Annotated in this window: 48 protein-coding genes (2 of these 48 only partly in view); 21 read left to right on the top strand and 27 right to left on the bottom strand. The window is 73.6% G+C overall.

What is annotated here, in order from left to right; all coding sequences use genetic code 11:
• Nucleotides 1-1014 carry the 5' portion of an FAD-dependent monooxygenase gene (locus tag B086_RS39230; RefSeq protein WP_018565398.1) on the bottom strand. The gene continues 474 nt to the left of window position 1, outside the view, so only the first 1014 of its 1488 coding nucleotides appear in the window; it begins with the start codon at nucleotides 1012-1014; the stop codon falls past the left edge of the window.
• A 293-nt stretch (nucleotides 1015-1307) separates the two neighbouring features.
• Complete coding sequence (locus B086_RS0105475) at nucleotides 1308-2267, bottom strand: LysR family transcriptional regulator (RefSeq protein WP_018565399.1); 960 nt, start codon at nucleotides 2265-2267, stop codon at nucleotides 1308-1310.
• A gap of 118 nt (nucleotides 2268-2385) precedes the next feature.
• Here B086_RS0105475 and B086_RS0105480 point away from each other — a divergent pair, with 118 nt between their 5' ends.
• The gene (locus B086_RS0105480; RefSeq protein ID WP_018565400.1) at nucleotides 2386-2718 is read left to right on the top strand and encodes an STAS domain-containing protein; all 333 of its coding nucleotides are present in this window, start codon (nucleotides 2386-2388) and stop codon (nucleotides 2716-2718) included.
• 266 nt (nucleotides 2719-2984) lie between these two features.
• On the opposite strand, the gene B086_RS0105485 is transcribed toward B086_RS0105480, so the two are convergent.
• The 6 genes from B086_RS0105485 to B086_RS0105510 form a co-directional block, all read right to left on the bottom strand.
• Nucleotides 2985-5063: a glycogen debranching protein gene (locus B086_RS0105485; protein WP_018565401.1), complete on the bottom strand. Its 2079-nt coding sequence runs from the start codon at nucleotides 5061-5063 to the stop codon at nucleotides 2985-2987.
• 6 nt (nucleotides 5064-5069) lie between these two features.
• Nucleotides 5070-6881: an AGE family epimerase/isomerase gene (locus B086_RS0105490; protein ID WP_018565402.1), complete on the bottom strand. Its 1812-nt coding sequence runs from the start codon at nucleotides 6879-6881 to the stop codon at nucleotides 5070-5072.
• 97 nt (nucleotides 6882-6978) lie between these two features.
• Nucleotides 6979-7590 carry a DJ-1/PfpI family protein gene (locus B086_RS0105495; protein WP_018565403.1) on the bottom strand — a complete coding sequence of 204 codons (612 nt, stop codon included), beginning with the start codon at nucleotides 7588-7590 and terminating at the stop codon, nucleotides 6979-6981.
• Between the two features lie 119 nt (nucleotides 7591-7709).
• On the bottom strand, nucleotides 7710-8225 hold the full coding sequence (locus tag B086_RS44920) for a hypothetical protein (RefSeq protein ID WP_026252131.1): 516 nt from the start codon (nucleotides 8223-8225) through the stop codon (nucleotides 7710-7712).
• Nucleotides 8226-8331: 106 nt separating this feature from the next.
• Nucleotides 8332-9990 (bottom strand): thiamine pyrophosphate-binding protein, encoded by a 1659-nt coding sequence (locus tag B086_RS0105505; protein WP_018565404.1) that lies wholly within the window; start codon nucleotides 9988-9990, stop codon nucleotides 8332-8334.
• A gap of 51 nt (nucleotides 9991-10041) precedes the next feature.
• On the bottom strand, nucleotides 10042-10869 hold the full coding sequence (locus B086_RS0105510; protein ID WP_026252132.1) for a type 1 glutamine amidotransferase domain-containing protein: 828 nt from the start codon (nucleotides 10867-10869) through the stop codon (nucleotides 10042-10044).
• 298 nt (nucleotides 10870-11167) lie between these two features.
• Between B086_RS0105510 and B086_RS0105515 the strand changes: the two genes are divergently transcribed.
• From B086_RS0105515 to B086_RS0105525, 3 genes are all read left to right on the top strand, one after another.
• Complete coding sequence (locus B086_RS0105515; protein WP_026252133.1) at nucleotides 11168-13135, top strand: alpha-1,4-glucan--maltose-1-phosphate maltosyltransferase; 1968 nt, start codon at nucleotides 11168-11170, stop codon at nucleotides 13133-13135.
• 61 nt (nucleotides 13136-13196) lie between these two features.
• Nucleotides 13197-14882, top strand: a complete 1686-nt coding sequence (gene treS / locus B086_RS0105520; protein ID WP_234029260.1) for a maltose alpha-D-glucosyltransferase — start codon at nucleotides 13197-13199, stop codon at nucleotides 14880-14882.
• Nucleotides 14879-16249 carry a maltokinase N-terminal cap-like domain-containing protein gene (locus tag B086_RS0105525; protein ID WP_018565408.1) on the top strand — a complete coding sequence of 457 codons (1371 nt, stop codon included), beginning with the start codon at nucleotides 14879-14881 and terminating at the stop codon, nucleotides 16247-16249. The genes treS and B086_RS0105525 overlap by 4 nt, the downstream gene beginning before the upstream one ends.
• A gap of 37 nt (nucleotides 16250-16286) precedes the next feature.
• Here B086_RS0105525 and B086_RS0105530 read toward each other — a convergent pair whose 3' ends face one another.
• Nucleotides 16287-17789, bottom strand: coding sequence for an alpha/beta hydrolase family protein (locus tag B086_RS0105530; protein ID WP_026252135.1), 1503 nt, complete (start codon nucleotides 17787-17789; stop codon nucleotides 16287-16289).
• A gap of 335 nt (nucleotides 17790-18124) precedes the next feature.
• On the opposite strand from B086_RS0105530, the gene B086_RS0105535 reads away from it, so the two are divergent.
• Both B086_RS0105535 and B086_RS0105540 read left to right on the top strand, forming a co-directional pair.
• On the top strand, nucleotides 18125-19372 hold the full coding sequence (locus B086_RS0105535; RefSeq protein WP_018565410.1) for a sensor histidine kinase: 1248 nt from the start codon (nucleotides 18125-18127) through the stop codon (nucleotides 19370-19372).
• Nucleotides 19369-20031, top strand: a complete 663-nt coding sequence (locus B086_RS0105540) for a response regulator (protein ID WP_018565411.1) — start codon at nucleotides 19369-19371, stop codon at nucleotides 20029-20031. Before B086_RS0105535 ends, B086_RS0105540 begins: the two co-directional genes overlap by 4 nt.
• Here B086_RS0105540 and B086_RS0105545 read toward each other — a convergent pair.
• The 5 genes from B086_RS0105545 to B086_RS39235 all read right to left on the bottom strand — a co-directional run bounded on the left by B086_RS0105545 (nucleotide 20015) and on the right by B086_RS39235 (nucleotide 24912).
• The gene (locus B086_RS0105545) at nucleotides 20015-20536 is read right to left on the bottom strand and encodes a nuclear transport factor 2 family protein (RefSeq protein WP_018565412.1); all 522 of its coding nucleotides are present in this window, start codon (nucleotides 20534-20536) and stop codon (nucleotides 20015-20017) included. The genes B086_RS0105540 and B086_RS0105545 overlap by 17 nt on opposite strands.
• A gap of 53 nt (nucleotides 20537-20589) precedes the next feature.
• Entirely contained in the window at nucleotides 20590-21141 is a 552-nt protein-coding gene (locus tag B086_RS0105550) for a nuclear transport factor 2 family protein (protein ID WP_018565413.1), read from the bottom strand.
• 135 nt (nucleotides 21142-21276) lie between these two features.
• Complete coding sequence (locus B086_RS0105555) at nucleotides 21277-22746, bottom strand: MFS transporter (protein WP_078530986.1); 1470 nt, start codon at nucleotides 22744-22746, stop codon at nucleotides 21277-21279.
• 343 nt (nucleotides 22747-23089) lie between these two features.
• Nucleotides 23090-23974 (bottom strand): helix-turn-helix transcriptional regulator, encoded by an 885-nt coding sequence (locus B086_RS0105560; protein WP_018565415.1) that lies wholly within the window; start codon nucleotides 23972-23974, stop codon nucleotides 23090-23092.
• A 254-nt stretch (nucleotides 23975-24228) separates the two neighbouring features.
• Nucleotides 24229-24912 (bottom strand): TetR/AcrR family transcriptional regulator, encoded by a 684-nt coding sequence (locus B086_RS39235; protein ID WP_018565416.1) that lies wholly within the window; start codon nucleotides 24910-24912, stop codon nucleotides 24229-24231.
• A gap of 443 nt (nucleotides 24913-25355) precedes the next feature.
• On the opposite strand from B086_RS39235, the gene B086_RS0105570 reads away from it, so the two are divergent.
• Nucleotides 25356-26540 (top strand): transposase, encoded by a 1185-nt coding sequence (locus B086_RS0105570; protein WP_018565417.1) that lies wholly within the window; start codon nucleotides 25356-25358, stop codon nucleotides 26538-26540.
• 225 nt (nucleotides 26541-26765) lie between these two features.
• On the opposite strand, the gene B086_RS0105575 is transcribed toward B086_RS0105570, so the two are convergent.
• Together B086_RS0105575 and B086_RS0105580 are read right to left on the bottom strand one after the other, a co-directional pair.
• Nucleotides 26766-27500 carry an SDR family NAD(P)-dependent oxidoreductase gene (locus B086_RS0105575; protein ID WP_018565418.1) on the bottom strand — a complete coding sequence of 245 codons (735 nt, stop codon included), beginning with the start codon at nucleotides 27498-27500 and terminating at the stop codon, nucleotides 26766-26768.
• Nucleotides 27501-27703: 203 nt separating this feature from the next.
• Entirely contained in the window at nucleotides 27704-28360 is a 657-nt protein-coding gene (locus B086_RS0105580; protein WP_018565419.1) for a ScbR family autoregulator-binding transcription factor, read from the bottom strand.
• 131 nt (nucleotides 28361-28491) lie between these two features.
• Between B086_RS0105580 and B086_RS0105585 the strand changes: the two genes are divergently transcribed.
• Nucleotides 28492-29424, top strand: a complete 933-nt coding sequence (locus tag B086_RS0105585; protein ID WP_018565420.1) for a ScbA/BarX family gamma-butyrolactone biosynthesis protein — start codon at nucleotides 28492-28494, stop codon at nucleotides 29422-29424.
• Nucleotides 29425-29705: 281 nt separating this feature from the next.
• Nucleotides 29706-30725 (top strand): metallophosphoesterase family protein, encoded by a 1020-nt coding sequence (locus B086_RS0105590; protein ID WP_018565421.1) that lies wholly within the window; start codon nucleotides 29706-29708, stop codon nucleotides 30723-30725.
• A gap of 118 nt (nucleotides 30726-30843) precedes the next feature.
• Here the strand turns inward: B086_RS0105590 and B086_RS0105595 are convergent, their stop codons facing one another.
• Nucleotides 30844-31446 carry a hypothetical protein gene (locus tag B086_RS0105595; RefSeq protein ID WP_018565422.1) on the bottom strand — a complete coding sequence of 201 codons (603 nt, stop codon included), beginning with the start codon at nucleotides 31444-31446 and terminating at the stop codon, nucleotides 30844-30846.
• Between the two features lie 356 nt (nucleotides 31447-31802).
• Here B086_RS0105595 and tsaD point away from each other — a divergent pair, with 356 nt between their 5' ends.
• The 3 genes from tsaD to alaS are packed head-to-tail and all read left to right on the top strand — an operon-like array spanning nucleotide 31803 to nucleotide 36122.
• Nucleotides 31803-32855: a tRNA (adenosine(37)-N6)-threonylcarbamoyltransferase complex transferase subunit TsaD gene (gene tsaD / locus B086_RS0105600; RefSeq protein WP_026252137.1), complete on the top strand. Its 1053-nt coding sequence runs from the start codon at nucleotides 31803-31805 to the stop codon at nucleotides 32853-32855.
• Nucleotides 32855-33439, top strand: coding sequence for a GNAT family N-acetyltransferase (locus B086_RS0105605; protein WP_018565424.1), 585 nt, complete (start codon nucleotides 32855-32857; stop codon nucleotides 33437-33439). The genes tsaD and B086_RS0105605 overlap by 1 nt, the downstream gene beginning before the upstream one ends.
• A gap of 16 nt (nucleotides 33440-33455) precedes the next feature.
• Nucleotides 33456-36122, top strand: a complete 2667-nt coding sequence (alaS, locus tag B086_RS0105610) for an alanine--tRNA ligase (protein WP_018565425.1) — start codon at nucleotides 33456-33458, stop codon at nucleotides 36120-36122.
• Between the two features lie 60 nt (nucleotides 36123-36182).
• Here alaS and B086_RS0105615 read toward each other — a convergent pair whose 3' ends face one another.
• The 4 genes from B086_RS0105615 to rfbB form a co-directional block, all read right to left on the bottom strand.
• Nucleotides 36183-36989: a hypothetical protein gene (locus B086_RS0105615; RefSeq protein WP_018565426.1), complete on the bottom strand. Its 807-nt coding sequence runs from the start codon at nucleotides 36987-36989 to the stop codon at nucleotides 36183-36185.
• Nucleotides 36990-37344: 355 nt separating this feature from the next.
• Nucleotides 37345-37638, bottom strand: a complete 294-nt coding sequence (locus tag B086_RS0105620; RefSeq protein ID WP_018565427.1) for an SCO0607 family lipoprotein — start codon at nucleotides 37636-37638, stop codon at nucleotides 37345-37347.
• 110 nt (nucleotides 37639-37748) lie between these two features.
• The gene (locus B086_RS0105625; RefSeq protein ID WP_026252138.1) at nucleotides 37749-39461 is read right to left on the bottom strand and encodes a carbohydrate-binding module family 20 domain-containing protein; all 1713 of its coding nucleotides are present in this window, start codon (nucleotides 39459-39461) and stop codon (nucleotides 37749-37751) included.
• Nucleotides 39462-39762: 301 nt separating this feature from the next.
• Complete coding sequence (gene rfbB, locus B086_RS0105630; RefSeq protein ID WP_018565429.1) at nucleotides 39763-40794, bottom strand: dTDP-glucose 4,6-dehydratase; 1032 nt, start codon at nucleotides 40792-40794, stop codon at nucleotides 39763-39765.
• Nucleotides 40795-41093: 299 nt separating this feature from the next.
• Here rfbB and B086_RS0105635 point away from each other — a divergent pair, with 299 nt between their 5' ends.
• The gene (locus B086_RS0105635; protein ID WP_018565430.1) at nucleotides 41094-42047 is read left to right on the top strand and encodes a carbohydrate kinase family protein; all 954 of its coding nucleotides are present in this window, start codon (nucleotides 41094-41096) and stop codon (nucleotides 42045-42047) included.
• 5 nt (nucleotides 42048-42052) lie between these two features.
• On the opposite strand, the gene B086_RS0105640 is transcribed toward B086_RS0105635, so the two are convergent.
• The 4 genes from B086_RS0105640 to B086_RS0105655 all read right to left on the bottom strand — a co-directional run bounded on the left by B086_RS0105640 (nucleotide 42053) and on the right by B086_RS0105655 (nucleotide 45098).
• Complete coding sequence (locus tag B086_RS0105640; RefSeq protein WP_018565431.1) at nucleotides 42053-42919, bottom strand: AraC family transcriptional regulator; 867 nt, start codon at nucleotides 42917-42919, stop codon at nucleotides 42053-42055.
• Nucleotides 42920-43055: 136 nt separating this feature from the next.
• The gene (locus B086_RS0105645; RefSeq protein ID WP_018565432.1) at nucleotides 43056-43322 is read right to left on the bottom strand and encodes a hypothetical protein; all 267 of its coding nucleotides are present in this window, start codon (nucleotides 43320-43322) and stop codon (nucleotides 43056-43058) included.
• A gap of 55 nt (nucleotides 43323-43377) precedes the next feature.
• Nucleotides 43378-44001, bottom strand: coding sequence for a flavoprotein (locus tag B086_RS0105650; protein WP_018565433.1), 624 nt, complete (start codon nucleotides 43999-44001; stop codon nucleotides 43378-43380).
• Nucleotides 44002-44129: 128 nt separating this feature from the next.
• Complete coding sequence (locus B086_RS0105655) at nucleotides 44130-45098, bottom strand: helix-turn-helix domain-containing protein (protein WP_234021029.1); 969 nt, start codon at nucleotides 45096-45098, stop codon at nucleotides 44130-44132.
• Between the two features lie 174 nt (nucleotides 45099-45272).
• On the opposite strand from B086_RS0105655, the gene B086_RS0105660 reads away from it, so the two are divergent.
• A complete protein-coding gene (locus B086_RS0105660; protein WP_018565435.1) occupies nucleotides 45273-46073 on the top strand; it encodes a GNAT family N-acetyltransferase in 801 nt (266 codons plus the stop codon).
• Nucleotides 46074-46129: 56 nt separating this feature from the next.
• On the opposite strand, the gene B086_RS0105665 is transcribed toward B086_RS0105660, so the two are convergent.
• Both B086_RS0105665 and B086_RS0105670 read right to left on the bottom strand, forming a co-directional pair.
• Nucleotides 46130-47152 carry an alpha/beta hydrolase gene (locus B086_RS0105665; RefSeq protein WP_018565436.1) on the bottom strand — a complete coding sequence of 341 codons (1023 nt, stop codon included), beginning with the start codon at nucleotides 47150-47152 and terminating at the stop codon, nucleotides 46130-46132.
• Nucleotides 47153-47175: 23 nt separating this feature from the next.
• Complete coding sequence (locus B086_RS0105670; RefSeq protein ID WP_018565437.1) at nucleotides 47176-48408, bottom strand: cytochrome P450; 1233 nt, start codon at nucleotides 48406-48408, stop codon at nucleotides 47176-47178.
• A 247-nt stretch (nucleotides 48409-48655) separates the two neighbouring features.
• Between B086_RS0105670 and B086_RS0105675 the strand changes: the two genes are divergently transcribed.
• The 7 genes from B086_RS0105675 to B086_RS0105705 form a co-directional block, all read left to right on the top strand.
• Nucleotides 48656-49480 (top strand): NPP1 family protein, encoded by an 825-nt coding sequence (locus B086_RS0105675; protein ID WP_018565438.1) that lies wholly within the window; start codon nucleotides 48656-48658, stop codon nucleotides 49478-49480.
• A 168-nt stretch (nucleotides 49481-49648) separates the two neighbouring features.
• Complete coding sequence (locus B086_RS0105680; protein WP_018565439.1) at nucleotides 49649-50119, top strand: cation:proton antiporter regulatory subunit; 471 nt, start codon at nucleotides 49649-49651, stop codon at nucleotides 50117-50119.
• 4 nt (nucleotides 50120-50123) lie between these two features.
• Nucleotides 50124-51380: a cation:proton antiporter gene (locus B086_RS0105685; protein WP_018565440.1), complete on the top strand. Its 1257-nt coding sequence runs from the start codon at nucleotides 50124-50126 to the stop codon at nucleotides 51378-51380.
• Nucleotides 51381-51577: 197 nt separating this feature from the next.
• Nucleotides 51578-52759, top strand: a complete 1182-nt coding sequence (locus B086_RS0105690) for a hypothetical protein (RefSeq protein WP_018565441.1) — start codon at nucleotides 51578-51580, stop codon at nucleotides 52757-52759.
• A gap of 161 nt (nucleotides 52760-52920) precedes the next feature.
• Complete coding sequence (locus tag B086_RS0105695; RefSeq protein WP_018565442.1) at nucleotides 52921-53964, top strand: ABC transporter substrate-binding protein; 1044 nt, start codon at nucleotides 52921-52923, stop codon at nucleotides 53962-53964.
• 69 nt (nucleotides 53965-54033) lie between these two features.
• Nucleotides 54034-55038: a FecCD family ABC transporter permease gene (locus tag B086_RS0105700; protein ID WP_026252140.1), complete on the top strand. Its 1005-nt coding sequence runs from the start codon at nucleotides 54034-54036 to the stop codon at nucleotides 55036-55038.
• Nucleotides 55035-56005 carry the 5' portion of a FecCD family ABC transporter permease gene (locus B086_RS0105705; RefSeq protein WP_018565444.1) on the top strand. It continues 100 nt past the right edge of the window, so only the first 971 of its 1071 coding nucleotides appear in the window; the start codon lies at nucleotides 55035-55037; its stop codon lies off the right edge, out of view. The genes B086_RS0105700 and B086_RS0105705 overlap by 4 nt, the downstream gene beginning before the upstream one ends.

Here is a 56005-nt window from a genome sequence, read left to right on the forward strand (position 1 = left end):
GCTGTCGTAGGTGTGCAGCAGGGCCGGGGAGGCGGTGCCGTCGAGCACGGCCGCGAGCTTCCAGGCCAGGTTGAAGGCGTCCTGGAGGCCGGTGTTCATGCCCTGGGCGCCCACCGGGCTGTGCACGTGCGCCGCGTCGCCGACGAGGAAGACGGGCCCGGTGCCGAAGGTGTCGGCGAGACGGTGGCTCACCCGCCAGGTGGAGGCCATCTTGAGGTCCTTGACCTTGGCACCGGCGGCGGAGGGGCCGCGGGTGTCCAGCAGGTGCTGCACCGCCTCCAGGTCGGGGGTGGGGGTGTCGTCGTCGACGAGGGCGACGACGCGGTAGGTGTCGCCCTGGAGGTGGGAGACGGCGAGCAGTCCGGCGGGCGAGAAGAAGAACGAGATCTCGCCCTCGGGGCCCGACCACTCCATGGAGAACTCGATGAGCGCGAAGTTCTGCGGCCGGTCGTGGCCGGTGAAGGCGATGCCGGACTTCTGCCGGACGGTGCTGTGCAGTCCGTCGCAGCCCACCGCGTAGCGGGCGCGGATCGAGCGCACCTCGCCGGTCTCGTCGTCGGTGACCAGGGCGTTCACCCCGGGGAACAGCTCGCCGAGGTCGAGCAGGGTGTGGCGGCGGTACACCCGGCCGCCGAGCGCCCCGAGCCGCTCCTCCAGGACCTCCTCGGTGGTCTGCTGGGGCACGGCGAGGACGAACGGGTAGGGGGTGTCCAGCTCGTTGAAGGGCGTGGTGAGCACCTGGCGCTCGCCGTCGCGCACGGTGAAGGAGTCGCCGGGGCGGCCGAGGGCGACCAGCGGTTCGGCCGCGCCGATCGCCGCCAGGGACTCCAGGGTCCGGGCGTGGACGGCCGCCGCGCGGGAGTGCACGGCGGTGGAGGCGGCCCGGTCGATGACGACGTGGTCCACCCCCAGGGTGCGCAGGGCGCAGGCCAGCGCGAGTCCGGTCGGACCGGCTCCGACGATGAGGACGTCGGTGGTGCTGGGCAGGGGCGAACTGGCTCCGGAATTCGGCATGATGACTCCAGGATCGAGCGCGGGAACGTGCCCTCTCGTGTCGCCCGGACCACGTCCGGGGAATTCCGCGGAATGCGACCGCGGGCACGGAGCGGGGCGATGACGGTGTGACGTCGGCGTCGGCCTGATGCGGCGGCGGACGTCGTCAAGTATCAAAGGCGCTGGGACGCCTGGGCAATGCGGACTGTACGAAGTAGGCGAGGTGCCGCTGTGACCTTCTGCATAGGCGCCGAATGATCAATTCCGGTCACCGCAATGGTCCGCTCAAACATTTCCGGCGCGTATGCGGCGACTCAACTCTGTCGCGCCGCAGGGGCGTTCGGTCCTGCGGGCCCCTGTGCGTCCTGTGCTCCGGCCGGGCCGGCCGCGCAGACGGCCAGGCAGGCGGCGACGAAGTCGTCGAGGTGGGGCCCGGGGTGCGCCTCGCGGGGCCAGGCCACGCCGACCTGGCTGGGGCTGACCCCGGTGACCGGCCGGTAGACGAGGTCGGGGCGCTGGTAGAAGCGGGCGGTGGCCTCCGGGGTGAGGCTGACCCCGCGGCCGTGGGCCACCGCGTTCAGCCACTCGTCCGGGTTGTGCGCGATGGCGCCGATCCGTACGGGGTGGCCCTCGCGTTCCTCGGCGGCGAGCCAGTACTCGCGCCACCAGCCGGAGGCTTCCGGGGTGGCGACGAACGGCTCGTCGTACAGCTCGCTGAAGGGCACCTCGGCGTGGGCGGCCAGACGGTGGCCGGCCGGCAGCGCGATCCAGCGGGGTTCGGTGAGGAGGATCCTGACGTGCAGCTCCTGCTGGCCGGGGAAGGGCAGTCGCAGGAGTGCGGCGTCGGCGTCCCCGGTGACCAGGCCCGCGGTGGGGTCGGACCACTCGGTCTGCCGCAGTTCGACCCGCCAGTCCGGGCGGCGCCGGGTGAACTCCGCGATGATCTCCTGGGTCTTCTCGTTGGCGGCGCTGGCGACGAAGCCGACGCGCAGGACCCGCGCGGAGGTCGTGGCGGCGCGGCGCGCGCAGCGCAGCGACCGGTCCCAGCCGCGCAGCAGTTCCAGGACTTCGTCGGCCAGGGCGCGTCCGGCGGGGGTGAGTTCCATTCCCGAACGGCTGCGGACGAACAGTTCCAGGCCCAGGTTCGATTCCAGTTGCTTGATCTGCTTGGTGAGCGACGGCTGGGCGATGAACAGCCGTTGCGCGGCCCTGGTCAGGTTTCCCTCCTCCGCCACCGCGTTGAAGTAGCGGAGGAGCCTGGTATCGATATCCATGAAGGCAGGCTATGAAAGCGGGTATTGGACGGTCCACGGGCCGGGGCGGAAACATTGTCACTACGTCAGGAGGACGGCGGCAGAGCCGGAATCCGAACTCGGTGAAGGAATGATTCCCATGGCTTTCGACATCTCCCTCGGCATCAACGGCTCCACCACGGTCGTCCGTCTGGAGGGCGAGCTGAACGACCGCGAGGTGCAGAGCCTGCGCCGGGTCGTCGACCAGGCGGTCACCCAGGGCCCGCGCCGGCTCGTGGTGGACGTGCACGCGCTGGACGCGCTGGTCCCGGCGGGGCTGCGCTGCCTGGCCTTCGCCCAGCAGCACCTGCCGGCCACCTCGCACATCGTGATCGAGGGGGCGTCGCCGGTCCTGCGCGACCGGTTCCGGCTGGCCGGTCTGGACCGTTCGATGACCATCGTCGTGCGGGACGAGCAGCTCGTGGGTGTCTGAGGCCGCGTGCGGCCCTGCCGCACGGTGGTCGCGGGAGCGGTCCGGCCGATCCGGCCGGGGTGCGTGGTTCCCGGTGCCGGTGTGCCCGGCAGCGGTGACCGAGCACCCCGGCCGGATCCGGCGGTACGGTCCCGGGCGGCCCGGACGGGCCCGGATCCACGGTCGCGGCACGGACGTACGGCCACGGCACGGACGTACGGCCGGCCCGGACGTACGGGAGGGCGGGACCCCTTCGGGAGGGGTCCCGCCCTGAGGGGGGCGTACGGTCAGGCGGCCGGGGCGGGCGCGGGCGCGGCCACGAGGAGCACGGCCGCGTGGGCGCCGACGCCCACCCGGTCGCCGTCGAGCGGCGGTTCGGCGCCCGGCTCGTGCGCGGCGCGGTGCGGGGCGCGCGAGGTGTCGGCGAACAGGTGCCAGCGCAGTCCGGCCGGGGCCGGCGGCACCAGCACCGCGCGGTCCGTGCCGCCGGTGTTGACCGCGAGGTACACGCAGTCCGGCACGGTCCCGTCGCCGCCGTGGGCGTACAGCAGGGCGGCGAGCAGGGTGGAGGACTCGGACCAGTCGGGCCGCCCGGGGAGGTCACCGTGCCAGCTGACCGGCGGGTACGGGTGGCCCTGCGGGGTGCGGCCGTCCGGGTGGTCCGGGCGGCGCAGCACCGGGTGGGCGCGGCGGAAGGCCAGGCAGCGGCGGGTGAACAGCTCCCGGCCGCGGTCCTCGGCACGCCGGGTCCAGTCGACCCAGCCCTGCGGGGTGTCCTGGCTGTAGGCGTTGTTGTTGCCGTGCTGGGTGCGGCCGAACTCGTCGCCCGCGAGCAGCATGGGCACGCCCTGGCTGGCACCGAGCAGCAGCAGGGCGGTGGTGGCCAGCCGGTCGCGCAGGGCCAGAACGCCCGGGTCGTCGGTGGGTCCCTCGTGGCCGCAGTTCCAGCTGTCCTCGTCGGGGATGCCGTCCTGGCCGCCTTCGCCGTTGGCCTCGTTGTGCCGGTGGTCGTAGGCGGTCCAGTCGGCGAGGGTGAGCCCGTCGTGGCAGGTGATGTAGTTGACGGACGGGGTGGCGCCGCGGCCCGGGTACAGGTCGGGCGAGCCGACCAGACGGGTCGCGAACTCGGCGACCGAGCCGGGCCTGCCGAGCAGCAGCCGGCGGACCGCGTCGCGGTAGCGCATGTTCCACTCGCCCCAGCGGTGGTGGTGCGGGAAGGTGCCGACCTGGTAGCTGCCCGCCGCGTCGGTGGCCTCCGCGATCAGCTTGCAGTGGGCCAGCACCGGATCGTGGGCGATGGCCTCGGGCAGCGGCGGGTTGGCCAGCAGGGCGCCGTCCGTGCCGCGGGCCAGGATGGAGGCCATGTCGAAGCGGAAGCCGTCCACGCGGTACTCGGTGGCCCAGTACCGCAGGCAGTCCAGGACGAAGGCCCGGGTGCGGGGGTGGTTGCAGTTGACGGTGTTGCCGGTCGCCGTGAGGTTGACGTAGCGGTCCTCGTCGTCGAGCAGGTAGAACCCGGCCTCGTCCAGCGCCCGGAAGGACAGCGTGGGGCCGCGCCGGTCCCCTTCGGCGGTGTGGTTGAACACGACGTCGAGGATCACCTCGATGCCCGCCCGGTGCAGCGCCTTGACCAGGTCCTTGAGTTCGCGGGCGGGCGCTCCGGGCGCCTGGTCGGTGGCGTAGGCGGCCTTGGGCGCGTAGAAGGCCACGGTGTTGTAGCCCCACAGGTTGCGCAGCGGCTCGCCGGTGGCGGGTGAGACATAGGTGTTGTCGGTCTCGTCGAACTCGCACACGGGAAGCAGCTCGACGCAGTTCACGCCGAGCTGCCGCAGGTGGGGGATCTTCTCCTGGAGTCCCCGGTAGGTGCCCGGGTGGGCGACCCCCGAGGAGGCGTCGCGGGTGTAGCCGCGCACATGTGTCTCGTAGACGACGAGTTCGTCCAGGGGGATCCCGGGGCGGCGGTCGCCCGTCCAGTCGTAGGTGTCCGGGGCCAGCGCGGACCGGTACGACGGCCGCCGCCCCCAGGGCCCGGCCCCGGCGAGGTGGCGCGCGCGGGGGTCGAGGACGGGGGCGGACAGGCTGCCTCGGGCGTCCCGCACCCGGTAGGCGTAGTGGGTGCGGGCCGGGTCGAGGCCGCGTACGGTCATGGTGAAGACGGTGCCGACGCGGTGCTCGGCGGGGAAGTCGATCTCGGTGCGGACGGAGCCGTCGTCCGGGTCGAACAGGACCAGCCGCAGACCGGCGGCGGTCGCGGCCGGCACGGCGAAGTTGACGCCGCCGGGGACCGGGGTCGCGCCGGCGGGCTGCGGGGTTCCGGGGCCGACGGAGAGCCGGGGCAGCACCGGCCGCAGGATCGTGGCGGGCATCTCCCGTCACCGCCCCGCCGGCCGGACCCGGGCCTGGATCCGCAGTTGTTCGCCGCTGTCGGGCAGCCGGATGCTCATGCTCTCGGCGTCGAAGTCGTCGTAGGGCGCGCCGTCGATCAGCACCCGGTCCAGGACGATGCGGCCGGCCGGGAACACGTCGGGGGACACGCGCAGCCTGCCGCCGGGGAAGGAGGCGTGCGGGTGGGTGCGGAAGTACAGCTCCAGCGGCTCCTCGTTGATGAGCAGCCGGGTGTAGATCTCGGCGAGGTAGCACAGTTCGGCCTTGTGGTACATGGCCATGGCGTGGCTGCCCTTGAGGCGTTCGTTGCCGACCAGGAACGGCAGCCCCTGGGCGAGCACGGTGAAGAACACCCCGCCCTCGTCGTGGTCGAGGAAGAAGGAGTTGTAGAACGCGGACGACTCGCGGGCGTGTTGCAGGAAGTCCTCGCGGCCGGTGCCGCCCGCCAGGATGAGATAGGCGAGGATGGCCTGCTCCTGCTGCCACCAGGTCTTGCGGTCGTGCCAGGCGAAGCGGTGCCGGCCGTTCTCCGCGGCGCGCTGCACGACGTCGTACCAGCCGCCGCGCCGGGAGTCGCGGCCGACCTCGGGCATGGTGGCGCCCAGGTGTTCGGCCAGGGCCAGGTACTCGCGCTTGGGCAGGGTGCCCTGCATCCGCATCAGGTTCCAGGCGATCTTCAGGTTGTGCCCGACGACGGCGCGGTCCTGCTGCCAGCCCCATTCCGTGTCCGGGGTCCAGTCCGCGTGGAAGCGCTCCTGCACGAACGGGCTGGAGCGGTCCGGCATATGGGTGACGATCATGTCGAAGGTGTGCTCCAGCATGCGCCGGTGGCGTTCCTCGCCGGTGGCCAGGAACAGGTTGAGCAGATAGGCGGGCGCGTGGTCGCCGACGGAGTTCCAGTTCTTGCGCGCCCGGTTGGGGCCGAGGCTCTCGTGGTACGGGCTGAAGGTGACCGGGTCGATGTGCGAGTAGTAGCCGCCGAGCTTCGGGTCGTGGAAGTGCTTCTCGAAGAGGCGGACCGTGCCCTCGATGTCGGCGAGGTAGTCGGGGTTGCCGGTGACCCGGTAGGTCTGGGTCAGCCCGACCAGGGCGTAGATCTGCTCGTAGGCGGGGATGGCCCGGTAGTCGTCGCCGAACTCCGAGGCGAACAGCTGGTGTTCGCGGCCCTGCGCGATCTCCACGCCGTGGTACCAGTACACGACGTCCTCGTCGGCGTCCACGAACCGCATGTGGTCGTGCAGATACTGGGATCCGGCGTCGGCGACGGCGAGGGCGTCCTCGTCGCCGGTGAGCAGATAGGTGCTGGCCATGCCGTAGACCAGGCGGGAGATGGTGTCCGTCTCCTGGACCTGGACGTCGGTCTTGCCGCCGCTGCCGCTGATCACGGTGCGGTAGTCGCCGAAGTCGACCGGCCCGTCCCCGAACTGCGAGCGGCGGTAGAAGGTGGCCAGCTCGCGCAGTTGCTCCGTCCACCAGCCGGACCGCTCGAACGGCCAGGAGCCGTCGTCCTCGTTGACGAACACCAGTTGGGCCGCCTGGTAGTGCAGGCCCTCCTCCTCGGAGTAGACGGGCCCGTAGCAGAACACGAACCGGCCGGGCGTGAGCAGTTCGCGCATCCGGCCGGTGACGTCGTGGTACGGCTGCCCGAGGTTGCGCAGGTGCTGCGCGCTGGTGGTCTCGGTGAGGTGGATGGTGACGCGCCGCCCGTCCAGGGTCGTCAGGTCGGCGCTTCCTCCGGTGCGCGCGGTGACGTATCCGGCGACGCTGTCGGAGAAGGTGAAGGGAAGTCGAGTGGCCACCGTGGGTGCTCCTGGGAGTCCGGGGGAACGGTCGGAGGGAGTCGGGGGGGCGGGGCGGCGGTGCGGGACGGTAGGGGACGGTGCGGCACGGTGCGGGTCAGGCGGCGGCCTCGGCGACCGGGTCGATCAGGTCGATGACGGTCCTGGCCAGCAGGTGGCACTGCTCGACGGTGCGGGTGGTGACGAGGTCGCCGTCGACGACCACGTCCTGGTCGGTGTAGCGGGCGCCCATGTTGCGCACGTCGCCGACCAGGTTGTTGTGGCAGGTGACATCGCGGCCGGCCACCAGGTCGGGGGCGGCCGACACCAGCCACAGGGCGTGGCAGGAGAACGCCTTGACGAGGGTGGGCAGCCGGAAGGCGCGGCGCATCAGGTCGAGTGCGGGGGCGGGCCGGTTCACGTCCTCGCTGTAGCGCAGCCGGTCGGCGACGTGCCCGGAGGGGACGATCAGCGCGGAGTAGCCGGCGAGCCGGGTGTAGTCCAGCTCCTCCAGGTCGTCGCTGACCGTGAGCGGGGCGCGCTGCTCGTGGCCGGTGAAGGTCAGCGACGACTGGCCCCACAGCCGGGACAGCAGCACGACCTCGGCGCCTTCCTCGCCGAACCGCCGCCGGTAGTAGGAGATCTCGTCCTCGACGTAGTCGCTCTCGGCGAGGATCCCTATGCGGCGGCCGTCCAGCCGCCGGGGCGAGAGCGGGAGGCTCGTGGTCATCGGTTCTCATTCCTTGGGTGGAGGCGGGCGGGGGGGGTGAGGCACGCCGGGTCCGGCGGGCGGGGCCCGGCGCCGGGTGTACGGCGCCGGGCCCCGGCCGGGCCGGTGCGCGGGTCGGGTCAGGCTCCGGCGAGTGCGGGCTGGGCGGCGGGCGGGAGCGTGGCGACGGCCGTTTCCGGGGCGGTGGGAGCAGTGGCGGCGGGAGCGGTGGCGGCGGCCGGGCGCGGCGCGGCGGCCGGGGCCGTGGCGGGTTCCGGGTGCACGGTCAGGGTGCGCAGGCGCGGGGTGCCCTGCTGGAGGACCAGCCACCAGGTCTGGCGGACCGGGGCGCGGCCGGGGCCGCCCGGCAGCGCGCAGCTCACCTCGGCGTGCACGGGCGAGGACAGGTGCACCTCCAGCGGGGTGACGGCGAAGTCCCCGCCGGTGAGCGGGAGTCGCTGTCCCGCGGTGTGCCAGGCCGTGAACTCCTCGGCGCCGCGCACCACATGGTGCGGCAGCTCCAGCCGCAGCCCGTTGGCCAGGTACGGCACCAGCTCGGCGGCCGGCGCCCCGGCGCACAGGGCGGTGTGCCAGTCGCGGACGAACGCCTCGGCGGCGGCGGCCGTCAGGGCGCGGGCGCCCTCTCGTCGGGTCATGCGGAGGTCTCCTTGCGAACGGGTCGGACAGGGTGAGTGGTGAGAGGAACGGGACGGACGAGCCGGACGGGACGGGCAGGCGCCGCCAACGGCGGTCCGGACCGTCTCAGTCGATGACGAGGTCGATCAGGTAGGGGCCCTGGTGCGCCCACATCTCCTCGATCGCGCTCGCCACCTCGTCCGCCTTCTCCACGCGCCGGGCGGGCACACCGAGGGCACGGGCCAGGTCGGCGAAGCCGATGTCGGGGCGGGTGAGGTCGAAGGAGCCGGGCGCGTCGTGCGGGGCGATGCCCAGCTCGCCCCAGTACTGCGCGATGTTGAGGTCGAGCAGCCGGTAGCGGCCGTTGTTGCAGATCACGAACTTGGCGTCGATGTCCTCGCGGGCCGCGGTCCACAGCGCCTGGATGGTGTACATGCTGCCGCCGTCCCCGGTGAAGGCGATCACCGGCAGCTCGGGGCGGGCCAGTTTGATGCCGAGGGCGCCGGGGATGCCGACTCCGAGCGAGCCGCCCCGGGTCTGGAAGAAGCGGCCCGGCTCGCGCGGCGGCAGATGGCGGGCGAGGGGTCCGGAGGCGGTCAGGGCCTCGTCGAAGACGGTCAGCCCTTCGGGCGCGCGGGCGGCGAGGGTCCGGGCGAAGACGTCCATCAGCGACGCGTCGGCTTCCGGTGCGGGCGCCGGAGCCGGAGCAGTCGACGCCGGTGTCCGGGTGCGGGCCCGCTCCGGGAGCCGGGCCGCCCGGTCGGCCGAGTCGGGTCCGGCCGGCCCGTCCGGACCCAGTTCCGCGGCGAGCGCGGCCAGGGCGAGCCGGGGATCGGCGACGAGTCCGAGGTCGACGGGGAAGTTCTTCGCGATCTCGTACGCGTCGAGGTCGATGTGCACGATCCTCGCGCCGGGGTCGAAGGGGCTGTCCAGGTCGGGGAAGACCTCGGGAAAGACATAGGTGCCCACGATCAGGACGGCGTCGGCCCCGGCCACCACCTTGGCGCTGTCCTTGCCGAACATGTGCCCCGTCTGGCCCCCGTACAGCGGGTGGGTGGTGTCGAAGTTGACCTCGGAGCAGTTCACGCCCCACACGGGGGCGCCCAACCGCTCGGCGACGTCGGTCAGTTCACGCTGGGCTCCGCTGGCGGCGACGCCGTCGCCCATCAGGATCAGCGGGTTGCGGGCCGGGCCGAGGAGCCGGGCGGCCTCGCGCACCGCCTGCGGGGCCGGGACGCTGCGGGTGTCGGGCACGGAGGTCGGCACGGCCGGCTCCGAGGTCAGCTCGTCCATGATGTCGGCGGGCAGGACGACGACGACCGGGCCGAGCGGCGGTGTCATGGCGGTCTTGACGGCGCGGCGCAGCACGCGCAGCGTCGAGCGGACGTCGGTGACCCGGGTGGCGTACTTGGTGACGGGCCGGGCCATCGCCACCAGGTCGGCGGCCATCTGGCCGTCCATGGCGTCGTAGCGGATGCCCGCCTCGCCGACCAGGACGACCAGGGGCGATCCGCCGCGTCTGGCCTGGTAGAGCATGCCGATGCCGTTGCCCAGGCCCACGCCGCTGTGCAGCTGGACCAGGGCGGGGCGGCGGCCGGCGCGGGCGTAGCCGTCGGCCATGCCGACGGCCGCGCCCTCGTGCAGCGCCAGGACGTAGGTCAGGTCGTGGCGTTCCAGCTCGTCCAGGAAGCCCTGTTCCACGGTTCCCGGGTTGCCGAACATGTGGGAGATGCCGTCGGCGGCGAGCTGCTCGAAGAGGGCGGCCTTGGCGGGCCTCGCGGACATGGGATTTCCTTTCCTGGGCGGGGAGTCGCGCTGCGGGGGTGGACGCGGTGGCTACCAGCCGTAGCGGCGCAGTCCGTCCTCCAGGACCTCCACCAGCTTCCGGCCGCCGAGTTCGGAGTCGGGCGTGGAGCGCGCGGTGACGAAGGGGTGGTCGACGATGACGGACGTCTCCTTGCCGACGTTGCCGTGGAAGGCGCCGTCGGGGCCGGTCGCGTCGCGCAGGATGTACTCCAGCGGGTACGGCGGCGGGCCCATGTTGAACTCGACGCCGATGAAGCCGGTGCCGTCCTTGTAGTCGTACTCCTTGGGGTGGCCGGTGACGTGCTTGCCCCACAGCAGGCTCGTGCGGCTCTCCAGGTCCCGCGCGAAGGCGAGGACGGCGACGCCGTAGCACTCGGCGAGGATGGGCTTGTCGGCGGCGACGAAGCCCAGGACGACCTCGTGCAGGCGCTCGTTGTTGGCGAGGTCGACGATGGGTCCGCTGCCGCCGACGATGACCAGGGCGTCGAAGCCGGAGACCAGGTCGGCCAGGGCGGAGTCGAGGCGGCGGTGGTAGTCCTCGACCTCCCTGAGGTGGTTGAGGGCGCTGTAGTAGGGGCGCTCGGGCACCAGGCTCTGGAGACTGAGCGGGTTGTCCAGCCGGTCGGACGCGTCGAGCGCGGCGGCCCGGCGGGCCATGTCCCGGGTGGTCACCGAGCGGCCGAGCGGCGGGTCGATGTAGTCGGCGTCCAGGCTCGGCGGCAGCGCCTGCGCGCGCTTTCCGGTGGGCGTCATGAAAGTGACCTGATATCCGCGGGCGTCGAATGCCTCGACGGGCCCCACGAGTTCCTCCCCCCAATATCCGTACTCGGACAGGACGACAAGTATCCGCTTGGACACGAATTCCTCCACGATGATGCGCGCTGGATTTCCAGCGGCGGTGCCTGATATCTGGAACGTATTTCTCCAGACGGACCATCCGAGTACAACGCGGGGTGTGCGAGCGGGGCAAGGCACCGGCTGCGGTGCGCGACAACTTGTCGAAGTCAACCGAATACGTGCAGGTGACCGGCGTCGGCAGGGCTCGCGCGTTCTGCGGAAGTTGACGCAGTGAGCGGGCGCCTCGGCGCCACACCTCGGAAAACAGCGGCCGCTTCCGCACTATTGCCCGGGACCCCTCACACAGGGAGTGGAAGCAATGATCGGCAGATTGGCTATATCCGAGGTCGAGCCGGTTGTCAGCGATGGTTCGCATCCGGCGAAGGCGGTCGTGGGCGAGCATGTCCCGGTGCACGCGACGGTCTGGCGCGAGGGCCATGAGGCCGTCGCCGCCGATGTCGTGCTGGCCCCGGCGGACGGCGCTTCGCCGCCCCGGACCGTCCCCATGGAGCTCGACGATCCCGGTCTCGACCGCTTCAGTGCGGTGATCGTCCCGGACCGGGAGGGCATGTGGACCTACCGGGTCGACGCCTGGGGCGATCCATGGCGGTCCTGGCTGCACGGCGTACGCGCCAAGCGGGACGCCGGGCAGTCGGCCGCCGCGCTCGCCGCCGACCTGGAGAGCGGTGCCCGGCTGCTGGAGCGGCTGGCCCAGCAGAGCGGCCGGCCGCATGTCCCGCTGCACGCGGCGGCCCGGCTGCGGCGCGCGGACCTGCCGCTGGCCCGGCGCCTGGAGGCGGCTCTCGGGGAGGAGGTACGCGCGCTGGTGGCCGCGAGTCCGCTGCGGGACCTGCTGACCCGGGGCCCCGAGCACCGGATCTGGGTGGACCGGCGCCGGGCGCTGTACGGCTCCTGGTACGAGATGTTCCCGCGCTCGACCGGCGGGCGGGATCCTCGAGGCGCGGCCGTGCACGGCACGTTCGCCACGGCGGAGCGCGAACTGCCGCGGATCGCGGCGATGGGCTTCGACGTGGTGTACCTGCCGCCGGTCCATCCCGTCGGCCGCTCGCACCGCAAGGGGCCCAACAACACGCTCGACGCCGGTCCCGAGGACGTCGGTTCGCCCTGGGCGGTGGGTTCCGCCGAGGGCGGCCACGACGCCGTGCATCCGCGGCTGGGCACCCTGGCGGACTTCCGGGCGTTCGTGTCGGCGGCGGCCGGGCTCGGCCTGGAGGTCGCCCTCGACCTGGCCTTCCAGTGCTCGCCGGACCATCCCTGGGTGCGCGAGCACCCGGAGTGGTTCAGCACCCGCCCGGACGGCTCGATCGCCTACGCGGAGAACCCGCCCAAGGCGTACCAGGACATCTATCCGCTGAACTTCGACAACGACCCCGAGGGGCTGTACGCGGAACTCCTGCGGATCGTGCTGTTCTGGGTGGCGCAGGGGGTGCGGGTCTTCCGCGTGGACAATCCGCACACCAAGCCGCTCGCGTTCTGGGACCGGCTGATCTGGCGGGTGAAGGAGACCCACCCGGACGTGCTCTTCCTCGCCGAGGCGTTCACCCGCCCGGCGGTGCTCCAGGGCCTGGCGAAGGCCGGGTTCACCCAGTCGTACACGTACTTCACCTGGCGCACCACCAAGGAGGAGCTGACGTCGTACGCGACCGAACTGGCCGAGGGCGCGCACTTCCTGCGGCCCAACCTGTTCGTGAACACCCCGGACATCCTGCACGCCACGCTCCAGCACGGCGGTCCCGCGATGTTCGCGCTGCGGGCCGCGCTCGCCGCCACCCTCTCCCCCACCTGGGGCGTGTACTCCGGCTACGAGCTGTACGAGCACCGGCCGGTGCGGCACGGCAGCGAGGAGTACCTGGACTCGGAGAAGTACCAGCTGCGGCCCCGGGACTTCGCCGCCGCCGAGGCGCGGGGCCGCAGCCTGGCCCCGTGGCTCACCCTGCTGAACCGTGTGCGGCGCGCGCACCCCGCGCTCCAGCAGCTGCGCCGGGTGCGCTTCCTGGACGTCGGCAACGACGCGCTGCTGGCGTACGCCAAGACCGATCCGGCATCGGGCGAGACGGTGCTGTGCGTGGTCACCCTGAGCCCCCACCGCCCCGAGGAGGGAATCGTGCACGACGTAGCCGAGGTCTTCCGGACGGCCCCCGGCGCCCGGCTGCTGCTGCGGGACGAGGTCGGCGGCGAGGTCTCCGAGTGGACCTCCGCCACCCCGGTCGCGCTGGATCCGCGCACGGCGGTCGCCAAGATCCTGACCGTGGTGAGCCATGACTGAGCCGCACCGCGCCGAGGGCGTCCTGCTGCCCGACGCCGGCGACTTCGCGCCGGTCCGCCCGATGCCCGTGGAACCGGACTGGTTCAAGCGGGCCGTCTTCTACGAGGTCCTGGTCCGCTCGTTCTTCGACAGCAACGCGGACGGCACCGGGGACCTGCGCGGGCTGACCGAGAAGCTGGACTATCTGAAGTGGCTGGGCGTCGACTGCCTGTGGCTGCCGCCCTTCTACGCCTCGCCGCTGCGCGACGGCGGGTACGACATCAGCGACTACCGCACCGTGCTGCCGGAGTTCGGCAGCATCGACGACTTCGTGGCGCTGCTGGACGCGGCGCACGAGCGCGGACTGCGGGTGATCATCGACCTGGTGATGAACCACACCTCGGACGCCCACCCGTGGTTCCAGGCGTCGCGCAGCGACCCGGAGGGCCCGTACGGCGACTTCTACATGTGGGCCGACGACGACCGCGGCTATCCGGACGCGCGGATCATCTTCGTCGACACCGAGACCTCCAACTGGACCTTCGACCCGGTGCGCGGCCAGTACTACTGGCACCGCTTCTTCTCCCACCAGCCGGACCTCAACTACGACAACCCGCTGGTGCAGGACGCCATGCTGGACTCGCTGCGGTTCTGGCTCGACCTGGGCGTCGACGGCTTCCGGCTGGACGCCGTGCCGTACCTCTTCGCCCGGGAGGGCACCAATTGCGAGAACCTGCCCCAGACCCACGACTTCCTGCGGCTGGTGCGCAAGGTCGTCGACGACGAGTACCCGGGCCGGGTGCTGCTGGCCGAGGCCAACCAGCGGCCCGACGACGCGGTGGCCTACTTCGGCGACCCGTCGGTGGGCGGCGACGAGTGCCACATGGCCTTCCATTTCCCGCTGATGCCACGGCTGTTCATGGCGGTGCGGTGCGGCACCAGCCGGCCCGTCTCGGAGGTGCTGGCCGGCACCCCGGCCATCCCGTCCTCCGGTCAGTGGGGCATCTTCCTGCGCAACCACGACGAGTTGACGCTGGAGATGGTCAGCGAGGAGGAACGCGCCTGCATGTACAAGGAGTACGCGAAGAACCCGCGCATGCGCGCCAACATCGGCATCCGGCGGCGGCTCGCCCCGCTGCTGGACAACGACCGCGACCAGCTCGAACTGTTCAACTCGCTGCTGCTGTCGCTGCCCGGCTCGCCGGTCCTCTACTACGGCGACGAGATCGGCATGGGCGACAACATCTGGCTGGGCGACCGGGACGCGGTGCGCACCCCGATGCAGTGGACCCCGGACCGCAACGCCGGGTTCTCCGCCGCCGACCCCGGGCGGCTGCGCCTGCCGGTCAACATGGACGCCGTCTACGGCTACCAGGCCGTGAACGTCGAGGCGCAGTCCACGAGTCCGTCCTCGCTGCTGCACTGGACGCGCCGGATGCTGGAGGTGCGGCGGCGCCATCCGGCGTTCGGTCTCGGCACCTTCGAGGAGCTGCCCACCACCAACGAGCACGTGTTCGCCTTTGTCCGCTCCCATCGGCGCGAGGACGGCGGACGGGACCTCATCGTGTGTGTGAACAACTTCGCCGCCTCCCCGCAGGCCGTGTCGTTCACCATGCCCGCTCCGCCCGGCGCCCGGCCCGTCGAACTGACCGGGCAGGTGGTGTTCCCGGCGGTGACCGAGGCGCCGTACTGCCTGACGCTGGCCGGGTACGGCACGTTCTGGTTCGCGCTGGGCGACGGCACGGGCGAGGAGGTGAGGGCGCCGTGACCGGCGAGAACGCGTGGCAGCGTGATCCCGCGCTGCGGCGGGCGCTGGCCCGCTGGCTGCCGGAGCAGCGCTGGTTCGACGGGACGGGACGGCCGCTGGCGTCGGTGGCCGTGCTGCGCGTCCACGCCTTCCACCGCACCGCCGCCCGGCTGGGCGTCCTGGCCGTGGTCGCGACGCGCGACGTGAGCGGCGCCGACGCGGGCCGCTGTCTGCTGGTCCTCGGCGTGGGCGCACCGCACGCGCCGTCGCCGGTGCCGCCGCTGGCCCGCACCCGCGACGGGCGCCCGGTGTACGGCGCGCTGGCCGACGCGGAGCTGGTGGACGCCCTGGTGCGGCGGATCGCCGCGCACCGTCCGGCGGACGGCGCCCGGTACGTCGCCGAGCCGCCGGGGGTGGCGCTGCCCGCCGCCCCGCTGACGGTGCGCCCGCTGGGCGCCGAGCAGAGCAACACCTCCGTGGTGCTGGACGAGCGGTACATCCTGAAGATCTTCCGCAGGCCGACCGAGGGCGCCAGCCCCGACCTGGTGCTGCACCGGCTGCTGCGGGACGCGGGCTCCCCGCACGTGCCGCAGCTGCTCGGCGCGATCGAGGAGGAGGGCACCGGCGCCACCCTGGCCACGTTGCAGACGTTCCTGCCGGACGCCGAGGACGGCTGGTCGGCCGCGCTGGACAGCGTGCGCGGCTCGCTGGGCGGCGGCCCGGACCCGGCCGGTGGCTTCACCGGCGCGGCGCGGCGGCTCGGCGGCGTACTGGCCGATGTGCACGGCACGCTGGCCGCCGCGCACGAGAACACCCCGCTGGGCGACGGCGACTGCCGGCAGCTGTCCGAGCTGTTCCGGGAGCGGCTGTCGCACGCGGTGGGCGCGGTGCCGCAGCTCGCCGCGTACACGGACCAACTGCACAGCGTGTTCACCGAGTTCGTGTCGCTGCCCGGTGGGCGGCGCCCGGCCCAGCTGACCCACGGCGACCTGCATCTGGGCCAGACGCTGCGCACCCCGCGCAGGTGGCTGCTGCTCGACTTCGAGGGCGAGCCGCAGGCCGGGCACGAGGAGCGGATCCGGCTGCACTCGCCGATGCGGGACGTGGCCGGCATGCTCCGCTCCTTCGACTACGCCGCGCACCACGGCCTCGGCTCCCCGGACGAGGACCCCGCCGGGCACGCGGCGGCCGAGCGGTGGGTGCGGTGCTCGCAGGACGCCTTCCTGGCGGGCTACACCGCGGTCGCCGGTCCCCGGACGCCCGCCGAGTCCCGGCTGCTGCGCGCGTACGTACTCGACAAGGCGGTGTACGAGGCGCTGTACGAGACCCGGCACCGGCCGTCGTGGGCGTGGATCCCCCTGCGTTCGCTGGTGCGGGGGCTGCGCTGAGCCGCCGCCGGTCCCGGGCGCCGTCCGCGCGGGCCGGTCAGCGGCCGCCGTCCGGGCGCCCTCCGGGGTGGTGGACGCTGAGGTCGCCGTAGGCCGACAGTGTCCCGGCCAGGTCCCCCGGCCGGTGCCGCAGGGTGGTGTCCAGGAAGGCGAGCGTGGTCGCGGCGACGACATGTGTGCTCCCGGTGCGGCCCAGGGAGCCGGTCAGCGAGGGCACGGGCGGCAGGTACAGGGGCGCGTCCGTGAAGGTGAGGTGTGCCGCGCCGGGGACCGTGAGCCGGTAGCTCGTCGCGGTGCTGAGCCGGAGCACGCCGGTGAGCCGGGGCAGGTAACGCGGGTCGGTCTTCGGGCCGATGGCCTGGGTGAGCGCCAGCACCGGCTGGGGGAAGGGACGCAGGACCGGGTCGCGGGGATAGCCGTCCAGGTCCACGACGGCGGCGAACCGGCGGTCCTGGCGGGCCGCTTGCAGGGCGGCGGCGCCGCCCAGGGAGTGGCCGGTCACCGCGGCCCGGCCGGTGTCCAGCCGTCCGGCCAGCGGGTCGCGGCTCTCCCCCCGGTCCAGACGGCCCAGCCGGGTCAGGACGAAGCTGAGGTCCGCGGCCCGGACGCGCGCCGTCCCGGTGGCGCGCTTCTCGTCCTCGCGGTCGTCGCCGGTGGGGGCGACCTCGGTGCGGATCGTCCGGCCGTCGGCGAGGACGACGGCGGCGGAGTCGTACGGGTGGTCGAGCGCGGCCACCACATAGCCGTGGCCGGCCAGTTCCTCCGCCCAGGAGGTGTTCTGTGTGCGCACGCCGCCCAGGCCGGGCGAGAACAGCACGAGCGGGAACCGTGCGCCGCCGCGGGCCACCGGGGCGCCGGGAACCGCACGGGTGCGGGCCCGCGGGACGCCGTCGACCAGGAATCCGGGGAGACCGGCGTAGCGCGCGAGGGCGCCCGAGACGGTGCGCGCCTCCTGCTCCGTGCGGCCGAGGTACGGGGCCCGCCGCGCCCCCGCCGGGCTCCGCCGCGCGGGGTACCAGAGCTGGACCACGACCGTGCGCCGGTCGGCGGGGTCGGCGGTGGCCGTCTCGGGGCGGTCCGGGTCGGTCCACTGGAGCACACGGGTGCCGACCGCGAAGGGGCCCGTCGGCTCCGGGAACTCCGGTACGGGGAAGGCCCAGGCGGCCACCGGACCCGCGGCGATCAGACCGGCGCAGGCCACCGACCCCGGCAGCGCCACCCACCACCGGGCCCGCCACCCCCGTCGGCCGGTGCGGCGGCGCAGCAGCGGAGAGACGGCGAACGGCGCCGCGCAGGCGGCGCCCGCCAGGACCGGCAGCAACTGCCAGCGGATCCCCGCCACGCTCAGCACGAGCGCGGACAGGACGAGCGCCGCTCCCGCCGCGATCGTCACGGGCGGACGGGCGGCGGCGGGAAGCCAGCGCGCCGCCACCAGCGCGACGGCCCCCAGCAGGGCGAGGATTTCCGGGGGCGACAGATACAGCCCCGTGATGATGTCGGTCACCCGGTCATCGTCGGCGCGGGGCACGCGTCGCCACATCGGTCCCGGGTCGCCGCCGCGTGCGACCCGTGTCGCAGTCCCGGGCCCGGTTCCGGTGCGACCGCGGTCGCACCCCGCCGCACCGGATCAGCGGCCGCTTTGCGACCGTGGGAGGTACGGGCACTCCTCCTGTGGTCGCATTCCGGCGCGGTGCGATCAGACGGTGGACTCATGTGTTCCGGCGGAGCGCGGCCTACGGTGGCAGGGCCGCGGTACGCACCGGGCGGCGCGGGTCGCGCGCCGCCCGCGCCCTGCCCGGCTCCGGCCCGTACGCGGGCGTACGCGGTGGAGGCCCGTCCGGGGCCCTCACGACGTGGGACCGACAGGGACGTGTAATGACCGAGGCCGCCGTGGGACCCGGCCGTGCCCACCCGGTGCGGGCGGCGCGGTACGTCCACCGGATCCGGGCGGGGGCGGCGCGGGCGGGCGGCGTACCGTTCCGGGGTCTCCGGCTGCCGCCCGTGGTGGCGGACTCGCTGCTGCCCGCGCTGCTCCTCGTCGGCGCGACGACCGGGCGCGCGTCGCCGGAGCTGCCGGTGGCCGTCGCCCTGACGGCCGCTCTCGCGCTGCCCCTGCTGTGGCGGCGCCGGGCGCCGTTCACCGTGTTCGGCGCGGTGGCGGCCGCGGCGTTCGTCCAGTGGCTGGCGGACGTCCAACTGCCCGCGGACGTCGCCCTGCTGGTGGCGCTGCACTCCGTGGCCGCGCGCTCGGGGCGGTGGCGCGCCCTGGCCGCCGCCGCCGTGGTGGAGGCGGGAGCGCTGCTGGCCTGTCTGCGCTGGGCGGCGGACGGCGCGTTCCTGACGCTCTTCGCCGCGCTGACCGCGACGACCGTGGCCGCCGCCGTCCTCGGGGTGAACGCGCGGACCGCCCGTGCCTACCTCGCGGCCGTGCGGGAGCGGGCCGCGCGCCTGGAGCAGCAGCAGGAACAGCAGGCGCGGCTGGCCGTCGCCGAGGAGAGGGCCCGCATCACCCGCGAGATGCACGACATCGTCACCCACAACCTGTCCGTCATGGTCGCCCTCACCGACGCGGCCGTGCACGCCCGGCACCGGTCACCGGACAGGGCGACCGGAGCGATGCGCCAGATCTCCGAGACGGGCCGGCAGGCCCTGACCGACATGCGGCGCTCCCTGGGCGTCCTGCGGTCCGGCGAACCGGAGGCGGAGCGCCACCCACTGCCCGGCATCGCCCAACTGCGGTCCCTGGCCGACCAGATGTGCGCCGCCGGGCTGCCGACCCGCCTCGATCTCCGCGGCGGTCACACCCACGTGCCCGCCACCGCCCAGCTGACCGTCTACCGTCTGGTGCAGGAAGCCTTGACCAACACGCTCAGACACACACCCGCGGGCACCCGCGCCGAGGTCCGGGTGTGCTGCTCGGCCGAGGCCGTCACCGTGGACGTCACCGACAGCGGCCCGCGCGCGCCCCTCCCCCGCGCCGTGCCGTCCGGCCACGGCATCCTGGGCATGCGCGAGCGCGCCGCCGCCTACGGGGGGACGCTGTGGGCCGGGCCGCTGCCGGGCGGCGGCTGGCGGGTCCGCACCCGCCTCGGTCTCGGCGGCACCGGGGAGGCGTCCGCATGACGATCCGGGTCCTGATCGCCGACGACGAGGCCCTGCTCCGCGTGGCCTTCGGCACCGTCCTGGAGGCGGAGCCCGGCATGGCACCGGTCGGGGAGGCCGCGGACGGCGCCGAGGCGGTGCGCCTCGCCCGCGAACTGCGGCCCGACGTCGTCCTCATGGACGTCCGGATGCCCGGGACCGACAGGATCGAGGCGACCCGGCGGATCGTCCGGGCCGCTCCGCGCAGCAGGGTGCTGATCCTCACCACCTTCGACCTCGACGCGTACGCCTTCGCCGGGCTCGGCGCCGGAGCCTCGGGCTTCCTGCTGAAGAACGCCCGGCCCGAGGAACTGCTCGCCGCGATCCGCGGTGTGGCGGCGGGCGACGCGGTCGTCTCCCCGCGGATCACCCGGCTCCTGCTGGAGAACATCCGCCCGCACATCCCCGACGGGACCGATGCCGCCCGCGACGAGCTGCTGCGGCGGCTCTCCGCGCGCGAGCGCGACGTGCTCGTCCGGGTGGGCCGCGGTCTGTCCAACGCCGAGATCGCGGCCGCGCTGCACCTCGCGGAGGCGACCGTGAAGTCCCATCTGGGGCGGATCCTGCACAAGCTCGGACTCCGCGACCGGATACACGCCGTGATCTTCGCCTACGAGAGCCGCCTCATCCGCCCGGTGTGACGCCGCCGCCCGGCACCGCCCGCTCCGGGCCGAACGCGTCGTGCCGCTCGACGAGTCCGGCGGGGTCGAAGTACTCGGTGAAGTGCCGGATGCGTCCGGCGGCGTCGAACTCGAACAGGCCGACGCTCTCGTTGGAGTAGACGCCGCCCGACACCAGTTCGCAGCGCGGCTCCCAGCGGGCGAACACCTTGTCCGGGTCGTCGAGCGGGTGGAACTCGGTACGGGTGAAGGTGAGCCGGGTGAACCCGGCGGCCATGTCCCCGTAGAGGGCGCGTATCTCGTCCCGGCCGGCCAGCGAGGCGGGCAGGCCGCCGGTGGCGTAGGGGACGTGCTGGGTGCAGTCCTCGGCCCACAGGCCGATCCAGGTGTCGAGGTCGCGGGCGGCCAGCAGGGCGAAGTAGCGGCGCAGCGCGCCGAGGTTGCGGGCCCGGCGCTCCTCGGGCGTGAGGGGCGGGGTGGTCGGGGGCGGAGTCGGGGTCGGGGTCGGGGTCGGGGTCGGCGGCATGGGTGCGCTCCTTGGTCCGGGTGCGGGTGCGGGTGCGGGTGCGGGCGCGTCGCTCAGGAAGCGGGGGCGGCGGGGGCGTCGGGGGGAGTGCCTTCGGCGTCTGTTTCGGCGGTGAAGAAGCCCGGGTTGAAGTACTCGGTGAACCGGTGGATCAGTCCGTCCTCGGTGAACTCGAACAGACCTATGTTGTGGTTGCGGTAGACCCGTCCGTCGGCCAGTTCGGCCCGCGGGTACCAGCGGGCCAGGGCGCGGGCCGGGTCGTCGAGCGGGTGCAGTTCGGTGTCCGGGTACTCCAGCCGCGTGTAGGCCGCCGCCTGTCCGGCGTAGAAGGCATGCAGCGCCTCGCGGCCCTCGATCACGGCGGGCAGGTCCCCGGCGGAGTACGGCATCCGCACCTCGCAGTCCTCGGCCCACAGGCCGATCCAGGTGTCGATGTCGCGGGCGGCCAGCAGCGTGAAGTAGCGGCGCAGGGTACGCAGGTTGCGGTCGCGCCGCTCCGCCGCTCCGGGCCCGGCGGGACCCGTCCGGTGGGCTTCGGGCGTACGGGGCGCGGGCGCGGTGGTGCGGGGTGCGGGTGCGGCGTTGGTGCGGGGTGCGGTGGACATGGCGGTCACCTCGGGTCGGTCGGCCGGCGGGCGGGTGCCGGGGAGTGGGGTGAGCCCGGTGCGCCGCGGCCGTTCGGCCGTGGCGCACCGGGCTCGGCCGTCCGGCGCCCGCGGGGGCGGGGCGCCGGACGGGGTTCAGGACGCCGGTGCCGGTACCGTCTCCGGCTCCGGTGCGGGGGCCGGGCGGCGCAGCAGGGTGGCCGCGACGACCAGTCCGGCCAGGCAGACCAGCCCGGCGGTGAGCATCGCCGCGTGCAGACCGCCCAGGGTGGCGAGCCGCGCCGAGGTGGAGGAGGCCAGCGAGGCGGAGCGGGCGGTGACGATGGCGGCGAGCCCGGCCACGCCGATCGCGCCGACGAACTGCGGCATCTGCGACAGCGCACCAGCCACGCCCTGCTCGTCGCTGCGCAGTCCGGAGGTGAGGGTGGTGATGAAGGCGACGACGCTCAGCACATGGCCGAAGCCCATGGCGCCCGAAGTGAGCAGCAGCGCCGGGATGTTGCTGTCGGCGGGCAGCAGGACCATGGCGCCGGTGCCCGCGCCCTGGACGAAGAGTCCGAGCATCATGGTCTGCCGGGTGCCGAGGGAGCCGATCACCTTGGAGGCGATGGTGCCGGCGATCATGGCGGTGGCGCCCTCGGCGAGGAAGCCGAAGCCGGTCGACAGCGCCGAGTAGCCCAGCACGTCCTGCATGTACAGGCTCAGCAGCACGGTGGTGCCGCCGCACATGCCGAAGGTGACGAAGCCGACGACGAAGCTCCATTTGACGGTGGACCGGTTGAGCAGTTCCACGGAGACCAGCGGCGCGGGGTGGCGGGCCTCGACGGCCAGGAAGGCCGCGATGAGCACCACGGCCGCGATCAGCGAGCCGAGGGTGGAGCCGCTGGTCCAGCCGGCGTCGGCGCCGGTGGAGATGCCATAGACGAGGGCGAACAGGCCCGCGCTGGCCAGGATCGCGCCGGGCACGTCCAGCCGGATGGCGGTGCGGGGGCCGTCCTTGGGCAGCAGGACCACCGCGCCGAAGGAGATGACCGCGCCGAGGATCACCATGATGAGCATGGTCCAGCGCCAGTTGAGGCCGCTGGTGATGACGCCGCCGCCGATGGTGCCGATGACGAAGCCGAGGGAGAGCAACGCGCCGTTGACGGCGAGCGCCTTGGTGCGCTGCGGGCCCTCGCGGAAGGCCGACGTCATCAGGGCGATGGCGGTGGGGCCGATCATGGCGGCGGCGACGCCCTGTCCGGCCCTGGCCACGATCAGGACGGCCGGGCTCGGCGCGAGGCCGCCCATCAGGGAGAGCCCGGTGAACAGGACGATGCCGAGGATGAACAGCCGGCGCCTGCCGACGAGGTCCGAGACCCGGCCGAAGAGCAGCAGCAGGCTCGCCGTGGGCAGCAGGCACGCGGTGGCCACCCACTGGAGGTCACCGGTGGTGGCGAAGTCCAGGTCGCGGCCGATCTCGGGCAGCGCCACCGTCACGATCGAGAAGTCCAGTGCGATCAGGAAGGTCGCGCCGCACAACGTGATCAGGGTGAGCCAGCCCCGTAGTCCTAAGGTGTCCGGCGGCGCCTCTGCGGCGGCCTGGGGGGTGTTGGTTACCACCATGGTGGGATGCCTCTCACGTACGAGCTTCGGGTGGGTGAGAACAAGCCTGTGGCCCGCGCGGCCTGCTACCCAGCCTTCTGCGGCGGGTAGTTCCGCGGTGCCTACCTCCGGCAGGTGCAGGCTCCGGCCGGGCGCGGGACCACCGATCCTCAGTGAACGTGCGAGGGGCCCGCGAGATCAACGCGGGCGGGCGAACGGGCAGCCACAGTGGGGAGTTGCCGTAGTAGGCCCGGATCCGGGCAGCGAAGAGCCCGGCCCGGCAACGACGGGGGACGGCGATGCCGGGCCGGGCGGAGCCCGCGGCCTCCGGGGAAGGGACCGCGGACGTGGGGCCGGGGTCGGGTCAGTCGACCGCGGCGGTCTCCGGGCGCGTCACGGGGGCGGCCGACGCCAGGTCGGCCAGCAGGCGCAGCGCGGTGTGCGAGGGTGAGCCGGGTTCGGCGTTGAAGACCGACACCCGCTGCCCGTCGTCGTAGGTGAGGTCGAGCAGTTCGTTGGCGAGGGTCAGCGAGCCGACCAGGGGGTGCCGGAACTCCCGGGTCTGGCGCAGGCAGGGGCGTACGTCCTGGGCCGCCCACAGGGTGGCGAACTCCGGGCTGTGCAGGGTGAGATCGCCGACGAGTTCGGCGAACCGCGGGTCGTCGGGGTGGCGGGCCGCCATCATGCGCAGGTCCTCGACGGTGGCGCGGGCCTTCTGCCGCCAGTCCGCGTACAGCTCGCGGGTGTGCGGGTCGAGGAAGACGAGGCGGGCCACGTTGGGGCGTTCGCCGGTGCGGCCGGGGGCGTCGAAGCCGACGTGGCCCGCGAGCAGCGCGTGGGCCATGCGGTTCCAGCACAGGATGTCTCCGGTGCGGCCGATCACGAGGGCGGGTACGTCGCCGAAGGCGTCGATCATCAGGCGGACGCCCTGCCGGACCTGTTCGGGCCGCACGCGCCGACGGGCTCGGGGCTTCTTGCGGGCCAGGCTGTGCAGATGGGCGCGCTCGGTGTCGGTGAGGCGCAGCACCCGGGCGACGGCGTCGAGCACGGCGTCGGACGCGTTGGGGCTCTGCCCCTGTTCCAGCCGGGTGTAGTAGCCGACGCTCACCCCGGCGAGCTGCGCGAGTTCCTCGCGGCGCAGTCCCGGTACGCGGCGGCGGCCGCCGTAGGTGACGAGGCCGATGTCCTCGGGGCGGAGCCGGGCGCGCCGGGAGCGCAGGAACGTGCCTAGCTCGGGTCGCTGGTCCATGCCCGCCAGCGTGGCACGGTCCGCCGCCCGCTGCCTGCCCCTGTCAGGTGCAGGCAGGGGTACCGGCGGCGGGGCGGGCGCGGGGTCTTCCATGGCGGGGCCTCTTCTCGGCTGCGCGGTGACAGGTGCGGGAGGGTGCGGGAGGGGAGTCGTGGTGCGGGTGGGACGGGCTCACCGAGGGGCGCCCGGAACGCGTGGCCGCGGCCCGGACGGTTCCGGTGCGTGCCCAGGCGTGCGCGGAGCGCGGTGGCCGTTCATGGCGCGTTTTCGACCCCGTCGGGCGGCCGTTCGTCCCGGCCGGCGGGCGGCGCGGGGTCCGGGCAGAGCACCGCGGCGGACTCCGCGCCGGGGCCGGTGGCCGCGCCGCGCAGGATCAGCTGCCAGATCCGCGCCAGTTCCCGGGTCGCGCGGGGCGTCTGGAGGCCCTGGGTCTGCCGTGCGTGGCGGATGCCCGCCTCCGCGCCGGTGACCAGGTGGACGGCGAGCGTGGCGACCGTGTCCGGGTCGGTTCCGGGGCGCAGTCCGCGGCCCTCGGCGCGGTGGATCAGGTCGCGCAGCGGCCGCGCCCACAGGGACTGCCAGGCCGGTTCGAGGGCGGGGCGCTCGCGGGAGAGCCGGGCGGTGGCGCGGACGGCGGCGTCGGCGCTGAGCAGGTCGGTGACGGCCAGCGTCAGATCGACCGCCGTGCGCAGGGGCGGCGCCGCGGCGGAGACGGTCCGCTCCACCACGGCCCTGGTGGTCTCGCGGCCCTGTTCCTGGATGGCCGCCACCAGGTCGTCCTTGGTGGAGAAGTGGTAGGTCAGGGCGCCCATGGAGATGCCGACCCGCTTGCACATCTGGGTGAACGACGCGCCGTCGTAGCCCTGCTCGTCGAAGGCCTCGGCCGCCGCCTGAAGCAGTGCGCTCCGTGTGCGCAGAGCTCTTTCCTGTTTCACCATGGGAGGTCTCCGACTCCTGGTAGCAGCGAGTCAACGGTTCCGGCCAGATACGCGGGACGGGACGGCGGGGAAAGCCCGGGACCGGTCCTCACGATGGTGTCAACTCGTCTGCCATAGAGCGGTATTCAGCGCCAATCATGGTGGGGGCACGCGCGCGACCGTGACCGGACGGACGACGGGTGCCGGCTGCGCGTCGGCCGACTGTCCACGACGCGGCTGTCCTGCACTGATGCCGCACGGAACGCCCCCGGGCCGACCGGGTCGGTGTCCCGACCAGGTTCTTGCACGTGGTGACGGGACGCAACACCTCTTTGCCGAATGTCCCAAGATCCACTCCGACTTGGCCAAGTCTCGCGGGTCGCATCCGCCGTGGCTAAGATAAAAAAAACAATCGCTATTATTCTTGCATCCGGCACCGTGACCGTCTGTGGAAGGACTGCACCATGGCCGTGCGCTACCCGTCCCGCACCCCCGCCCTGCTGGAGGAGACGCCCGTGGCGGCTTTCGCCGGGGCGCTCTTCGGGCACCTGACGCGCGCCGACCAGCGCCGCTGGGCCCACGCGTATCTGGAGGGGCTGCTCAGCACACCGGGCAAGAAGTCGGTGCGCCGGCTGGCCGCCGCCGTCTCCGCCTCGCCCACCGCCGGCCAGTCCCTCCAGCAGTTCGTCAACAGCAGCCCGTGGGAGTGGGATCCGGCGCGCGAGGAGCTGACCCGCTGGGCGGAGGACCGCGCCCGGCCGCGCGCCTGGACGCTGGGCCGCGCCGTGCTGCCCAAGCGGGGTGACCGCTCGGTGGGCGTGCAGCGCTGCTTCGTCGCCGCCTCGGGGCGCACGCTCAACTGCCAGCAGGCGATCGGCCTGTTCCTGGCGACCGACGACGGGCACCTGCCCGTCGACTGGCATCTGCTGCTGCCCGAGCGCTGGGCCGGTGATCAGCAACTGCGCCGCCAGGCGCGGATCCCCGCCGCCGAGGAGCACCGCCCGCTGTGGGAGCACGCCCTGTCCCTGGTGGACACCGCCGCCGCGCGCTCGCGCCACACCCCGGTGCCCACGGTCGCCGACCTCAGCGACTGCCAGGACGCGGGGCTGCTGGTGCGCGGGCTGACCCGGCGCCGCCACGGCTTCGTCATCGCCGTACCGCGCCGGTTACCGGTCGAGCCGCACGGACCGGTCGCCGCCGCGAACCCCCGTACGGCACCCGGGGCGGCGGTGCCGCAGACCGCCGAGCGGATGCTGTGGTCGCGCAGCGTGCGCCGTCCGCACACCGCCGTCGTCGGCTCCGCCGCCGGACGGCAGCGGCATGTGCGCATCGTGTCCTGCCTGGTGCGCCTCTCCTCGGCGCGCGAGGAGCCGCTCTCCTCGCGGACGTTCTACCGGCTGTTCGCCCGCTGGGTGCCCGACCAGCAGCGGTTCGACCGGATGTGGCTCACCAACCTCGTGGACCACCGCATCGACGAACTGCTCGCGCTGGCGGCGCTCCAGACCGGCACCGACGCCACCGTGACCACCCTGGAGGAGGACTTCGGCCTCTGCGACTTCGAGGGCCGTTCCTTCCCCGGCTGGCACCACCACATGACCCTGGTCTCGGCCGCGTACGCCTACGGGCGGCTGGGCCGTGAGGAGGACTGAGGAGACCGGGAGCCAGAGGAGTGCGAGGAGTCCCGGGCAGTGCGAGGGGTGTGAGGGGTGCGAGAGGTGTGAGGGGCGGGACCGCGGGGCCGGTCCGTCCGGCGGAGGCGGGGGCCCGCCGGACGGAGGCGCGGCGGGGTGAACGTCCCCGCCGGGGTGCGGCGTTCAGGCGGAGACCCCGCCGGGGTGCGGCGTTCCGGCGGAGACTCCGCCGGGGCCTGCCGTTCAGACCGCGACGCACCCGCCGTCCACCGGCACGTCCGCCCCGGTGACGAAGGAGGAGCGGTCGCTGCAAAGCCAGGCGGCGGCCTCGGCGATCTCGGTCGGGTCCGCGAGCCGGTGCATGATGGCGCGGGCGGTCGCGTGCTCCTCCCGCAACTGCGCCTTGTCGAACGTCCCGGTCAGCAGATCGGTCCGGGTGGAGCCCACGATCAGGGCGTTCACCCGGATCCCGCGGTCGCCGTACTCGGCGGCGGCGGCCCGGGTCATGCCGAGCACCGCGTGCTTGGCGGCGACGTAGGGCGCGCTCGCCCCGGTCGCGAACCGGCCCGCGGTGCTGGAGGTGTTGACGATCGCGCCGCCGGAGGACTGGCGGAGCATCACCGGTATCTGCTGCCGTAAGCAGTTCCACACGCCCCGCACGTTGACCTCCATGATGTGGTCGTAGTCGCGGTCGTCCGTCTCGTGCAGCGGGGTGCCGGCCGAGCCCCACCCCGCGTTGTTGAAGGCCGCGTCCAGTCCGCCGTACGCGCTCACCGTCCGGGCCACGGCCCGTGCGACGTCGGCGGGCCGGGTGACGTCGCCGACCGTCACCTCGGCGACACCCCCGGCCGCGGAGATCTCCGCGGCCACTTTCAGCAGCCGTTCCTCGCGGCGCGCCATCAGCATGACGGCGGCGCCCTGGGCGGCCATGACCTGGGCGGCGGCCGCCCCGATGCCGCTGGACGCCCCCGTGATCATGATGACCTTGCCGTCAAGTTCCTTGCGCGCAGGGCTGGTTGCCACCATCTGTCACTCCCCCGTTCGGATACCGACTCCGCCAGACAGTGTGTCCCAGCTTCAATCAAAACCGAAAGAACTTTCGGTAAGCGGTCGGGCCGAGCCATCCGAACCAGCCATCGCCGCCGGTCGCGGCGCCTGCGCGCCCGCCGCCCGCGGTTGCCTCAGGCATGCATCGGAGCGTCGGCGTCCGGGCGCGCCCGGCCCTCCCCGAACTCCAGCCGCTTGATCGCCGAGGGCACCGCCAGGGCCGGCAGCAGGCACCGCCACATCTCCTCGATGCGGTACGGCAGATCGCCGCGGCCCGGCCCCGACTCGGCGAAGGCGTGCAACTGGGCGCCGGTGCTGGCGTTGACCACGAGCCGTGCGACGGCCTCCACGTCGACCCCGGAGCGGACCTCGCGCCGGGCCTGCGCCGAGCGCAGCGCGTCGGCGAGGATCGCCGCCCACTGGCGGTGGGAGTTCTCCTCGGGACCCATGAAGTCCCCCTGTTCGGCGACCAGTCGGGCGCCGGCCACCAGCACCGGGTTGCGCAGCAGGCCGTAGGCCCAGATCAGGGTGATGTCCACGGCCCGCTGGAGCCCCTCGGCGCCGTCGACCGGCGTGGCGAAGCTGGGCTGCATCCGGACGATCTCCCGCGCCACGGCCTCCTTGTTCTCGAAGTGGAAGTACAGCGCCCCGAGCGTCAGACCGGCCCGGTTGGCGATCTTGTTGACACTGGCCCCGGCGAAGCCGGACTCGGCGAACACCTCCGCCGCCGCCTGGACCAGCACGGCACGGGTCCGCTGGGACCGCTCCTGTTTCGGTTCCCGCTTGGCCATTTCTGGCCCCCCTCTCGACCTCGACAAAAAAAATTGCTTTCTCTATCTTATAAGTGATCCACCCCCACCATGCAGGCAGTCCATGACGATGTTCAACAGTCCATGACGATGTTCAAGGGGAGTGAGCTCGTATGGCCAGCAGTGCTGTCGCCGCCACCGTCACCACCGACCGGGCCGTCGCAAGCACCGTCCTGGGATCCACCCGCAAGACCGAGCCGAGCGAGGCCCTGGTCACCGGCTGGCGCCACAGCGCCGCCGAGGAGCAGACGGTCACCGTGCGCTGGCCGGTCGCCCACGGCTTCTACGACCGGCCCGACGGCACCTTCAGCCCGCTGCTGTTCAGCGAGAGCGTGCGCCAGGCCGCCGCCGTCGTCAGCCACACCGTCTTCGACATCCCGCTGACCCACCGGCTCGGCTGGGAGTACCTGGTCACCCAGGTCGACCCGGCGGTCCTGGCCCGCACCGGCCGGGGCGCCACGATCGAGTTACGCCTGCGGCACACCGACATCGTGCGCCGCAGGGCCGGTTCCATCCATCTGACGACGCTCGCCACCGCCTCGCGCGACGGCGTCGAACTGGGCACCGCGCGCCTGCGCTACTCCGCGCTGCCGCCCGCCATCTACGACCGGCTGCGCGGCGGTCACGCCGACGCCCGGCAGGCGTTCGCCCGCGCCCTGCCGCCCGCCCCCGCGCTGCCGCCCGCGACCGTCGGCCGCACCCGCGAGCAGGACGTGGTGCTCGCCACCGGCCTGATCCCGTACCACTGGCGGCTGCGGACGGACACCGCGCACCGGGTGCTGTTCGACCACCCCCACGACCATGTGCCCGGCATGGTGCTCCTGGAGGCCGCGAGCCAGGCGGCCCACGCCTGCGCGGCGCCCGGCGGACCGACCGTGCCGGTCGGCTTCGACGCCCGGTTCTACCGCTACGTCGAACTCGACCAGCCCTGCTGGATCACCGCCACCACCGCCGACCGCGGGCCCTGCGGGCGCAGCATCCGCATCGACGGCCACCAGGGCGACGCGCTCGCCTTCCGCATCACCACGGAGTCGGTGACGCGCTGAGCCCCCTCCCCCGGAGGGCCGGCCGAGTCCCCTCTCCCGGAGGGCCGAGCCCCTTTCGCCGAGTCGGGCGGCCTTCCCCGGAGGGCTGAGCGCCCTTCTCCCGGAAGAACCGGCCCCTCGCGCGGAGGAACGGGCCCGTCGCGCCCGGCGGTCCGGGGCGGTCCGATGTCGCACACCGTTCACTCGGTCGTCGCGTTGGTCGCGTAAGAGTAACGGGTCTAGCCCGAATGCGGGGCGGGCCGGTCCGGCCCGCCCCGCGTCGCAGTCGAAAAGGATCCTCCGTGGAACGCAGATCTCTCATCGCCGCGACGGCCGGTGCCGTCGCGCTCGGCACGCTCGCCCAGGTACCCGCCGAAGCCGCGCCCGGACCCGGCGGGCGCGGCGGTGCGCCGCTGACCACCTTCAACGTCATCAGCGACATCCAGGGCGACCTGGGCGACCTGGCCGTCGCGCTGAAGGACATGCGCGCCACCAACCCGCACAGCTCGGGTCTCGCCGTGGCCGGTGACATCACACCGCGCGGCTACGACGCCGAATACGCCGAGGTGCGCAAGGTGTTCGAGCGGAACCCGCACCCGCGGGACATCGCCTGGGCCATCGGCAACCACGAGTTCTACGTCCCGAAGTGGGCCGACCCCGACACGCTGGCGCAGGCCAGCTGGCCCAACGGCACCACCGAGGACTCCCTGTTCCGCAGCTTCTACAGGTTCGCCGAGCGCGGCCGGGTCTACGCGGAGACGACGTTCGGCGGCATCCCGGTGCTGACCATCGGCACCGAGCGCTACATGCACTACCACGACCCGAAGCTGTGGGACGAGGTGTGGCTCAGCGAGGCGCAGTTCCGCTGGCTGGAGGACCGGCTCGCGTACTGGGCGCGGCGGCGCAGGCCCGTCATGGTGATCACGCACCACCCGCTGCCCAACACCGTCTCCGGCACCCGCAACAAGCTCTACATGAGCGACTATCTCCAGTCGGACCGGCTGCTCGGGCTCCTCGGCCGCTACCGTGACGTGTTCCTCTTCAGCGGGCACACCCACTGGGACCTGGGCCTGTCCGACTGGTACGTGCGCCGCGTGGTGCCCGGCACCGCCAACCTGGACGGCTTCGCGGTCATCAACACCGGTGCCGTACAGACCGGTTTCACCGACAACGGCCAGGGCGGCGAGAACGCCGTCGACGGCGCGTTCAACCAGGGCCTCCAGGTGGAGGTGCACCGCGACCATGTGGTCGTCAGGGCACGGGACTTCGCCTCCGGCAGCTGGCTGAAGCAGATCACCGTGCCCCTGGCCAACCGGATCTGACCGCCGTCCGCCTCCTGGCGTGGGGGTGCTCCCGGCGGGGCACCCTCACAGGAGGCATCCGGGCGGCCGCCGTACGACGCCCGCCGTGCGGCGAGCCGCCCGCCGTCCGCCCGGCGGCTCACTCCGCGGGTGCGGCCAGGTCCCACACGATGTAGTGGAACCGCCGCCGGCCCTCGTCCCGGCCGAGGTACTCCAGGGCCGCCACATGCCCCGCGCTGGTGGGCAGGCAGAACCACTCGCCGTCCTGGGACATCCAGCCCGAACCGCTCGTGTAGCTGCGGAGGTTGTGCACACAGCGGGCGGGGGTCACCCCGTCCGTGGCGGCGGTGATCCGCCCGCTCAGCACCGAGAAGTCGTCGCTCCCGCTCCACGAGATGTCCGGATTCCTGACGGACTTCCCGGTGGTGCCGTGTTCCAGGTCGGCGCTGTCGCCGCTCTCCAGGCTGAGGTCGCCGGTCCTGAGGACGGCGGCGGCGGGTGTGCCCGAAGGGGTGGGCGAGGGCGAGCCGGTGTCCGCCCCCGTGTCCGCGTCCGTCCCCGCTTCCCCGTCCGGGGATGACGCGGCGTCCGCCTCCGAGGGCGCCTCCGGAGCACCCGAGGTCGCCGCCGGTGTGATCATCGGCGATCCGGGGACCGCCGCGTCCCCCGACGAGGGTGCCGCCACGGAGGGCGGCGAGCCCGGCCGCTGCTGCGTGGCCACCGTGACGACCAGACCGGCCACCGGGATCAGGATGCCGACGACCCACCACGCCCAGCGCGGCGCCCCGTGTCCCGCCGGGGGAACCGGGGGCGGGGGCTGCGGCGGCTGCGGGGGCCGGGGAGGAACCGGTGGCCGTGAGCCGTCCGAACCGTGCGTCATCCCCGTCCCCCGATGGTCGATCAGCAGCTTGTTTACAAGATCCCTACCGTACCCGGGGCGCCGTGGGCATGTCACCCCAGGAGCCGTCGAGGGAATCTCCAGTTCCGGTCCCTTGGGTCCCTTCGGCCCCTGCTCGGCCATCGCGCCGGGGCCGCCACCGGCTCTTGTTGCGTACTATTTGCAATAACGCAGTGGTTGCAGAAAGAAGAGGTGCCGTGGTGGCTTCCCCCGTCGTGCTGGGCATCGAGTCGTCGTGCGACGAGACCGGGGCCGGGCTGGTGCGCCACGGCCGGCTGCTGGGGCACGCGCTGGCGTCGAGCATGGACGAGCACGCCCGGTTCGGAGGCGTGGTCCCCGAGATCGCCGCCCGTGCGCATCTGCACGCCCTGGCCCCGGTGGTGCGGCGCGCCCTGGACGAGGCGGGGCTGCGGCTGTCCGACATCGGCGCGGTCGCCGTGACCACGGGACCGGGACTCTCCGGGGCGCTCCAGGTGGGCCTGGCCGGTGCCAAGGCGCTCGCGTACTCGCTCGGGGTGCCGCTGCACGGCGTGCACCACCTGGCCGGGCATGTCGCCGCGGACACCCTGGAGCACGGCCCGCTGCCGGACCCGTGCGTGGTGCTGATCGTCTCCGGCGGCCACACCTCGCTGCTGCTCGTGCGCGACCTGGCCCGCGACCCGATCGTGCACCTCGGCGACACCCTGGACGACGCCGCCGGGGAGTGCTTCGACAAGGTCGCGCGGGCCTTCGGGCTGCCGTATCCCGGCGGTCCGGCCATCGACCGGGCAGCGCGCGCGGGGGATCCGCGCGCTGTCCCCCTCCCCCGCCCGCTGCCCGGCTCGTACGACTTCTCGTTCTCGGGCCTGAAGACCGCCGCGGCGCGCTGGGCCGAGGCGCACGCCGGGCGCGCGCTGCCGGTCGCCGACGGGGCGGCGTCCCTCCAGGAGGCCGTCGCCGACGTCCTCACCCGCAAGGCCGTCGCCGCCTGCCGCGCGCACGGCGTCGCCACCCTGGTGGTCGTGGGCGGCGTGGCCGCCAACTCGCGGGTGCGCGCGCTCGCCGAGGAGCGCTGCCGGGCGGCCGGGATCACCCTGCGGGTGCCGCCGCTGCGGCTGTGCACCGACAACGGCGCGATGATCGCGGCCGTCGGCGACCTGCTGGTCCGCGCCGGTGCCGCGCCCGCGCCGCTGGACGTGTCGATCGACCCGTCGGCGCCGCTGGAGTACGCCGCCCTGCACCCGGTCGCCGCCCCAGGGACGGCGGCGGCCTGATGAACACCGGCATCCGCCTCTTCGGGGACACCGGTCTGCTCCGGCAGGCTCCCGCGCTGCGCTCCGTCTACGTCGATGCCTTCTGCGCCCCTCCCTGGGAGGAGGACGAGTCCCGGGCCGACGAGTTCGTGACACGCCTCGCGGCCGACGCGCGCCGCCCGGGTTTCACCGCCGCGACGGCGTCGTGCGACGGGCGGGTCGTCGGTTTCGCCACGGCGTGGATCACGCCTGCCCCGTTCCCCACCGACCGCTGTCACCCGCAGGCCGGGGCCGGTCTCGGCCCGCAGCGCACCGCGGACTGGCTCTGCGGCGCACTGGAGGTCGACGAACTCGCCGTACGCGCCGCCGCCCGCGGCACCGGCCTCGCCGCGCGGCTCCTGGCGGCCGTGACCGCGGACGCGCCCGGGGGCCGGGCCTGGCTGCTGACCTCCGTGCGGAGCACCCGTGCCCTCTCCTTCTACCGCCGCCAGGGCTGGACGCAGGCCACCCACCCCGCGCCCGGGGGCAGGGGCAGCGTCGTCCTCCTCGGCCCCCGTCACCCCGCGCGCACCCTCGTCCCCCTTCCCCTTCCCCTTCCTCTGTGAGCCTTCGGAGCACGCCTTGCGCACCGCCGACATCCGCCGCCGCTTCCTCGACTTCTTCGCCGCGCGGGACCACACCGTCGTCCCCAGCGCCCCGCTGCCCACGCCCGATGCGACGCTGCTGTTCGTGAACGCGGGCATGGTCCCCTTCAAGCCGTACCTGACCGGCGAGGCACCGGCCCCCTGGGCGCGGGCGACCAGCGTGCAGAAGTGCGTGCGCACCCTCGACATCGAGGAAGTGGGCCGCACCACCCGGCACGGCTCCTTCTTCCAGATGAACGGCAACTTCTCCTTCGGCGACTACTTCAAGCAGGAGGCGATCGCCTTCGCCTGGGAGCTGTCCACCACCCCGGTCACCGGCGGCGGCTACGGCCTGGACCCGGACCGGATCTGGGTGACGGTGCACCACAGCGACGACGAGTCGCGCGCCCTGTGGCGCCGGGTCGCCGGTCTGCCCGACGAGCGGATCGTGGCGCGCGGCGACGAGGACAACTTCTGGTCCATGGGCGTGCCCGGTCCGTGCGGCCCCTGCTCCGAGCTGTACTACGACCGCGGCCCGGAGCTGGGCCGCGCGGGCGGCCCGGCGGTCGACGAGGACCGCTACATGGAGTTCTGGAACCTGGTCTTCATGCAGTACGAGCGCGGCGAGGGCCCCGGCAAGTCCGGCTACCCCGTTCTCGGCGAGCTGCCCCGCCGCGCCATCGACACCGGCATGGGCCTGGAGCGCATGGCCACCCTGCTCCAGGGCGCCGCCAACCTCTACGAGACCGACGAGGTCCGCCCGGTGCTGGAGCGGGCCGCCGCGCTCGCCGGGGTGCGCTACGGCTCCGGCGCCGAGGACGACGTACGGCTGCGGGTGGTCGCCGACCATGTCCGCACCGCCCTGATGCTGCTCGCCGACGGCACCTCCCCCGGCAACGAGGGGCGCGGCTATGTGCTGCGCCGCATCCTGCGCCGTTCGGTGCGCGCGATGCGCCGCCTCGGGTACGGCGACCCGGCGCTGGTGGACCTGCTCGCCGCGGCCCGCGACAGCATGGCGCCCGGCTACCCCGAGGTCGCGGACGGCTTCGAGCGGATCGCCGACCGGGCCGCCGGGGAGGAGGAGGCGTTCGGCGCCACGCTCCGGCAGGGCACGACGGTGCTGGACGCGGCCGTGGCCCGGGTGAAGGGGTCCGGCGGGCGGCGGCTGCCCGGCGCCGAGGCGTTCCTGCTGCACGACACGTACGGCTTCCCCGTCGACCTCACCCTGGAGATGGCCGCCGAGCAGGGCGTCGAGGTGGACCGCGAGGGCTTCGCCGCCCTCATGCGCGAGCAGCGCGAACGCGCCCGCGCCGACGCCCGCGCCCGCAAGGCGGGCGGCACCGGCACCACCGCGCTGCGTCCCGTCCTGGACGCCCACGGCCCCACCGACTGGCTGGCCTGGTCGGCGCTGACCACCGCATCACGGATCCTGGCCCTGCTCGGTCCGGCCGGTCCCCTCGCGGCGGCCCGCGAGGGCGAGATCGTCACCGCCGTCCTGGACCGGACCCCGTTCTACGCCGAGTCCGGCGGCCAGGAGAGCGACGCGGGCACCCTGTCGGGAGCCTCGGCGGAGGCCGAGGTGCTGGACGTGCAGCGCCCGCTGCCGGGCCTGGTGACCCACCAGGTGCGCGTCACGTCCGGCGAGCTGGCGGTGGGCGACGCGGTGCGCGCCGCCGTCGACCCCGAGTGGCGGCTCGGCGCCCGGCAGGCCCACTCCGGCACCCATGTGCTGCACGCGGCCCTGCGCCAGGTCCTCGGCCCCACCGCCCTCCAGTCCGGCTCCTCCAACCGCCCCGGCCACCTCCGCCTCGACTTCCCCTGGCGCGGCGCCCTCTCGGACACGGTGCGCGGCGACATCGAGGAGGCCGCCAACCGGGCGCTGCGCCGGGACCTGCCCGTCGCCGTGCGCTGGATGACGCTCCCGGAGGCCAAGGAGCTGGGCGCGCTCGCGCTCTTCGAGGAGACGTACGGCGAGAAGGTGCGCGTCGTGGAGATCGGCGGGGCGTGGTCGCGCGAGCTGTGCGGCGGTACGCATGTCGAGCACGCGTCCCAGATCGGTACCGTCGCGCTGACCGCCGAGTCGTCGGTCGGTGCCGGGATGCGCCGCCTGGAGGCCGCCGTGGGCATCGAGGGCTTCGGCTATCTGGCCCGCGAGCGGGATCTGGCCACCCGGATCGCCGAGCAGCTCCAGGCGCCGCGCGCCGAACTGCCCGACCGGATCGCCGCGCTGCTGGAGCGGCTGAAGACCGCCGACCGGGAGAACCAGCGGCTGCGGCGGCGGGAGACCGCGGCGCGCGCGGAGCGGCTCGCCGCCGGGGCCGTGGACGCCGGCGGGGTCCTGGTCGTCACGGCGGCCACGGACGAGGGGGCGGCCGGTGCCCGGGAGCTGGCCGCGGCCGTACGGGACGCGCTGCCCGCGCGGCGGCCCGGGGTGGTCGCCGTCGGCGCGGCGACCGGTGACCGGGCGGTGCTCGCCACGGCCGTCACCGGGGCCGCGCGCGGCCTCGGGCTGGACGCCTCGGCCCTGGTGAAGCGGCTGCTGGACGGCCGCGGCGGCGGCTCCGCCGAGGCGGCGCAGGGCGGCGGCCTGCCCGCCGGGCGGCTGGAGTCCGTACTCGCCTCGGTGCCGGACGAGGTGGCGCGGGCGCGCGCCGCTCAGGGCTGAGGCGCCCGCGTCCCGTCAGGGGGGGGCACCCCCGGTGTCACCGAGGGTGTCGCCGGGGTGTCAGACGCACTTGCCCTTCAGCCAGGCCGTGAGGTCCTTGGTGTACGAGGTGGCGACCGACACCCTGGTCGTGGGCGAGCCCAGCCGCGTCCAGGCCGCCTGCCAGGCCGCGTGGTTCCCGGAGGCGGCGGGCGGCGGCTCCTCCCAGCCGACGCTGTCGATCCAGCTGGGGTGGCCGGTGAGGGTGGCGCCGAGACCCGCCGCCTTGAGGCGCTTGTCGAGTTCGGGCTTCAGCGCGCTGTCGCGCGTGTAGATCATGATCTTCTGGCCGGCTATGCGCTCCTTCATGGGCGCGACGACCTCGGCCCAGGCGCGTTCCCGGATCGCCGAGTCGCTGTTGAGGAGCGACTGCTTGGCTTCGCCCTTGAGTTCCACCAGCGGAGTGATGTTCTTGGCCTTGGCGTCGTCGAGCCAGGCGCGGAAGGTGTAGACGGTCTCGCCCTTGTACGGCCCGCGGCTGATCGTCCGCCCCTTGAGCTGGTCGGCGCCGGTGGCCCACCACAGCTCCGTGACGGGCTTGCGGGTGCCGGTCAGCCCGTTGGTCGTGGTGTTGTGCCACATCACGCCCTTGGTGCCGTCCCGGGTGAGCTGGAGGTCGGCCTCCACACCGCCCGCGCCCCAGCTCTTCTGCTGGGCGAGGCCCTTGGGGTGATTGGGCTGGCGCACCTGGTCGCGGTCCCAGGGGTCGGCTCCCGTGGGGTAGCCGCCGTGTCCGAAGACGGTCGGGCAGAGCGGCAGCGCGGCGGCCGCGTCCGCGGGCCCCGCCTGAAGGGTGCAGCACAGCAGGACCGCCGAAGCGGCGGTCACTCCCCAGGTCCTTGCTCCCGGCATGTCCCCACCTCATGTCGTGTTCCCGGCGCGCGCACGCCGGCCGTCGTCTCCCCGGCCGCGGCGGCGGCCGGAGCACCCCCGGCGGAAAACCGCACGGCAGTTCGGACCGGAGGTCTCGCCGCAGCATACGAGGAATCGGTCAAGTCGCCTACGTGTGCGGACTTTTGCGCGAGTACGGGCGGCCTGCCGCGTGCCCCGGTGCGGCGGGCCCGTCCACGGATCCGGACTCCGGCGACCCGCACTCGCGATGCGCCGTGGGAAAGGTGCGGGCGACGACGGGCCCCTGACGGGAGCCGTCGCGCCGGGCGGTCCGGCCCGGACCGCGGCCGGGCTATTCGTCCGCGGGGGCCTTCCTGACGGTGCCGTCCCGGTCGACCACATGGGTCTCCCAGTACTGGTCCCAGGTGTCGCCGACCTTCTCGGGCACCTTGCCCTCGGGGTAGCGGACGTAGCCCTTGGGCGGCTCCTCGTCCTTCGGGACGCAGGCGCCGCCAGTGCTGCCCACCGGCGCGACCGGGTACTCTCCGCCACCGCAGACGGCGTCCTGCATCGAACAAGCCGTGAGCGTGCCGAAGGCCGTGGCCGCTATCGCGGCCAGGGCGGCCGCACGTCGGACGTGGCGCATGGTGATGTCTCCTCGTGGCCGGAAGTCTCCGCGCCAGTCTTGTCGGCGGCACCGCGCGGCACATGGGCGCGGGTACTCAGGGGATTGCTGAGTACCCGCGCCCGGGGCGGTCAGCCGCGCCAGGTGTCGTTCAGCGCGAGCAGTCCGGTGGGGCCGACGGCCGCGGTACGGTCGGCGCCGCTCTCCCAGGTGACGAGGCCGTCGGCGTCCTTGCGGACGTACTTGTACCGGAAGGCGGTTCCGGCGGGCAGCGCGACGTCGAGCTTCCAGACCGGGTAGGCCGCCGGGTCCAGCTTCAGTGCCCTGGCGGGGTCCCAGCCGCCGAGCGCGGCGTTGTCGCCGGTGACATAGATGTTCTGGCCCCACCGGGTGGTCGCGTCGACATGGAACGACGCCCCGGTGGCCGTGGTCCCGCCGTCACCGTCACCGCCGCCGGCCGAACCGCCGCAGGTCCTGGCGCCGGTGTGCAGGGCGAGCGCGGTGTCGGCGCCCAGGGTGGCGGTGAACTGTCCGGCGGAGTCCACGGTGACGCCCCTGCCGCTCTGCACATCGCAGTAGTCACCGGCGGGCAGGGAGGTCCGGAAGGTCCGCGTCAGCGCGGAACCCTCGTGGTTGATGACGACGTACGCCTTGTCGCCGCGGCCGAAGGCGATCCGGTTGCCGCCGTCGTCCCACCAGTCGGTGACCGGGGCGCCCGCGGCGGTGTTGCGGAACCCGACCATGCCCGCGATCTCGCGCCAGGCGTGCTGGCACTTCCAGCCGTCGGTGTAGCAGGCGTTCACCTGGCCGTCCCGGGGTCCGCCCGCGTCCTTGTCGCTGAACTCGAAGCCGGAGTGCACGTCCGGCGAGCCGTAGGGCCAGGCCAGCATGAAGACGTGCGCGAGGGTGTAGCGGGCGCCGTCCTTGTAGGTGAGGGTGCCGCCGCCGCGTTCGGTGTCGTGGTTGGTGACGAACACGGCGGCCCTGTCCGAGGGGAGCAGTCCCCATGCCGTACCGAAGTTCCTCAGTTCGGCGAGGTTCTCGTTGCCGAAGACCCGCTTGAGGTCGTAGGCGTAGCCGAACTCCTGGACGTCGCCGGTGCCGTAGTACTCGGACGGCTGGACCGCCTCGCCGGCCGCGCCGATGGTCTCCTGCTTCCAGTAGGCGCCGGGGTCGGTCAGCCGGGACTTGATGTCCGCGAGGTCCGCTTCGGGGATGTGCTTGGCGGCGTCGATCCGGAAGCCGTCGACGCCCAGGGAGAGCAGGTCGTTCAGATATCCGGCGATCGTCCTGCGGACATACTCCTCGCCGGTGTCGAGGTCGGGCAGGCCGACCAGTTCGCAGTGCTGGACGTTCCACCGGTCCGCGTAGTTCGTGACGGGCGAGGTGCAGTCGTCCATGTCGGCGGCCGAGTAGGTGCCGGGGTAGTCGTACTTGCTGAACGACGACCCGGCGGTGCCGGTGCCGGAGGCGTCGGCCATGTGGTTGATCACGCTGTCGGCGACCACCTTCACACCGGCCGCGTGGCAGGTGCCGACCATGCTCCTGAACGCGGCGCGGTCGCCGAACTTGCTGCCGATCCGGTAGCTGACCGGCTGGTACGCCGTCCACCAGGTGCTGCCCTGGATGTGCTCGTTGGGCGGGGAGACCTGGACGTACCCGTATCCGGCGGGGCCCAGTTCGTCGGTGCACGCCTTGGCGACGGAAGCGAAGTTCCATTCGAACATCACCGCCGTGACGTCCTTGCCGCCGGGCGCGGCGGCCTGCGCCGGCGCGGGCGCCGTGACGGCCGCAGCGGCTCCCGCCAGGGCGGCGAGCGCGGCGGCCACGGTCCTTCTGGCCATGGTTCCTCCAGTTCGTGGGTGGGGGTGACACCGGAGCGGCCTCGAACGGCAACGCGCCTTGCCGGAACAGGCCGTGCGGACTCCTGCCGCATGCTGGTTCTTGCTGCAAGAGTTTGCGGCCGTGACCGTACGGCGCCGCTTCCGCACCGGTCAACCCCTCGCGCAGAGACTCCCTTTGGGCAGGCGTACGCCCGCCCGGGACCGCCGCAAGGTCTTTCGCAAGAATGACGGCGCTGCTATGTTCGTCGCCGTTTCACCGCACTCCGGTCCCCGGCCGCGGGGCCGGGCAGCCGAACGGCCCCTACGCGCCCGGCCGGTGGGCCGGAGTGCCCGAAGCTCCCGTGCCCTCCCCCGCTCCGCGCGCCGTCAGCAGCGGCTCCCACCAGGACCGGTGGGCGCGGTACCAGTCGACCGTCGCGGTCAGCGCGGACTCGAACCCGGCGCGGGGCCGGTAGCCGAGTTCCGCGGCGATCCGGCCGTCGTCCACGGCGTAGCGGCGGTCGTGCCCCGGCCGGTCCGCGACATGGCTGATGCGGTCGGGGCCCGCGCCGCACCGGTCGAGCAGGCGGTGCGCGAGGTCCAGGTTGGCCAGCGCGGTCCCGCCGCCGACGTTGTAGATCCGCCCCGGCCGCCCGCCGGTGCGCACCAGCTCCACCGCGCGTACGTGGTCGTCCACGTGCAGCCAGTCCCGCACCTGTGCGCCGTCGCCGTACACCGGCAGGTTCCCGCCGGTCAGCAGCGCGGTCACAAAGCGCGGGACCACCTTCTCCGGGTGCTGCCAGGGCCCGAAGTTGTTGGTGCAGCGGGTCACCCGGACGTCCAGGCCGTACGTGTGGTGGTGGGCGAGGGCGATGAGGTCGGCGGCCGCCTTGGACGCCGCGTAGGGCGAGCTGGGGCGCAGCGGGTCGTCCTCGCGGGCGGCGCCCTCGGGCAGGGACCCGTACACCTCGTCGGTGGAGATCTGCACGAAGGTGCGCACGCCGTGCCGCAGCGCCGCGTCGAGCAGGGTCTGGGTGCCGGTGACATTGGTGCGGGTGAAGCCGGAGCCGTCCTCGATCGAGCGGTCCACGTGCGACTCCGCCGCGAAGTGCACGATGTCGTCGCATCCGGCGGCCAGCCGCCGCACGGTCGCCGCGTCGCACACGTCGCCCTCCACGAAGGTGAACCCGCTGTGGCCCCGTACCGCTTCCAGGCGGGCCCGGCTGCCCGCGTAGGTGAGCTGGTCGAGCACGGTCACCTGCGCCCCGGGCGGCCCGGACGGACCGAGCAGCGCGCGGACGTAGGCGGAGCCGATGAAGCCGGCGCCGCCGGTGACGAGGACACGGGAGGTCATGGGAACAGATGCACCTTGCTGTGGTCGCCGTTGCACGGGCGGCGGGCCCCGGGGAGGGCGGGGGCGCCCCCGACGGCTCCCGCGCGGATCACCACCGCCCCGACGATACGCGAGCCTGTGGTCACGGCGTCCCCGGCGACACGGCTCCGGCCCCGGCCCCGGCCCCGGCCCCCCGACACGGCCCCGCCCTCGCCCTCACCGTCGCCCCCGCGGCAAGGTGTTTCTGAAATTTTCCGCAACTCATTGCAGGCCGGGCATTCTTGAGGTTGACTCGCTCCCGGCAGCGAAGGGGTGAGCACATGACCGGCTCCGGACGGGCCGCCGCCGAGCGGCGCGCGGACGGCTACGACGTGCTGGTGGTCGGCGGGGTGGGGGTCGACACCGTCGTGCGGGTCCCCGAACTGCGGGTGCCGCCGGGCGACTCGGTCTTCGTGCAGCCGCTGCGGGACTACGTGGGGCACACCGGCAACGGGGTGGCGCTGGGCTGGCACGCGCTGGGCCTGCGGACCAAGTTCGTCGACTTCCTCGGCGACGACCCGCAGGGCCGGACGGTGCTCGCCCACTACGCGCGCCACGGCCTGGACTTCAGCCATGTCGTCTCCCCGCACGGCACCCCGCGCGCCGCCAACCTCGTCGACCCCGCGGGACGGCGGTTCTCCTTCTACGACGGACGGCACCCCGCCGGTCTGCGGCTGCCGCGCGACTTCTACCTGCCCTTCCTGGAGCGCGCCGCCCACGTCCATCTGTCGATCGTCGGCCACAACCGGGACATGTACGAGGACATCCACCGGCTGGGCGTGACCAGTTCGACGGACCTGCACGACTGGGACGGACGCGATCCGCACCACCGTACGTACGCCCTCGCCTCCGACTACGTCTTCCTGAGCGCGGCGGCGCTCCCTGGCCGGGTGGAGGCGGTGCTGCGCTCGGTCGTCGGGGAGGGCAGGGCGCGGTTCGCCGTCGCCACGGACGGCGCCGACGGCTGCCGTCTGCTGGTGCGCGGCGAGGACCGCGTCCGGCACTTCCCCGCGGTGCGTCCCGAGCGCCCGGTGGTGGACACCAATGGCGCGGGCGACGCCTTCGTCACCGCGTTCCTCTGCTTCCTCTTCGAGGGGCGCCCGCTGGAGGAGTGTGTGCGGGCGGGCGCGGTGGCCGGGGCGTTCGCGTGCGGCAGCGCGGGCACCCACACCGAGTTCATCGGCCTGCCGGGGCTGCGCGCGGCCACCGCGCGCGCCGTCCCGGCCGGACGCTGAGCGGTTCAGCCCTGTTCCCGCTCCACCGGCAGCCACAGCTCGGCGTCGGCCCCGGCCCCGCCCTCCTGGGTCCGGACGCGCAGGATCTCGGGTCCGGGACGGCTGCGGTACGGGTTGGAGGGGAACCACTGGGTGAACACGTCCCGCCACAGCTCCTGGATGGCCCGGGGTGCCGGGCCGGACGCGTTGAACACCGCCCAGGTGCCGGCCGCGACCGGCAGCGAGGTCATGTCCTCGGGCACGGCGGCCGAGGTGACCGTCGCCTGGTAGTAGTCGAACTCGGTGCCCTCGGTCCGCGAGGGGTCGATGCCGTCGCAGACGGCGACCACCCCCTGCGGCTCCTGGTCCGACAGCTTCGCCAGCCGCTCCAGGGCCCCTCTGCCGAGCCCCCGGACGAACTCCGTCATCGGCTGGTTCGGCCCCAGGTGCACCAGGGGCAGCCGGGCCTTGAAACCGACGACGGTGAAGTCCGGCCGGTCCACCACGCGATAGCGCATGCTGCTCTCTCCTTCGACGACGAGCCGGAAGGACAGCCGGGGCTGGGAGACGAGCGCGCAGCCGGTGCGCCGGGCCTCGCCGGGTCCGACGCCGTGCATGGCGCGGAACGCCCGTGCGAACGCCTCCCCCGAGCCGTAGCCGTGGCGCACCGCGATGTCCAGCAGCGCCGCGCGCCCGGCGAGCACCTCGGCGCCCGCGACCGTGAGCCGTCTGCGCCGCACGTACTCCGACAGCGGCATGCCCGCCAGCGAGGAGAACATCCGGCGCAGGTGGTACTCCGAGGTGGCCGCGATCCGCGCCAGGACCGTCACGTCGACGGAGTCCGACAGGTGCTCCTCGATGTGTTCCATGGCCTGGTTGAGCCGCTCCAGCACTCCGGGTCCCCTTCCGTTCCTGTGCTCTTCACGCTAGGCGGCGAGCCAGCCGCCCGACCCGACATTCCGTGCCCGATGAAGTCGGGTGGGCGGCGCGGCCGCGGTGCGCCTCGGGGCAGAGCGGCCGCGGCACCCCTCAGGGCAGGTCACCGCGCCAGTCGAAGCGGTCGGGGTCGGTGGGGCGCGGCGCGTAGTGGGTCCGGCCGCCCGGCCCGTAGCGGCCTATCTCGGTGCGCAGGACGACACCGTCCGGGCGGGTGTGCGCGGGCCGGTCGGTGACGTCCAGCAGCAGGCCGTCGAGCGGCCCGGCCACCAGTTGCGCGTAGCGCCGCCCGTGCCGGGGTGCGGCGTCCTCGTGATCGGCTCCGTAGACCCGGCCCCGCATGAAGTCCTGCTCGTCCATACCGCACAGGGTCGCAGCCACCACTGACAACGGGGCCGCCTGCCGCCCGCGGGGCTCAGGCCGCCGCCGCTGCCGCCTGCCGGGCGCGGGCCTGCATGCGGGTGCGGACCTCTTCCACGAAGCGCGGCGGGGGCACCGGCATGGGGCCCTCGACGAAGGTGCCGAGGCCGACGTCGTAGCGGCTGCCCCGGACCGGGTCGACGATCTCGTGGCCGTCCGCGCGGATCTGCGCGATGGTGCGCCGTACGGCCGCCGTGTCCCACATCTCGGCGCTCATCACCGGGAAGAACACCACCGGGGCGGTGGCCTGGAGGACGGTGGCGGCCAAGAGGTGCGGCGCGGCTCCGGTGGCCACCGCCGAGAGGGTGTGGGCGGTCGCGGGCAGGACGGTGACCAGGTCGTGCTCCGCCGCCAGGCTCACGTGGTTGTCGCGCGGCCAGGTGTCCGCCGACTCGCCGGTGACCACGCGGTCGGCGAACAGGGCGACGGTGTGCGGCGGCAGGAAGCGGGTCGCGGTGTGGGTCATGAAGACGGTGACCGTGCCGGTGAAGTGGGCGCGCAGCGCGGAGAGGTAGGCGGGGAGCAGGGCGACGGCGCCCGCGCCGGTCGCGCCGATCAGCAGCCTGCCGCCGAAGGCGGTCGGTTCGGCGGGTGCGGTGGTCTCTGTGGTGGTGCTCATCGCGGATCCTGGTGCTCTCTCGTGACGAGGAACGGGGAGGGGACGGCGGCCGGGGGAAGGAGGCCGTGCCGCCGTGCCGCCGAGCCTAGGCAGCGGCGGCGGGCCCCGACCGGCTCCGCGTGCCGGGGCTACTGACGATCCGTGCCGTCCGCCGCGAGGACCGCTCCGGCACGGTAGGCGCCGGGGGTGAGGCCGGTGACCGCGCGGAAGGCCCGGTGCAGTTGCGACTCGCCGCCGAACCCGCAGGCGTACGCCACCGAGGCCACCGTGCGCTCCGGTGCCGCGCGCAGCAGCCGCCGGGCGTGGTCGACGCGCAGGGTCCGCAGCAGCGCGCCGAAGGACTCGCCGTGCTCGGCGAGGACGCGGAACAGGGTCCGCCGGGAGATCCCGCACGCGGCGGCGGCCGTGTCCGCGTCCAGGCGCGGATCCTGGGCGTGCCGGCGCAGGACGTCGTGGACGCGTTCCCGGGTCAGCGCGCTCGCGGACGCCCGCCCCGGGGTCGCCTCCTGGGCCCAGCCCGCCGCGCAGTCCAGCAGTCCCGCGGCGTGCGGCACCAGGGACGCCGCCGCGCGCGGGTCGGCGCGCTGCCGGCGTTCGAGTCCGACGAGGAAGTCGGCGACCAGCCGCGCCGGTCCGTCCGGGTCCAGGGCCACCGCCGTCGCCCGTGCGAGGGAGCGGCGGGCCATCCGGTCGCGCGGCACCTGGACGACCAGTTGGGAGAACGGCCCGGTGAATTCCAGGGTGTACGGCCGGGTGCTGTCGACGAGGGTCATGGCGCCCGGGGTCAGCAGCGCCCGCCGGCCGTCCTGCCCGACGCGGCCCTCGCCCGTGAGCTGGATGTTGGCCAGGACGTCGTCGCCGCCGCCCCGGGCGATGAGCGTACGGGTGCGGTCGACCCGCTGGGCGCCGGAGCGTACGAGGGTGAATCCGAGGCCGTCGAGGTTGACGTGCTCGACCCGGCCGTGCAGCGGTGCCGGTGCGGTCGGGCGCACCCGGACCGGGACGAACGCGCTGCACACCGCGTCCGTCCAGTAGGCGGACGCGTCCGTCTCGCAGACGTCCGCCGTCGACCTGACCACCCGTGCACCGCGTTCCACCGTGCCCTGCACCTCCCCGACCGGCCGCCCCTGTCGGCACCGAACCTAGCGCGCCGTCCCTCGCGATCGGGCGGTCGGCCGCTGTGAGGCACGGCATGTGTGTGAACCACGGCGCGGCCGGCGGCCGTGTTGTACTCGGAGAGTTTCTGCACATCAAGGCAATGAGGTGGTCCAGTGGCGGATCTCGCTGACTCGATCGAATCCATGGAGCAGCTCGCCTCCGTGTGGCGTGCGATGGTGCTCGACCGGGATCCGGCGGCGGACGTACGGGATCTGCCGGGGATCGCCGTCCGCTGGGCCGACTGCCGGTTCGCCTTCTGGAACGCCGTCACGCTGACGGACGTCGGCGCGGACGCGGACCTGCTGGCCGAGCGGCTGGGCCGGGCGGCGGACATCATGCGGGAGAAGGAGCACCCGGGCTTCCTCTGGGTGTTCGAGGACCTGCTCGACGACGCGGCCCGCGCGGCGCTGCCCGCGGCGGCCGAGCGGGCGGGCCTCGTGCACGCCTTCCCCGGCACCGGCATGGCCGGGGACATCCTGCCGCTGCCGGAACCGGCCCACCCCGAGCTGACGTTCGCCAGGGTGACCACGGACGACCATCTGCGGGCCTACGCCGACCTCAACTCGCGCGCCTACGGATTCCCGCTGGAGGACGGTCGTGACGGGCTGCTCGGCTCCGCTCTGTGGAAGGAGGACGTGTACGCGTATCTGGCACTGCGCGACGGTGTCCCGGTGGCGTGCGCGGCCACCGTGGAGGCGGACGGCCGCCTGTTCGTGGTGCTCGTCGCCACGGACCCCGAGTGGCAGCGCCGGGGCTACGGCGAGGCGGTGACGCGCAAGGCGCTGCACGAGGGCGCACGGGCCACCGGCCTGACCCGCGCCACGCTGCACGCGACGGTCGCCGGGGCGCCCGTCTACCCGCGCATCGGCTTCCGCCCGAACTCCCCGATGCACTTCTACGCCCTCCAGGGCTGAGCAGGCCGCCGGGCGCACCGGCCGGGCCGGTCCCGCGCGGGGACCGGCCGGGCGGGTCAGCGGGCGAGGATCCGGCGCAGCCAGCGTACGCGGGTCGCGCGGGCGTCACGGGAGACGGCGGCGTCCGGCACCAGCTGGTCGAAGCCGTGGAAGCCGCCCGACCAGACGTGCAGTTCGGCGTCACCGCCGGCCCGCCAGAGCGCGTCCGCCAGGGCGATGGTCTCGTCGCGGTAGGTCTCGGCCGCCCCGGCGTCGACGTAGAACGGCGGCAGCCCGGACCAGTCGGTGGCGCGGGCGGGGGCCGCGTACGGCGGTACGTCCGCGCTGCCGCGGGCCTCGCCCAGCAGGCACGCCCAGCCCACGTCGTTGGCGTACCGGTCCCATACGCCGCGGCCGGTCATCTGGCGGGCGGAGGCGGTGTCGTTGCGGTCGTCGAGCATGGGGCACATCGCAAGGACGCCGGTGAGGGCGGGGCCGCCCCGGTCGCGGGCCATCAGGGCGACCGCGGTGGCCAGGCCGCCGCCCGCGCTGCCGCCGGCCAGGACGATCCGCCGCGGGCCGCCGCCGGGCCCGCCGAGCTGCCCGGCCGTCCAGCGCAGGCCCGCGTAGCAGTCCTCCACACCGGCCGGGTAGGGGTGTTCGGGCGCGAGCCGGTAGCCGACGGAGACCACCACCAGGCCCAGCGGCGCCGCCCATTCCCGCAGGATGCCGGCGACTCCGGTGCGGTGGGTGCCGCCGATCATGCCGCCGCCGTGCAGATGGCAGACGACGGGCGCGTCGGCGGGCGCCCCGGCGGGGCGGGCGACGAGCACCGGGACGGCGGGCGCCCCGGCGGGGCCGGGCACGTACCGCTCATGCACCTCGAACGCGCCGCCGTCGCGCAGTTCCTCGTCCGTGGGGTCGGGGGACGTCCGGGCGAGCAGGTCGCGCCAGCGGGGGACGTCGGCCGGCGAGGACGGTTCGGCGCCGGGCGGGACGGCGGGGCCGTCCAGGAAGGCGGCGGGTTCCGGGTCGAACGGGACCGGCGGTCCGGCCGGGGCGGGGCGGTTGCGGGGGTGGGGGGCGAAGGGGTGGTGCATGGGGTCCTCCGTGCGGGGGGATGTCACCAGGTGACCGGCAGTTCGTGGACGCCGTAGATGAGCATGTCGTCCTTGAACGCGACGGTGTCGGCGTCCACCGCGAGCCGCAGATCCGGGAACCGGCGCAGCAGCGCGGGGTAGGCGAGTTGCAGTTCGGTGCGGGCCAGGTTCTGGCCGAGGCACTGGTGGACGCCGTACCCGAAGGCGAGGTGGCGGCGGACCTCGGTACGGGCGGGGTCGAAGCGGTCGGGATCGGTGAAGACGGCGGCGTCGCGGTTGCCGGACGCGTTCGCCACGATCACACCCTCGCCGGCGCGGACCAGCCGGCCGCCCACCTCGGCGTCCTCGGTGGCGACGCGGGCCAGTCCGCTGTGTGTGATGGTGAGGTACCGCAGCAGTTCCTCGACGGCGGTCGCCACCCGGGCGGGGTCCTCGCCGTCGCGGACGAGGGCGAGCCGGTCCGGGTCGCCGAGCAGGACGAGGGTGCCGAGCGCCGTCATGTTGGCGGTCGTCTCGTGCCCGGCGACCAGCAGGGACACGGCGATCTCCACGAGGAGGGCGGCGTCGAGGGCGCCGCCGCGCACCCGCTCCACGACCAGGGAGCTGAGCAGGTCGTCGCCCGGCGACCGGTCCTTGTGGGCGATCAACTCCGTCAAATAATCGGCGAGTTCGGTGCGGGCCGCGGTGAACTCGGCGACGCCGCTGTCCCGGGCGATCATCGCGCGGGCCGCGCGCTGGAACAGCGGCTGGTCCGCGGGGGGCACGCCGAGCAGTTCACCGATGACCAGGGAGGGCATCGGCAGCGCGAAGTCCTCGACCAGGTCGGCCGGCGGGCCGACGGCCGCCATCCGGTCCAGCAGCCCGTCGATGATCTCCTGGATGCGGGGCGCCAGCGCGGCCGTCCGCCGGACCGTGAAGTGCCCGGTCAGCATGCGTCGTTGACGGGCGTGCTCGGGGTCGTCCCGGGTGACGAACGCCTGGACCTCGGCGGCGCCCAGCGCCTTGAAGCCCGCGCTCGGCGAGGGGAAGCCGGGCCGGGAGGGGTCGGCGCTGAAACGGGGGTCGCCGAGCACGGCGCGCATGTCGCCGTGGCGGGTGACCAGCCACGGGGTGCTCCCGTCCCAGATCCGCACCCGGACGGGCGCCTCCTGCCGCAGCCGCGCGTAGGACGGCGGCGGGTCGAAGGGGCAGCCGGGTGCACGGGCGGCCGGGAACGGCGACAGGGACGGGGACGGGGACGGGCCGGAGGGTGTCATATGTGTGTGACCTTTCCTGAGTATGTGGCGGTCGAGGTGTGCCCCCTGGGCGGGCGATCCCACTGAACGGAAACATGTGTCACACAGGTTTCGCAAACACCTTATGGGCCCGCGGGTCGTCCGGCCGGGCCCCGACACCCTTGCGCCGCCAGCCGGGCGACGGCTAATTTGATGGCGCGTCACGACCGGTTCCGCTTCCTGGAGTTCAGCGCCTCCTTCGCTTCCGTCCCACGGCCCAGGAGTTGGTATGCGCGGCATCGCGTCGTCCAGGAGAAACACCGCACGGGTCCGCGGCCGGTCGCCGCGGCGGGCCCCGCGCCGCCGCCTCGCCCTGCTGCCCGCCCTGCTCGGAGCGCTGGCCCTGGCCGTGGCGTTCCCCGGCGGCGCCGACGCCGCCGTCCTCACCCTGCTGCCGCAGAACGCCGACGGCCTGGAGCAGACCTTCTCCCCCGCCTACGACTACGACGGCGACGGCTGCTACGCCACGGCGGCCATCGGCGCCGACGGCACCCTCAACCCGGGGCTGCGGCTCGGCGGCGACGTCAACGGGCACTGCCACGACTACCCCCAACTGGCCAACGCCAACACGTACTCGCGGGAGAAGTGCAACAACGGCTGGTGCGCGGTCGTGTACGCCAGTTACTTCGAGAAGGACCAGGCCACCCTGGGCCCCGCGGCCATCGGGCACACCCATGACTGGGAGCACGTGGTGGTGTGGATCAACGACAACCAGGTGCGCTTCGTCTCCGTGTCCCAGCACTCCGGCTATCAGGTGGCCGCCGCCTCGTCGGTGCGGTTCGACGGCACCCACCCCAAGATCGTCTATCACAAGGACGGCGTCTCCACGCACTGCTTCCGGTTCGCCAACACCAACGACGACCCCCCGGAGAACGTCACGGGCGGCTGGTTCTTCCCGCGCCTGGTCGGCTGGAACGGCTATCCCGCGGGGCTGCGCGACAAGCTGATGGGCGCGGACTTCGGCGCCGCCACCATCAAGATCAAGGACGGCGACTTCGCGTACGCCCTCGCCCACTCCATGCCCTCCGGAATCCCGTTCGACCCGAACGCCTGAGGCGCTTCGCACCAGGTCACGGCCCCCTTCACAGGTCCGTCCCCCTCCCCGGCCCGGCGACCGGCCTCCCCATGCGCGAAGTCCGGTCGTTAGGGTGTCCCAGGCGGTTGGCAAAGAATCGGTCAAGCCGCGGACGAACGAGGGAGACAGAGCGTGGGAGCTGTACGCATGAGCAACACACCGCTGCCAGGGATCGGCACGCGGTACGACCTGACGACCCGGGAGCAGCGCCGGCTGTCGGTGGTGGCCCACCGGGACGGCACCCGGACGCTCAGCGCCTACCAGGAGGACGACGCCGACGCCTGCGCGCTCTCGGTACGGCTGACCCCGGGCGAGGCGGACAGCCTCATCGACGCCCTGATGCCGACCCACCACAGTCCGAACCTGCTGTCGACCACCGAACTGGGACTGGTGGCCGAACGGATCACCCTGTCCGCCACCTCGTACTGGAACGGCAGGCTGCTGGGCGACACGCAGATGCGGACCCGGACCGGGGTGTCCATCGTGGCCGTGCTGCGCCGGGCCGAGGCGGTGCCCTCCCCCGGGCCCGACTTCCGGCTGGCCGGCGGTGATGTGCTGATCGTCATCGGCACCCACGAAGGCGTGGAGGCTGCCGCCGGAATACTCGGGCGGGAGTGAGCACATGCACTCCGCTGTCTTCCTCATCGAGTTCGGTGCGATCCTCCTCGGGCTCGGTCTGCTCGGCCGGTTCGCCGGGCGGCTGCGCTTCTCCCCGATCCCCCTGTACCTGCTGGCCGGTCTCGCCTTCGGGGAGGGCGGGCTGCTGCCGCTGGGCGCCAGCGAGGAGTTCGTGGCGATCGGCGCCGAGATCGGCGTCATCCTGCTGCTGCTCATGCTCGGCCTGGAGTACACCGCCAGCGATCTGGTCTCCAACCTCAAGACCCAGTACCCGGCCGGTCTCGTCGACGCCACCCTCAACGCGCTGCCCGGTGCCCTCATGGCACTGCTGCTGGGCTGGGGACCGGTCGCGGCCGTCGTGCTCGCCGGTGTCACCTGGGTCAGCTCCTCCGGAGTCATCGCGAAGGTGCTCGGCGACCTGGGCCGGCTCGGCAACCGCGAGACACCCGTCGTGCTGAGCATCCTCGTCCTGGAAGACCTGTCCATGGCCGTCTACCTGCCCATCGTGACGGCCCTGCTCGCGGGCAGCGGTCTGGCGGCGGGCAGTGTCACCCTGGGCATCGCCCTCGGTGTCGCCGGACTGGTGCTGCTGCTCGCGGTCCGCTTCGGCCGGCACATCTCCCGGTTCGTCTCCAGCGACGACCCCGAGAAGCTGCTCCTGGTCGTGCTGGGCCTGACCCTGCTGGTCGCCGGTGTCGCCCAGCAGCTCCAGGTGTCCGCCGCAGTCGGTGCCTTCCTGGTCGGCATCGCGCTGTCCGGTGAGGTCGCCGAGGGCGCGCACCATCTGCTGTCGCCGCTGCGCGACCTGTTCGCCGCGGTGTTCTTCGTCTTCTTCGGACTGCACACCAACCCCGCGGACATCCCGCCGGTGCTGCTGCCCGCCCTCGCCCTGGCCGCCGTCACCACACTGACGAAGATCGCCACCGGTTACTGGGCCGCCAAGCGGGCGGGCATCTCCGCCAAGGGCCGCTGGCGTGCGGGCGGCACCCTGGTCGCCCGCGGTGAGTTCTCCATCGTCATCGCCGGGCTCGCGGTCACCGCGGGCACCGAGGCGTCGCTCGGCCCGCTGGCCACGGCGTATGTGCTGATCCTGGTCATCCTCGGTCCGCTGACGGCCCGTTGGACGGAGCCGCTGGCGCGGCGCCTGGTCGCCCTGCGGCGCGAGCGGGGACCCGTGCGCGAGGAGAGCGCCGAGGTCGCCACGGTGCCGGGTCCGCGCACCGCGGTGGAACACCGGCACGACACCGCCGATCCGTCCTGAGCGGACACGACGAGGCATGTGCGTCGGGGGCCGGGGAAGTGTCAGAACACCCCGGCCCCCGGCCGTGTCCCGTGACTTCGAAAGGTGCCTCTTTGCCCGATCCACTACGCTGCCACCAGCCGCATGGCCCATAATCCACAATTCGACGTCAAGTCGCGTCCCAGCCAACCGCGGCACCACGAGAAGAGGCCAACACCATGCCCGAACCCACCGTTTCGCCCGACCTGGCGGCGCAGTACACCGCACAGGTGACCGGGGATCTGGAGCGCAACCTGCGGGAGCAGGACCGTATCAGCGCCGAAATCGCTTCACTTCAGGAGCAGTTGACGGTGCTGCGGCGTGACCACGATGTGCTGGTGAACATGCAGCAGGCGCTCGGCAAGGCCGCGGCGGCCTCGGACCGCGCGGCGTCGGAGACACCCTCGGCGGCCGCATCGGAGACGGCCACCGGCACCGTGCCCGCCCCGCGCCGCAGGACCGCGGCCAAGACCGGCGCGACCAAGTCGGCCGCCGCCAAGGCGACCGCCACCAAGACGACTGCCGCCAAGGCGTCTTCCGCCAAGGCGGGTACGGCCAAGCCCGGCGGCGCGAAGTCCGGCCCGGCGAAGACCGCCACGAAGACCGCCACGAAGGCCGCCGCCAAGACGGACGCGGTCGGCACGGACGCGGCCGAGCCGGAAGCCAAGTCCAGCACGGCCAAGACCGAGACGGCCAAGTCCGCCGCCGCCAAGACCGAGACGGCCAAGTCCGCCGCCAAGCCCGCGGCGGGCAAGAAGGCCGCCGCTCCGGCCCGTGGCACGAGCAAGAAGGCGGCGGTGTCCAAGTCCGCGGCCCAGAAGCCCGCCACGGAGAAGTCCGCTCCGGAGAAGGCCACGGCAGACAAGGCCACGGCGGACAAGCCGGCCGCCTCGAAGACGGCGGCCACCAAGGCGACCACCGCCAAGCCCTCGACCGCCAAGTCCGCGACCGCGAAGCCCGCGAACGCGAAGTCGACGGCCGCCAAGCCCGCCGCCAAGCCCGCCGTCACGAAGTCCGCCGCGAAGGCCACCACGAAGGCCACCGCCAAGGCCGGGGCCGGGGCCGGGGCCGGGGCCGGGGCCGGTCAGCCCACGCTGGTGGAACTGGTCCGCCGTCACCTCACGGAGCAGACCGAGCCGCGCTCGGCGGCGGAGGTCACCGCCGCGCTCGACAAGGCCCACCCGGAACGCGGCGTCAAGACCACCGTCGTCCGCACCACCCTGGAGGGGCTCGTGGCCAAGAACCACGCGCACCGCTCCAAGCAGGGCACGTCGGTCTTCTACACGGCCAACGACGCCGCCGCGCAGTCCCCGGCCGTCCCGGCACAGCCGCAGGCCCAGCCGGAAGCGGCCACGGCCTGAACCCCGGCCGGTTCCGGCGGGTCCGGACGCGACACCCCCGGACCCGCCGGAACCGGCCGAACGGTGCAGGTGGGAGGGTGACAGGCAGCTCATGGCGGACACACATGGCCCATGTAAGGTGAACCTATCCTTACTGCTGCAAAGTCCCCTGTGGAGTGCACATGTCCCTTCGGCGCCGCGCCCCTGTCGCTGTCGCTCTCGCTGTCGTCGCCGCTCTGTCGGTCTCCGCGTGCGGCGGCGGTGACTCCTCCGGCGACAAGTCCTCCTCCAGTTCCTCCGCCGGAGGCGGTTCGAAGTCGGTGGCGAAGGGCGGCAAGGAGTTCGGGAGCGCCGCCCAGAAGACCGCGGCGATGGGCACCGACGCCAAGCCCGGTCAGTGGCCGCGCACCATCAAGCACGCGATGGGCACCACCGAACTCAAGAAGCGGCCCGAGCGCGTGGTCGTCCTGGACGTCGGCGAGCTGGACAACGTCGTCTCCCTCGGCATCAAGCCGGTCGGCGTCGCCTACACCGAGGGCTCGCCGCACCTGCCCTCGTATCTGAAGGGCGCGGGCGCCCCCAAGAGCGTCGGCACCATCAACAGCCTCAACCTGGAGGCGATCGCGGGGCTCAAGCCGGACCTCATCCTGGGCAGCCAGCTGCGCGCCGCCGACTCCTACGACGAGCTGTCGAAGATCGCGCCCACCGTCTTCTCCATCCGGCCCGGCTTCACCTGGAAGGAGAACTACCTGCTGAACGCCGCCGCGCTGGACCGCACCGCGCAGGCGAAGGCCGCGCTGGCCGCGTACGAGAAGCGGGCCCACGAGCTGGGCGCGAAGCTCGGCGCGCACAAGCCGTCGGTGTCCATGGTGCGTTACATGCCCAACGGTGTGATCCGGCTGTACGCCAACGACTCGTTCATCGGGACGATCCTGAAGGACGTCGGTGTGCCGCGGCCCAAGAACCAGGACATCGCCGACCTGGCCGCGGAGATCAGCGCGGAGAACATCGACAAGGCCGACGCCGACTACATCTTCAGCGGTGTCTACGGCAACCCGGACGCCACCTCCCGGAGCAAGGCCCGCGGCAACCCGCTGTGGAAGAACCTGAAGGCGGTCAAGGCGGGGCACGCCTACGACGTACCGGACGAGACCTGGTACCTCGGACTCGGTGTCACCGCCGCCGACTCGGTCCTGGACGACCTCCAGAGGTATCTGAAGCCCTGACCCGGACCGAGCCGGACGCGGACCGGCCGGACCCGGACCGATCCGGACGAGAGAGAGTGAGCGCGGCCCATGTCGCCCCCCAACCGCCGCCGAGCGGCCTGGCTGCTTGCCGGAACGATCCTGCTGTTGGGCTCCGTCCTGCTGAGCCTCGCGGTGGGCAGCCGGCAGATCGCGCCCGGCACGGTGTTCCAGGCCCTGCTGCACGGCGGCACCAGTGACGACGCCCAGGTGGTCAGGGCCCTGCGGGTGCCCCGCACGGTGCTCGGTGTCCTGGTCGGCGTCGCGCTCGCCCTCGCCGGAACGGTGATGCAGGGCATCACCCGCAACCCGATCGCGGAGCCCGGCGTCCTCGGTGTCAGCCAGGGCGCCGCGGCCGGTGTGGTGTGTGCCATCGCCTTCTTCGGCGTGCATTCGACGACCGGCTACGTCTGGTTCGCCTTCGCGGGCGCCGTCGTCGCGGCCGTGGCCGTCTACGCCGTCGCCAGCGGTGGCCGGGGCGGGGCGAGTCCCGTCAAACTGGCGCTCGCGGGGGCCGCGATGAACGCGTTCCTCGCCTCGGTGGTCTCCGGCGTCGCCACCACCCGGGCCCGTGTCCTGGACGAGTTCCGGTTCTGGCAGGTCGGTTCGCTCGACGGGCGCGGCGGCGCGGTCGTCTCCGAGATCTGGCCGTTCCTGCTGGCCGGTGCGGTGCTGGTGGTGATGCTGGCCCGCGGGCTCGACGCGCTCGCGCTCGGCGACGAGGCGGCCCGCGCGCAGGGCCACCGCGTGGTCCGGGTACGGGCCCTGGGCGCGCTCGGCGCCACCGTGCTGACCGGCGCGGCGGTGGCCGCGGTCGGCCCGATCGCCTTCACCGGCCTCGCCGTCCCGCATCTGGCCCGCGCCCTGGTCGGCGGCTCGCACCGCTGGGTGCTGCCGCTGGCCGCGCTGCTCGGGCCGGTGATGCTGCTCTGCTCCGACGTGCTGGGCCGCGTCGTCTTCCCCCCTTCGGAGGTCCCGGTGGCCGTGATGACCGCGGTGCTCGGTGTGCCGTTCCTCATCGCCCTCGTCCGGCGGCGCGCGGCGGTGGCCGCGTGAACCGCACCGGATCCGTGTCCTACGCGCCTGCCGGGCACGCCGCGCTGCGGGTGCGGCGGGCCAGTGTCCTCGTGCACCGCCGGGCGGTCCTCGTCGCGGGCGCCCTGGCCGTCCTGCTGGCGTGCGCCTGTGTGGCGTACCTGTGCACCGGCGAGTCCTTCGTCGCGCCGGGCGAGGTGGTCCGGGTGGTGCTCGGGCAGCCCAGCCCGGACGAGCTGGTCGTGGGGACGCTGCGGCTGCCGCGCCTGGTGGTCGGGCTGCTCGCGGGCGCCGCGTTCGGCATCGCGGGCGCGACGATCCAGACGGTCGCCCGCAATCCGCTGGCCAGTCCGGACGTCATCGGTGTCACCCACGGGGCGGGGCTCGCCACCGTGACCGCGATGAGCTTCGGCCTGGTCGCCCACGACGCGCTGCCCTATGTCTCGGTGGCGGGCGGCCTCTCCGCCGCGCTGCTGGTGTATGTGTTCGCCTGGCGGCGCGGGCTGCACGCGTCGCGGTTCGTGCTCATCGGCATCGGTGTGTCGGTGGCGCTGGGCTCGCTGACGCAACTGGTCCTCACCAAGGGCGATGTGGTGGTGGCCCAGCAGGCGAAGGTGTGGCTGACCGGTTCGCTCAACAGCCGGGGCTACGACCAGGCGGGCCCGCTCGCCCTCGTCCTGCTCTGCGCGCTGCCCGCGGTGGTGTGGGCGTCCCGCGCCCAGCGGGGCGCGTCGCTGAGCGACGACACCGCGCGCGCCCTCGGCATCGGCCTGAACGGGGTCCGGCTCGGGCTCACCGCGCTCGGCGTCGTCCTGACGTCGGTGGCGACCGGGGCCACCGGGCCCGTCGACTTCGTCGCCCTGCTCGCCCCGCAGATCGCGCGCAGGCTCACCCGGACCACGCAGATCCCGCTGGTGTCCTCGGCGCTGACCGGCGCGCTCGTCGTGGTGGTCGCCGACCTGCTGGCCCGGCGCCTCTTCCACCCCGT

It is taken from the genome of Streptomyces sp. PsTaAH-124 (assembly GCF_000373685.1).
Lineage (GTDB): Bacteria > Actinomycetota > Actinomycetes > Streptomycetales > Streptomycetaceae > Streptomyces > Streptomyces andamanensis.

What these genes read in the sequence shown, in the direction of transcription:
- B086_RS0105475 (WP_018565399.1), bottom strand. Translation starts at nt 2,267, where the DNA reads ATGGATATCGATACCAGGCTCCTCCGCTACTTCAACGCGGTGGCGGAG.
- B086_RS0105480 (WP_018565400.1), top strand. Translation starts at nt 2,386, where the DNA reads ATGGCTTTCGACATCTCCCTCGGCATCAACGGCTCCACCACGGTCGTC.
- B086_RS0105485 (WP_018565401.1), bottom strand. Translation starts at nt 5,063, where the DNA reads ATGCCCGCCACGATCCTGCGGCCGGTGCTGCCCCGGCTCTCCGTCGGC.
- B086_RS0105495 (WP_018565403.1), bottom strand. Translation starts at nt 7,590, where the DNA reads ATGACCACGAGCCTCCCGCTCTCGCCCCGGCGGCTGGACGGCCGCCGC.
- B086_RS44920 (WP_026252131.1), bottom strand. Translation starts at nt 8,225, where the DNA reads ATGACCCGACGAGAGGGCGCCCGCGCCCTGACGGCCGCCGCCGCCGAG.
- B086_RS0105505 (WP_018565404.1), bottom strand. Translation starts at nt 9,990, where the DNA reads ATGTCCGCGAGGCCCGCCAAGGCCGCCCTCTTCGAGCAGCTCGCCGCC.
- B086_RS0105515 (WP_026252133.1), top strand. Translation starts at nt 11,168, where the DNA reads ATGATCGGCAGATTGGCTATATCCGAGGTCGAGCCGGTTGTCAGCGAT.
- treS (WP_234029260.1), top strand. Translation starts at nt 13,197, where the DNA reads ATGCCCGTGGAACCGGACTGGTTCAAGCGGGCCGTCTTCTACGAGGTC.
- B086_RS0105530 (WP_026252135.1), bottom strand. Translation starts at nt 17,789, where the DNA reads ATGTGGCGACGCGTGCCCCGCGCCGACGATGACCGGGTGACCGACATC.
- B086_RS0105535 (WP_018565410.1), top strand. Translation starts at nt 18,125, where the DNA reads ATGACCGAGGCCGCCGTGGGACCCGGCCGTGCCCACCCGGTGCGGGCG.
- B086_RS0105540 (WP_018565411.1), top strand. Translation starts at nt 19,369, where the DNA reads ATGACGATCCGGGTCCTGATCGCCGACGACGAGGCCCTGCTCCGCGTG.
- B086_RS0105545 (WP_018565412.1), bottom strand. Translation starts at nt 20,536, where the DNA reads ATGCCGCCGACCCCGACCCCGACCCCGACCCCGACTCCGCCCCCGACC.
- B086_RS0105550 (WP_018565413.1), bottom strand. Translation starts at nt 21,141, where the DNA reads ATGTCCACCGCACCCCGCACCAACGCCGCACCCGCACCCCGCACCACC.
- B086_RS0105555 (WP_078530986.1), bottom strand. Translation starts at nt 22,746, where the DNA reads ATGGTGGTAACCAACACCCCCCAGGCCGCCGCAGAGGCGCCGCCGGAC.
- B086_RS0105560 (WP_018565415.1), bottom strand. Translation starts at nt 23,974, where the DNA reads ATGGACCAGCGACCCGAGCTAGGCACGTTCCTGCGCTCCCGGCGCGCC.
- B086_RS39235 (WP_018565416.1), bottom strand. Translation starts at nt 24,912, where the DNA reads ATGGTGAAACAGGAAAGAGCTCTGCGCACACGGAGCGCACTGCTTCAG.
- B086_RS0105570 (WP_018565417.1), top strand. Translation starts at nt 25,356, where the DNA reads ATGGCCGTGCGCTACCCGTCCCGCACCCCCGCCCTGCTGGAGGAGACG.
- B086_RS0105575 (WP_018565418.1), bottom strand. Translation starts at nt 27,500, where the DNA reads ATGATCACGGGGGCGTCCAGCGGCATCGGGGCGGCCGCCGCCCAGGTC.
- B086_RS0105580 (WP_018565419.1), bottom strand. Translation starts at nt 28,360, where the DNA reads ATGGCCAAGCGGGAACCGAAACAGGAGCGGTCCCAGCGGACCCGTGCC.
- B086_RS0105585 (WP_018565420.1), top strand. Translation starts at nt 28,492, where the DNA reads ATGGCCAGCAGTGCTGTCGCCGCCACCGTCACCACCGACCGGGCCGTC.
- B086_RS0105605 (WP_018565424.1), top strand. Translation starts at nt 32,855, where the DNA reads ATGAACACCGGCATCCGCCTCTTCGGGGACACCGGTCTGCTCCGGCAG.
- B086_RS0105620 (WP_018565427.1), bottom strand. Translation starts at nt 37,638, where the DNA reads ATGCGCCACGTCCGACGTGCGGCCGCCCTGGCCGCGATAGCGGCCACG.
- B086_RS0105625 (WP_026252138.1), bottom strand. Translation starts at nt 39,461, where the DNA reads ATGGCCAGAAGGACCGTGGCCGCCGCGCTCGCCGCCCTGGCGGGAGCC.
- rfbB (WP_018565429.1), bottom strand. Translation starts at nt 40,794, where the DNA reads ATGACCTCCCGTGTCCTCGTCACCGGCGGCGCCGGCTTCATCGGCTCC.
- B086_RS0105635 (WP_018565430.1), top strand. Translation starts at nt 41,094, where the DNA reads ATGACCGGCTCCGGACGGGCCGCCGCCGAGCGGCGCGCGGACGGCTAC.
- B086_RS0105645 (WP_018565432.1), bottom strand. Translation starts at nt 43,322, where the DNA reads ATGGACGAGCAGGACTTCATGCGGGGCCGGGTCTACGGAGCCGATCAC.
- B086_RS0105650 (WP_018565433.1), bottom strand. Translation starts at nt 44,001, where the DNA reads ATGAGCACCACCACAGAGACCACCGCACCCGCCGAACCGACCGCCTTC.
- B086_RS0105665 (WP_018565436.1), bottom strand. Translation starts at nt 47,152, where the DNA reads ATGCACCACCCCTTCGCCCCCCACCCCCGCAACCGCCCCGCCCCGGCC.
- B086_RS0105670 (WP_018565437.1), bottom strand. Translation starts at nt 48,408, where the DNA reads ATGACACCCTCCGGCCCGTCCCCGTCCCCGTCCCTGTCGCCGTTCCCG.
- B086_RS0105675 (WP_018565438.1), top strand. Translation starts at nt 48,656, where the DNA reads ATGCGCGGCATCGCGTCGTCCAGGAGAAACACCGCACGGGTCCGCGGC.
- B086_RS0105680 (WP_018565439.1), top strand. Translation starts at nt 49,649, where the DNA reads ATGAGCAACACACCGCTGCCAGGGATCGGCACGCGGTACGACCTGACG.
- B086_RS0105685 (WP_018565440.1), top strand. Translation starts at nt 50,124, where the DNA reads ATGCACTCCGCTGTCTTCCTCATCGAGTTCGGTGCGATCCTCCTCGGG.
- B086_RS0105690 (WP_018565441.1), top strand. Translation starts at nt 51,578, where the DNA reads ATGCCCGAACCCACCGTTTCGCCCGACCTGGCGGCGCAGTACACCGCA.
- B086_RS0105695 (WP_018565442.1), top strand. Translation starts at nt 52,921, where the DNA reads ATGTCCCTTCGGCGCCGCGCCCCTGTCGCTGTCGCTCTCGCTGTCGTC.
- B086_RS0105700 (WP_026252140.1), top strand. Translation starts at nt 54,034, where the DNA reads ATGTCGCCCCCCAACCGCCGCCGAGCGGCCTGGCTGCTTGCCGGAACG.